The sequence below is a fragment of the Streptomyces sp. MZ04 genome (assembly GCF_004684775.1).
Lineage (GTDB): Bacteria > Actinomycetota > Actinomycetes > Streptomycetales > Streptomycetaceae > Streptomyces.
The window spans coordinates 1-51840 of sequence record NZ_SRIC01000026.1; the positions used below are offsets into that span (position 1 = coordinate 1).

A 51840-nucleotide genomic window follows, 5' to 3' on the forward strand; every position below is an offset into this window, starting at 1 on the left:
CTCCTCAACCCCTCGACCCCGCCCACCGGTGGCGCGCTCCCCCAGGCCGGGCAGATCACGCTCGACAAGCCGGTGCGCGACATCCAGGGCTGCGACTTCGTCTCGGACACCCGTCTCGTCTGCGCGTCCAACGACGCGTCGAAGGAGCTGTGGCCCGAGGACCGCCCGATGCTCCAGGTCGACCTGGAGCGCGCGCTCGACGGGAAGCCCGTCACGGGCAAGGTGACAAGCCTGTTCGCCGCGCCGCAACGGAGCATCTGCCCCGGCACGTTCGAGGCGGAAGGCGTGGACTACGACTCCGCGCGCCGCACCCTGCGCGTCGAAGTGGTGCCGCCGGTGCCCTGCCTGGTGGCGACCTCCGTGTACGCGTACCGGCCGACGACGGGGTGACAGCAGGGGGCGGTTCAGGCCTCCTTCGGGTACCAGCGCAGCTCCACGGTGTTGCCGTCCGGGTCCTGCACGTACAGGGAGATCGCGGTGCCCCGGGCGCCGAAGCGCTTGCCGGGACCGTCCACCACCGTGAACACGCCGGAATCGATGACCTCTTGCCAGTCGAGCGGTTCGACCACCAGGCAGATGTGGTCGACGTTGCTGCCCACCGGCTCTCCGGCGGGCGCCGTGACGAGGTCGATGATGGTGGTGGGGCTCACCCGCACCGAAGGGAAGGGGACCTTGCCGGCGCGCCATTCGTCCACCCGTACCGGTTCCAGTCCCAGCGGGCCGGTGTAGAAGGCGAGTGAACGCTCGATGTCGGCGACGTTCAGGACGAGGTGGTCGAAGGCGATCACGCGCATGGGGTGTCTCCGCGGGGTCGGGGCGCCGGGGGCGCCGAGGCCGTTGATTTCGGTGGCTTCACCATCGCCCGTCAAGAACTCATCGGTCCAACACATGCTTGTCATCTGATCCATCGTGTTTCACGATGGATCAGATGGAGCTCCAGCAGATGCGCTACGTCCTCGCGGTGGCGGAGACCGCGAACTTCACCCGCGCCGCCGAGCGGTGCCACGTCGTCCAGTCCGCGCTGAGCCATCAAGTGTCCCGGCTCGAGAAGGAGCTGGGTGCCCGGCTGTTCGAGCGGACCAGCCGCAGGGTCCGGCTGACCGCCGCGGGGGAGGCGTTCCTGCCGGCCGCCCGCCAGGCCCTTGAAGCGGCCGAGCGGGCTCGGGCCGAGGTCGCGGCGGCCACCGGCGAGATACGGGGCACGCTGGTCGTCGGCTCGATCCCCACCGTGACGGCCGTCGATCTCCCCGCGGTGCTGCGGGACTACCGCCTGCGCTACCCCCAGGTGCGGATCAGCCTGCGGACCGGCGCCAGCGAGCGGCTCGTCGAGCAGGTGCGCGACGGCGGCCTCGACGCGGCATTCCTCGGCGTGCAGCCCGGGTTCCGGCCACAGGGCGTCCACGACCTGGAACTCGCCCATGGGCAGCACGTCGCCGTGGTCGCCCCTGACCACCCGCTGGCCGCGCAGCACGAGGTGGACCTCAGCAGCATCGTCGATGAGGTGTTCGTGGACTTCGCCGCGGGCAGCGCCGCCCGCGCCCAGTCGGACGAGGCGTTCGCGGCGGGCGGGCTGCGCCGCGAGGTCGCCTTCGAGGTGTCCGGCGTCGAACTGATGGCCAGGATGGTCCGCCACGGCCTCGGCATCGCCCTGCTGCCCGCGGCGTTCGCCGCCGAACTGCCGGGCGTGCGCGGTGTCCCGGTCACCAACGGTCCGGTGCGGGTGGAGCGCCTCGTCTGGAGCCGGTTCACCCCGTCTCCCGCGGCCGCCGCCTTCCTCGCCCTGCTGGGAGTCGGCGCACCGCCGCCGGCCGCGTGACCGCCTTCAGCCGCCCACCGTGGCGATGGAGCGGCCCGCCCATTCCGGGGCCGGTTCCACGAGGCCGGTGAGGCGTTCGCGGATCTCGTCCGGGAAGGGCGTGGCGCGGCCCGCGTTCTGGTCGACGTGGAGGGCGAGCAGCTCCGTCGTCGCCACGGGGGCCGCGTCCGGGGCGGGTTCGGCCTCCCCTTCCCCGGTGGACTCGACGACGTACATCTCGTGCGTGAAGCGCGCCTTCTTGGCGTCCGCGCCCAACATGCGGGTGCGGACGACGAGTTGGGCGCCCTCCGGGACGTCGTCGAGATAGCGGATGTGTGACTCGACCGTGTAGAGGGAGCATCCGGTGGACTCGCGGTAGCCCGCGTGCAGACCCGTCTCGATCATCATGGCGTCGGTGGCGTAACCGAAGACCAGGACGTAGAAGGCCTCGCTCATGTGACCGTTGTAGTCGATCCACTCGGGCCGGACGGTCCGGCGAAGCAGCGGCAACCGGTCGGTGGTGTCGGTCACTTGGCTTCCTTCCGCTGCTGCGGCAGGCGGCCCGTCGCCCGCAGTACGTCGATGACTCCCTGGTCGCGCTCGGCGACCAGGTCGGCGATGGTCCGTCCGTCCGCCGCGTCGTCGCATCCCGCGACCACGGCGTCGTACAGCTTCTTGTCGAGCTCGGGCGCTTCGAGGCGCGTCCACGGGGACTTCAGGGACGGGCCGAAGTGGTCGAGCATGTGGGCCATGCCGCCCTCGCCGCCCGCGAGCGCGAAGGTGAGCATCGGGCCCATGAACGCCCAGCGCAGGCCGGGGCCTTCGGTGATCGAGTCGTCGATCTCCTGGACGGTGGCCTCGCCGTTGGCGACCATGTGCAGGGCCTCGCGCCAGAGGGCTTCCTGGAGGCGGTTGGCTATGAAGCCGGGCACTTCGCTCTTCATCGTGATGACCGACTTGCCCGCGATCTCGTAGAAGCGGGAGGCCCAGGTCACGGCGTCGACGTCGGTCTGCTCGCCACCGACGACCTCGACGAGCGGGATCAGGTAGGGCGGATTGAAGGGATGCCCGACGACGAGGCGGCCGGGGGTTTCCGCCCCGGTCTGCATGTCGGTCATCGGGTAGCCGGAGGTGGAGGAGGCGATGACGACTCCGGCGGGCGCGGCGGCGTCCAGCTCGGCCAGCAGATCGCGCTTGAGCTCCAGCTTCTCGGGGGCGCTCTCCTGCACGAACTGGGCGTCGGCGACGGCCTCTTCGAGGGTCGCGGCGACGGTGAGCCGGTCCTTCGAGGCACCCTCGGCGAGGCCGAGCCGGGTCAGCGCCGGCCAGGCCGCGTCCACGAGACGGCGCAGCTTCCGCTCGGCGTCGGGCGCGGGGTCCCAGGCGGTGACGTCGTACCCACGGGCCAGGAAGTGGGCGACCCAGCCGCCGCCGATGACACCGGCGCCTACGCAGGCGACGTGGCGGACTTCTTCGGGGGTGGTGATGGTCATGATGGTGGTCCTCCGTGGGGGGGTCAGACTCGCGGCTTCAGGCCGAGCTTCTCGCGGGCCTCGTCCGGCGTGGCGACGCGCGAGCCGAGGTTCTCGGTGATCTGGACGGCGCGTTCGACGAGTTGAGCGTTCGTCACCTTGTTGCCCTTGCCGAGGTAGAGGTTGTCCTCCAGGCCGACGCGGACCTGGCCGCCGAGCAGGATGGACTGCGCGACCCACGGCATCTGCATCCGGCCGAGCGCGAAGCTGGCCCACTGGGCGCCTTCGGGGAGCATGTTGACCATCGACTGGAGGACACCCGGGTCGGCGGGCGCGCCCCACGGGATGCCCATGCAGAGCTGGAAGACGGTGGGGTTGTCGAGCAGCCCCTCGGCGAGCAGCTGCTTGGCGAACCAGAGCTGACCGGTGTCGAAGATCTCCAACTCGGGCCGCACGCCGAGCTCCTGGATGCGCTTGGCACCCTGGCGGAGCATGTCGGGGGTGGAGATGTAGAGGTTGTCGCCGAAGTTGAGGGAGCCGCAGTCGAGCGTGCAGATGTCGGGGAGCAGGTCCTCGACGTGCGGGAGCCTGTCGAGGCCGCCGACCAGGTCGGTGCCGGGCAGCTCGCCGAGGTCCTTCAGCGGCTGGACCGGGTCGATGACCAGGTCGCCGCCCATGCCCGCCGTCAGGTTGATGACGACGTCGGTGCCGGTCTCCTTGATGCGCTCGACGACCTCGCGGTACAGGCGCGGGTCACGCGAGGGGTCGCCGGTCTCGGGGTCGCGGACGTGGATGTGCACGACGGCGGCGCCCGCGTCGGCGGCCTCGACCGCGGACTTGGCTATCTGCTCGGGCGTGACGGGGACGTGCGGACTCTTGCGGACGGTGTCACCGGCGCCGGTGAGGGCGGCGGTGATGATGACGTCTTGGTTCACGGGCACGGTGAACTCTCCCTGGGGGTAGGGGTGTTGTGCTGATTCTTCTTGATGCGTACGTGTGTGAAGTGGGCGCCCGGTCAGTCGCGGGGCGGCCGGGGCGCGGTCAGCGTCGACTCGACGTACACGAGCAGTGCCTCGTGCATGTCGTCGGGGGACGTGCCCTCCGCGCCACCGGGCGTGGAGGCGAGCACCTGCGTGGCCAGGCCGTCGATCAGGGCGGTGAGCCGGAGGGCGGCGGAGTGCGGGTCGACGAGGCGGAACACGCCCTGGTCGACGCCGCGCCGGAGCACGTCGGCGACGGTGGCGCGCCACTGCCGGTAGTAGTCGGCGTGCAGCCGTCCGACGGCGGTGGAGCGGGCGGCCTCGGCCCACAGGTCGAGCCAGACGCTCCACTGCCAGCGCTGCTGCGGGGTGCGGGGGATCTGCAGCTCGATCAGCTGGCGCAGTTCGTCCGCGGCGTCGGCGGCGTCCGCGACGCGGGCCGCGCGGCGGGCGGTGTCCTCGTCCATGCACCAGCGGACGGCGGCTTCGAGGAGGTCGTCGCGGCCGGGGAAGTGGTAGTGGATGGCGGCGGTGCTAGTGGCGCAGGCCTCGGCGATGTCGGCGACGCGGACGGCGTGGAAGCCGCGCTCGGCGACGAGGCGGACGGTCTCGCGGACGATCTGGAGGGCGCGGCCGCCTTCCGGCGCGGTGGCGCGTTCGCGCTTCGCCGCGGGCGGCGCGATCTGGGCACCCAGGAGCCAGCCCGCGTCGACGCCGCCGGTGTCCGCGATGCGGGCGAGTTCGGCGGCGGTGAAGCGGCGGGTGCCGCCGAGGGAGCGGGAGAGCTTGGAGGGGTCCATCACGATGCGGCGGGCGAATTCGCGCTGGGTCGTGCCGGCGCCGGCGATGACCTTGCGGACGCGGTCCGCCACCTCGGGGTCTTGCTGCATGGTCGGTGAGCGTACCCGCACGTTGCGATACACGCAACGCGCGGGCAGCAAATGCCGTGATCCCTACCAGATTGAGATGCTGACTAACGCATCAGTCGCCCATGCGCAACGGCTTCAGGCGCGCGCCTCACGCGCTCTTGCGCGCGAGCACCTCCACCTCCGCCATGTTCAGCTCGGTCTTCTCCTGGGCCGCCAGCCACACCCGTACGTAGCGGCCCTTCACCTTGGGCACGGTGATCACGGTCGGGCTGCCCGCCTGTGCGGACTCGTGATGCGACCAGACGCCGGGCTTGTCCTTCTGTTCGGCGAGCGTGCCGGTGAAGGGCTCGTCGGATGCGAGGACGTAGTAGTCGCGGGTGCGGTCGGCGCAGCAGTCGCCCCGGTTGAAGACCCGGATCTCCTCGATCGCCGCCGAGCTGCCCAGGTCGACCTGCCACCAGGGCTGTGCCTCCGTGCCACCGGTGGTGGAGAAGTTGAAGCGGTCGCCGTCGGACGACTTCTCCGCGCCGAACGGGCGCGTGCCGTCGTCCCACTCGTAGTCCGAGACCTGCGTCGCCTTCGCGCCGAGCGCGAGATTGCGCAGCGGGGGCAGGCCCTGCGAGGCGTCGTGCCGCTCCTGGACGCCAGTGACGAACTCGTCCAGGAAGGGGTCGGCGATCTTCACGGGGCCGCGCTGGTGGTGCTCGGCGGGGTCCACGGTGATCTCCGAAGCCTGCTTGGCGAGGCCGTCCATCGCCTTGCGTTCCTCGGCGGCCTTCTCCTTGTCGCCCGCCTCGATGGCCGTGAGCGCGGCAAGGCCATGGCGCAGGGCCTGGCCCCAGAGCTCGGTGGCGTCGAGCCAGCGGTCCGCGTCATGCAGGAAGAGCTTGTCCGGTACGCCCGCGCGCAGCGCCGCCGGGGTCTTCTCGATCTCCTTCGCCGTGGGGCGCAGCGCTTCGATCGCCGCCGGGGGATCCGTCTCGTACTTCTCCCAGAACGCCTCCAGCTTGGGGCCGAGGACGGGCGACTGGGGCTGCCAGTTCTTCGCGCCGAACGTGGGCGCCGCGTGGTTGAGGTCCACGAAGGTCTGCACCGCGTCGGCGACCCGCTCATCGCCCCCGGCGAGATACAGCGCGGACTGCCGCGCCGACCGCGCCCGCTCGTACCCCCGGTCGTTCCAGGAGAAGTCGTTCATGGTGAACACGGCCAGCTTGCTCGCCGCCTCCTGGTTCATCGGGTTGGAGACGATGCCGCTCAGGTGCCCGGAAAGCCCCGCCTCCCGCTTGTCGTAGGGAGCCAGCAGCAGCCGACCCGCCGTCCGCGCGAAGTCGTTGACCGGGTAGTTGTCCCAGACGAACACCTTCCGCCCGAACAGCTCGGCCGCCTTCTCCGCCTGCGCGTTGGTGATCTCCGGCGGGACCACGTCCGTCCCCGTCCACATCACCTCCACCGCGCCGTCCAGCTCGGCCCGCATCGTCTGCTTGTAGGCGGTGTCGGTCAGGTCCCCGTACTCGGTGGGCACCATCTGCAGCGGATTGGCGCCCTCCTTCTGCGCGATGAACTCCCGCTGGATGGTGTTGAGCAGCCCGACCTGCGCCTTGGCCGCGGGCCCGCGCCCCGGCTCCCCGAACTTCGCCTTGTCGGCGTCGCAGTTCCACTTGGTGTAGCTGATGTCGTCCAGCGGTACCGAGAAGGACCGCACTCCCAGGTCGTACATCGCCTGGAGTTTCGCGGTCAGCGCCCTGACGTCCGCCGGGTCCGAATAGCAGATGGACCCGCCGGGCGACACGGCGAAGGTGAAGCGGACGTGGTTGGCGGTCGCGCGGTCGACGAGCTTGCCCAGCTCCGCGAGCTTGTCCGCCGGGTAGGGCTCGCGCCACTTCTCGCGGTGATAGGGGTCGTCCTTGGGCGCGTACACATAGGTGTTGGCCTTGGTGTCGCCCAGGAAGTCCATCTGATCGAGGCGTTCGGCCTCGGTCCAGGGCGGGCCGTAGAACCCCTCGATGCTGCCGCGCAGCGCCATGGAGGGGAAGTCGGAGACCTCGGCCCCCGCGATCCGTCCCCTCGATACGAGCTGCCCGAGCGACTGTGCCGCGTAGAACTGCCCGGTCGCGTCCTTGCCGCCGAGCGCGACGGTGCGGCCCCCGGCCCGCAGCGCGTACCCCTCGGCCTGCTCCGGCACCTTGGTGTCGCCGAGCGCCTTCGCGATGTCGGCGCGGGTCGCCGGGCCGAGCAGCAGGGTCAGCGGGGCACGGCCCGACGCCTTCGTACGTACGTCGATGTCGCGCACCCCGTGGGCGCGCAGGATCTCGGTGACGCGGGCCTTGGCCGCCGGATCCGTGTCGTCCCCGACGACGAGTTCGGCTTCGCGGGCGAGCGGGACGTCGTCGCCCGCTCGAGCCATGTGCTGCGGGGTCGGCGATACGACGGGGAGCCGGCCGGACACGGCTTCCTCCTGGGCTGACCGGGCTGAGGGCGGCGCAGCCGCCGCTGACGGGGCAAGGGGGACAGCGAGGACGGCCAGCGCGAGGAGCGCCGTCCTGGGTCTGAGAGCGCGTGTGGTGCGGGGCATAGGGCCTCCGGACTCGGGTTGGGGGTGCGGGTGCGGGCTTGGTGGGCGCGCATGCGCCGCGTCAGTCGCGCGTATGCGCTCCGTACAGGTCCAGTTCGCCGTCGAGTTCGAGGGCGAGCACGGTGCAGAGAGGATCGAGCTGGTCGTCGCTCACATGGACGTACTCCCAGCCGGGTACGTCGCCGAGGCCGCCGACCCGTTCGTGGCGGGCCTCGACTCCCTTGCCCAGTACGCGCGCGGACGTCACGACGTTGCGTACGCCGCGCAGAACCACGTACTCGTTGGGCCGGTCGAAGAGGAACAGATACAGGGTGCGGCGGTCGGCCGAGAGCGTCGAGGGACCGTAGAAGTGGCCGTGCGGAAGGCCGCGCACCGTGCCGTACACGGCGTCGGTGTGCCGGGACGTCCACTCCCCCAGCGCTTCGAGGCGCTCGGTCTGCTCGGGAAGCAGCGTGCCGTCCTCCTTCGGGCCGACGTCGAGGAGGAGGTTGCCGCCGCCTCCGACGGCCTCCACGAAGATGCGGACCAGCTGCCGGGGCGACTTGTGGTGATCGTCCTGCGGCTGGTAGCCCCAGGAGTCGTTGACCGTGAGGCACAACTCCCATGGCTGGGACGGTGGTTCGATCGGCACGCCCTGCTCGGGCGTCGCGTAGTCGCCGTGTCCGGTGAGGCGGCCGTTGACGACGGTGTGGGGTGACAGCGCGCGGATCTCGTCGGCCAGTTCCGCCATCCGCCACTGCTCGGGGCTGCGTTCCCACTCCCCGTCGAACCAGAGCAGGTCGGGCTCGAACTGTTCGAGCAGTTCCCGCACTTGAGCGCGGTGGAAGGCGAGGAAGTCCGCCCACCGTTCCTCGGACTCCTCGCCTGCCGCGGGCATCGAGTAGCGGTTGCCGCGCTCGGCGGGGTCCTGGCCGTCGGGGCGCACGGTGGCGTAGTCGGGGTGGGACCAGTCCAAGTGCGAGTAGTACAGGCCGACTTTGATGCCGCGGGCGCGCAGGGCGGCGACGTACGGGGAGATGAGGTCGCGGCCCGCAGGGGTGCGCTTGATGACCGACAGGTCATTGGCGGCCGTGTCCCACAGGGCGACCCCGTCGTGGTGCTTGGCGGTGAGGACGGCGTAGCGGGCGCCCGCGCGGACGAACAGGTCCGCCCAGGCCTCGGGGTCGTACGCGGAGGCGGTGAAGCCTTCGAGCTGCGCCATGTAGCGGTCGTAGGGCACCTGGTCGTGGAAGAAGGACCAGGACTCGGCGACTCCGTCCACGCTGTAGATGCCCCAGTGGAGGAAGATGCCGAGCTTGGCGTCCGTGAACCATGGCTGAATCACTGGGAGTTCTCCTCGTCGAGAGGGTCTTCGTAACGCGCGTCGTAGCTCCAGCAGTGCGCCCACTGCCCGTCGTCGAAGTGGGTGCGCGGCGGGAAGGCGGTGGCGCACACCGGTCGGGCGATGGGGCAGCGCGGGTGGAAGCGGCAGCCGGTCGGCGGGTCGACCAGGCTGGGCGGCTCGCCGAGGGTCTCCTCGTCGTCGAGGACCTCCGGTTCGTCGAGCAGGCCGCCCCGGTCCGGGTCGGGCGCGGACTCCAACAGGAGCCGCGTGTAGGGGTGTCGGGGGTGTTCCACGAGTGCGTCGCCCGGTCCCGACTCGACGAGCTGGCCCGCGTAGAGGACCTTGATCTCGTCGGCGAAGTAGCGGGCGCTCGCGATGTCGTGGGTGATGTAGAGGATCGCGAGGCCCTCGTCGTCGCGGAGTCTGCCGAGGAGGTTGAGGATGTCGAGGCGGATGGAGACGTCGAGCATCGACACCGGTTCGTCGCCGAGCAGCACCTTGGGGCGGGCGGCGAGCGCGCGGGCGATGGCGACGCGCTGGCGCTGGCCGCCGGACAGCTCGTGCGGGAACTTGTCGATGAACTGGTCGGCGGGGGTGAGGTTGACCCGCTCCAGGAGCTCGACGACCGCCTTCTCCAGCTCCGCCCTGCCCCGGACGTGGCCGTGCAGGCGCAGCGGCCTGCCGAGGATGTAGCGCAGCCGGTGTACGGGACTCAGCGAGGAGAAGGGGTCCTGGAAGACCATCTGCACCTGGCGGTAGTACGCCCGTTTGCCCTTGGCCGAGCGCGCCGCCACGACGGGAACTCCGTCGAGGCGGATCTCGCCCTCGGTGGGCGGATAGCCGAGCGCGAGCAGCCGGGCCAGCGTCGATTTCCCGCTGCCGCTCTCGCCGACGAGTGCGGTGATGCGGCCCTGGTGCAGGGCGAGGGTGGTGGGTTCGACGGCGCGTACGACCTTGCCGTGCTGTCCGGGGCCGTGCAGCGGGAACTGTTTGGTGACCTCGCGGGCCTCGAGTACCGGTTCACCCAGTACCGGTTCAAGTACCGGTTCAAGTACTGGTTCACCCAGGGACATTGGTGCTCCTCGGCTCGTGCCGCTCATGGCGCTCGTGGTGCAGATGGCAGGCGACGCCGCCGCCCTCGCGGTCCAGAAGCGGCGGAACCTCCTGGTCGCACGGGTCGAACCGCTGGGCGCAGCGCGGATGGAACGGGCAGCCCGCCGGCGGGTGCCGCAGGCCCGGCGGTGATCCGGGGATGCCGGTGATCTCGCGGCGGGGGCCGCGCAGGGGCGGGAAGGCGCTGCGCAGTGCGGCCGTGTAAGGGTGCCGCGGTTCGGTGTACAGCTGCCGGGCGGGGCCGGTCTCGACGACGCGGCCCGCGTACATGACGGCGATCCGGTCGGCGATCTCGATGAGGAGCGACAGGTCGTGCGTGATGAAGATGACCGAGAAGCCCAACTCCCGTTTGAGCTTGGCCACTTGGCGCAGGATCTGGCGCTGCATGACCACGTCCACGGCGGTCGTCGGCTCGTCCATCACCACGAGGTCCGGTTCGCAGGCGAGCGCGAGCGCGATGGTGGCGCGCTGCCGCATGCCGCCGGACAGTTCATGGGGGTAGGCGCGCACCCGGTCGGCCGGGATGCCGACCATGCCGAGCAGCTCACCCGCCCGCCGCCAGGCGTCGGCCCGCGACATGCCGCGGTGCAGCCGCAGTACGTCGGCGAACTGTGCGCCGAGCCGGTGCACCGGGTTGAGGGCGTTCATGGCGCTCTGGAAGACGATCGCGACGCGCTCCCAGCGCAGGGCGCGCAGCTCGCGTTCGGTGAGCTTCAGGAGGTCGACCGGCGGCCCTTCGCCGTGGAGGTGGACCGTGCCCGCCGTGGTGACAGCGGGCGGCCGCTCGAGCCGGGTGAGGGCCGTGACCAGCGTCGACTTGCCGCAGCCGCTCTCTCCTACGATCCCCAGGGTCTCCCCGCGGTACAGGGTGAGGTCGACATCGCGTACGGCGTGGACGGGTTCGGCCTGGTCGAAGTAGTCGACGCGCAATCCGCGCGCCCGCAGCAGCACGTCCGTGGTGTCGCTCATCGTGCCTCCTCGGTGGTGCGCAGGGCCGCCGCCGCTGCCCGGCGGCGCACGGCCCGGCCCGGCTTGCGAAGGCGGGGGTTGGCGATCTCGTCGATGCCGAAGTTGATGAGGCCCGCCGCGATGCCGATGACGGCGATGCACGCGCCGGGCGGGATGAACCACCACCAGGCGCCGCGCGCCAGGGCCGAGGCGTTCTGCGCCCAGTAGAGCATCGAGCCCCAGCTGGTGAGGTTGATGTTGCCGAGGCCGATGAAGGAGAGCCCGGCGTCGGCGAACATCGACAGGACCACGGCGGACAGGAAGCTCGCCGAGATCAGCGGCGCCAGGCTGGGGATCAGCTCGCGGGTGATGATCCACCAGCGGCTCTCACCGGTCATCTCGGCGGCCGTGACGAAGTCCCTTCGCCTCAGCGAGAGCGTCTGCGCGCGTTTGCCGCGGGCGCCCCACGGCCAGGACGTGAGGCCGATGATGAGGGCGACCGTGAGCCAGCCGCCGCGCCCCTTGACGTAACTCGCGACGATGATCAGCAGGGGCAGGCTGGGGATGACGAGGGCGATGTTCGTGCCGGCCGTGAGCAGCGCGTCCGCCGTGCCGCCCAGATAGCCGCCCGCGACGCCGACCAGCACCGACAGGGTGGTCGAGATGACGGCGGCCACCAGGCCCACCAGGAGCGAGACGCGGCTGCCGACGACGAGCTGGGCCAGGACGTCCTCGCCGGTGGCGGTCGTCCCCAACAGATGGGATCCGGACGGTGGTTGCATGCCGTCGGCGGTGTGGATGGCGGTGGCGGAGAGTCCGAAGACGTCCTCCACGAGGAAGGGTCCGGCCAGTGCGAACAGCGCGAAGAACACGAGGATCGCGATCCCGGCCCGCACCTTGCGGTTCTCCGGAAGCCGCCCCTTGAGGGTGAGGTTCATGCGCGGCCCTCCCTGGCCCGTGGGTCGATCAGGCCGTACACGGAGTCGGCGAGGAAGTTCGCCGCGAGCACCGAGAGCGAGACCATCAGGAACAGCGCCTGCATCAGCGGATAGTCGACGCTGGCCACCGACTGGTAGAGCAGATAGCCGACGCCGGGATACGCGAAGACGGCCTCCACCAGGAGTTGTCCGCCGACCACGTTGCCGATGTTGATGGCGAACCCGGCGACGCTCGGCAGGATCGCGTTGCGGGCCGCGTAGCGGAACATCACCCGGCTCTTGCCGAGGCCCTTGGCGCGTGCGAGGAGGACGTAGTCCTCGGAGACCGTCGTGATCATCATGTTCCGCATGCCGATGTACCAGGTGGCCGACCAGCCGAGCGCGATGGTGAGTGCGGGCAGCGCGGCATGGCTGATGACGCTGCCGATGAACTCCATGCTGAGGCCCGGCGTCAGGTCCCCGTCGTACGCGCCGCCCGTCGGCAGCCAGGCCAGCTGGAAGCCGAAGACGAGGACGAAGAGCAGCGCGATCCAGAAGGTGGGGAGCGCGTTGAGGAACATCGCGCCCGGTGTCGCCACCGAGTCGGTCCGTGAGCCCGCGCGGCCGCCCGCCATGATGCCGCCCGCCGTGCCGATGACGAAGGACAGGACGGCGGTGATGCCGACGAGCCCGATCGTCCACGGCAGGCCCGCGCTGATGACGTCCCACACCGGCGTCGGGAAGAACGCCACCGAGAGCCCGAAGTCGAGGTGCGCGACCTGCCCGAGGTAGGTGACGTACTGGCTCCACAGGGGTTCGCCCGGAGCTCCGAACAGCCGGTAGATGCTGGCGATCTGTTCGCCGGAGAGGGCCGAGCGGCCCTGCATCTGCGCGATGAGCGCGGACGCCGGGTCGCCCGGCATCAGCCTGGGCAGCAGGAAGTTGAGCGTGATGGCGATCCAGGCGGCGGCCAGGTAGAAGCCGAGGCGCTGCACGAAGTAGCGGGCGGCGCCGAGCCGGAACCGGCGGGCGGGCCGTTCCTTCGGGCTCGCCCCTGCCGCGACGACAGCCACCGTTTCGGAGGAGGCCGTCATGTGCCTAGCCCGCCTTCGCCGGGCGGAGGGACAGGATCGTCTGCACCATGTCGGTGGGGCCCGCCCAGGGCGCGGGGATGGCGTAGGGGTTCTTCTCGTCGGGCCAGCCGGTCCAGTTCTTGCTGTTGTACTGGGCGGAGGCGCCGTTGGTGATGAGCGGGGCGGCGGGCACCTCGTCGATCATCAGCTTCTGCAGCTTCGCGGAGAGCTTCTTGATGGTCGCGTCGTCGCCCGCGCGCTCCATCTCCTTGAGGATGCCGTCGGCCTTGGCGCTCTTGTAGTGGCCGTAGTTGGTCCAGATGCCGACGTTGTCGCTGTGCAGCATGTCCCGGTAGAAGTTGTACGGCGTGTTGTAGAAGACGGCGCCGCCGACCAGGACGTCGAACTTGGCCTGCTGGCGCGCCGTGTCCAGCTGGGCGCTGGGCATGGGCTGGACCTCGACCTTGACGCCGGCCTTCTTCAGCTCCTGTGCGAGGACCTTGTCCCGCTGGATGGAGTCGGCGAACTCGGTCACTTCGAGGATCGTGAAGCTGAGCTGCTTGCCGTCCTTGCCGACGAGCTTCCCGTCCTTCATCTCGTAGCCGGCCTTGGCGAACTCCGTTTCGGCTTCGGCCAGTTCGGGCTCGGGCTGATCGGCGTCCTGATACTTGCCGTCGATCCACTTGCCCTGCGTCTTGGTGTCGAGGCCGGTGAGGTTGAGCGGCTTGAGCATGCCCGGGTTGCCGAGGTCGGCGAGCTCGGAGCGGTCGACGGCGAGGGAGAGACCCTTACGGACGTGGACGTCCTTGAACGGCGCCTTCTTGTGGTTGAAGAACATGTAGGTGCCGCCGTACGTGGGGTACCAGGCGTGGTGGTTCGCCGGGTCCTTGTCGACGTAGCTCTTCTTCACGTCGGGGACGGCTCCGCCGCTCCACTCGACCTCGCCGCTGAGCAGCTTTCCTATCTCGGAGGACGAGGAGACGACCGGCGCCTTGAGGGTCTTCACCGGCACCTTCTGCTTCCAGTAGTCGTCCCTGGCCTCGAAGGTGAGCTGCTGGGCCGCGTACCGCTTGAGCTTGTAGGGGCCGCTCGCCACCGGATCGGGGTTGGTGAAGGTCTTGCCGTCCTTGCCCTTCCAGATCTTGGCGGGGACGGGGCGGATGGAGCCGATGTTGCGCAGGCGGGCGTAGCCGGGGGTGTCGAAGGTGATGACGACGGTGTGGTCGTCGGTCGCGGTCGCCTTCTCGTACTCGAACCTCCAGTCCACCGGCAGGTCCTGCTTCGTGACGTACTCCAAGGCGAAGATGACGTCCTTGGCGGTCAGCTCGGTGCCGTCGCTCCAGTTGGCGCGCTTGTCGAGATCGATGGTGATCTTCTTGCCGCCGTCGGACCAGGCGTACTTGGTGGCGAGCCAGGGGACGAACTTGCCGCCCTGGAGGTTGTTGAAGGAGAACAGCGGCTCGTACTGGAAGCCGAAGGTGCCCTGGCTGGCCTTCACCGAGAACGGGCTGAAGTTTCGGGCGATGGTGTTGCCGGAGAAGCCCATGTTCACGGTCAGCGAGTCGGTGCCCTTGCCGCCGGAGGCGGTGGGGGTCGCCGAACAGCCTGCGGTGACGGCGAGCGCGAGAGCGGCCGCGCCCGTGACGCCCAGTCTGGTCCACTTCATGGCGGGTTGATACCTCCGGATCGGCAGCAATGGCAACGTTGTCTGAACGCGGGGACGTACGTGTGAGGGGCGGTGCTCAGGGGGCGGCGCGGGCTGCGGTGCTGCCGCGCGCCTCCAAGTGCGGGAGCTGGTCCTGGACGCGGACGGCGGGGCCGCCGTCGAGGAGGGCGATCAGCTGCTCGGCCGCGTGCCCGCCGTAGACGGCGGTGTCGCGGACCAGGGCGGTGAGCGCGGGGTGGGTCGAGCGGGTCAGGACGGAGTCGTCCCAGGCGACGATCGCAAGCTCTGCGGGTACGGAGATGCCGTGCTCGGCGGCGACGCCGAGACCGGCGACGGCCAGCACGTCGTTGTCGTAGACGATCGCGGTGGGCCGCTGCTCCCCCGCCAGGACCCGGCGGGTGGCCTCGGCCCCCTGGGTGTCGGAGTAGTCCGTGGTGAGCGAGTGCACGTCGGTCAGGCCGCGCCGGTCGGCCTCCGCCCGCAGGGAGCGGATGCGCCGCCTGGTGTGGGTGAGTTCGGGGAGCCCGGCGACGTGGGCGATGCGGCGGTGGCCGAGGGCGTACAGGTGGTCGACGATGGAGGCCATGGCCAGGGCGTCGTCGGCCCAGAGGTTGGAGATGCCTGGGTAGTCGGTGTGCGGCTCCGGCAGGGTGCCCACGACGACCGCGGGCAGCCCCAGTTCGTCGAGGAGCGGGAGCCGGGGGTCCGTGCCGCGCGGGTCGACGACGAGCATGCCGTCGACCCGGCGCTCGGCCCACCAGCGGCGGTAGACCGCGCACTCCGCGTCGATGTCCTCGACGACCTGGAAGAGCAGCCCGAGCCTGCGGCGCGAGAGCACCTCCTGGATGCCGGAGACGAGCTGGAGGAAGAACGACTCGACGCCCAGCGTCCGCGCCGGTCTGGCCAGGACGAGCCCGACCGTGCCCGAGCCTTCGCCGGAGAGGGCCCGCGCGGCGGCGCTCGGACGCCAGCCGAGCTCTTCGGCGACCCTGCGGACGCGGTCGCGGGTGGACTCGGAGACTCCGGGCCGTCCGTTGAGCGCGAAGGAGACGGCGCTCTCCGAGACACCGGCCCGCACGGCGATGTCCTTGATGGTGGGGCGCCGTGCCGGAGTGCGACGCATGCGTGACCTCCCCTCGCGTTGACTGACCGTTTGGCTGACCGTTTGACTGACCGTTGGTTGACCGACGCCTGGCTAAAGCGCTTGAGGGCGAGCAGGCTAAAGCGCTAAAGGTGCCCGCGACAAGGGGGCGTGAGAATACAAATTCCGGTGCCGTTAAGGGTATTGACGAGGGCGTGTTTCTGCTTCACTCTCACCCGGATGAGCCCAGAACCAGGCCATCAGCCCTTCATGCACGGCTACGACGCCGAGGCGCTGAAGAACTGGAGCCCGCAGTCGGACCGTTGGGCCCGCTACTTCCGCTCACGCGTTCCGCTCGCGCCCCGCATCGCCCCCTTCCCCGCCACCCAGGCCCGGCCCGAACTCCCCACCGGCGCCCAGGTGATGAACCTCTGCAACGACTACGACGGGGCGTTCCTCACCGCCCGGAAGTACGACGACTCCTTCGCCCGCAGGCTGCTCCGCTTCTGGCAGTACACGGACTTCTACGGCTCCTGGCACGGTCTGCCCGTCGACGGATCGCCGGTGGCCGAACCGGTCCACGGACTGGTCAACCCGCCCAATCCCGCCTACACGGACGCGGCGCACCGCAATGGCGTCAGAAGTCTCGGCTGCTGGTTCTGGCCGCGGCCCGGCGCGTTCGCCCCGTATCTCGAACGGCACGCGGACGGCTCGTACCCCGTGGCGGACAAAATGATCGAGATGGCCGCGTACTTCGGGTTCGACGGCTATTTCATCAATCACGAGGCCGAGACCCCGCCGGACGAGGCGAAACGGCTGTGCGAGCTGCTCGGATATCTGCGGTCCCGCGCTCCGGAGGGCTTCCACATCCAGTGGTACGACACGATCCGGCCCGACGGCGGGCTCGACTACCTGAACCACCTGAACGAGGAGAACGCCCCCTGGCTGGAGGCGGGCGCCGACAGCTTCTTCGCCAACTACTGGATGACCGATGCCGGCGTCGAGACCTCCCGGGCCACGGCGCTGCGGCTCGGCCGCGACCCGTACGAGGCGGTCTTCCACGGCACGGAGAACGAGCAGTTCGGCTTCGACCCGGAGTACGACCCGCGCCTGGTCTTCCCCGACGACCGCCCGGCCAGGACCAGTTGGGCCTTGTTCGGTTCGCACTTCGTCTGGGAGCTGCATCCCGGTCACGAGGACCCGGACGCGCAGGACGCCGTCTTCGACCGTGAGCGCCGCTACTGGTCGGGCCCGGCCGCCGATCCCACGCGGACCGGCCGCGCCCTGCCCCACGAGCCCGGTGCCCCGGAACCCGGCAACCACCTCAAGTGGGACGGCGTGGCGCACTACGTCACCGAGCGATCGGTGATCGGCGCGTTCCCCTTCGTCACCCGCTTCAACACCGGGCACGGCCGCGGCTTCTTCCTGGCGGGGCGCCGGGCGAGCCACGCCGACTGGTACAACGCGTCGGTCCAGGACGTCCTGCCCACCTGGCAGTTCTGGTCGCGGGGCGGGGACGCGCCGCCGGACTTCGACTACACGCGCGCGTACGACGGCGGCTGCTCGCTGCGCCTTCCGGGCGGTGCGACGGTCCGCCTCTACAAGACGGAGCTCGCGGTGCGCACGGGCGCGGAGAGGGTCTCGGTCACGTACGCGGGGAACGCGGGCGCGCTGGAGGTGGGGCTGCTCTTCACCGACGATCCGGCGCGCTTCGTGTGGCTGACCGAGCGCGAGGCCCCCGAAACCACCGGATGGCGTACGTCCACCCACCCGCTCACGCAGTTTCGCGACCGCACGATCGCGGCGCTGGCGGTGCGCACGGCATCTCCGGTCCACCTCGGCGAACTCACCCTGCGGGACGGCGAGTTCATCGCACCGTCATGCCCCGAGGCCTTTCAGGTCGACACCGCGTACGTAGCCGGCGACACGGCCGAGGCCTTCCTCTCCTGGCGCATCGCCGACCCCGCACAGGTCTGGTACTACGACCTGCGCCGGGGGGACGAGTGGCTCGGGCGGATCTACGACGAGGTGTACTACGTGAAGTCGCTGCGGCGGCACGGGAACGAGGCGGCCACGGAGCTGACCCTCACGCCGGTCGCCCCCGACGGCACACCGGGCGAGCCCGCCGCCTGCTCCATGAACTGGGTTTGAACTCCATGGATCACGCGATGGTGTGAGACCTCTGCGGCCGCCGCATCGTCCGGCGCCGCGGGGGGTAGTGCTGAGCTGCCCATATGCCGCCGCGCGAGGAGAACTTGACCGTATGTCACAGCCGTTCGACCTGCCCAGCTTCTACATGGTTCATCCCGCCCGTCTCAATCCGCATGTGGAAGAGGCGAAGGCGCACTCCAAGAAGTGGGCACGCGGCATGGGGATGCTGGAGGGTTCGGGGGTCTGGGAGGAGAGCGATCTGGACGCCCACGACTATCCGCTCCTGTGCGCCTACACCCACCCCGACTGCGACGGCCCCGCGCTGTCCCTGGTCACCGACTGGTATGTGTGGGTGTTCTTCTTCGACGACCACTTCCTCGAACTCTTCAAACGCACCCAGGACCGCGAGGGCGGCAAGGCCTATCTCGACCGGCTGCCGGCCTTCATGCCCATGGACCTGTCCACGCCCGTGCCGGAGCCGACCAATCCGGTCGAGGCGGGGCTCGCGGATCTCTGGGCGCGGACGGTTCCGCACATGTCGCGGGGCTGGAGGGAACGGTTCGCCGAGAGCACGAAGAACCTGCTGAACGAATCCCTGTGGGAGCTCTCGAACATCAACGAGGGGCGGATCGCGAACCCCGTCGAGTACATCGAGATGCGCCGCAAGGTGGGCGGCGCGCCCTGGTCGGCGGGGCTCATCGAGTACGCGACGGGCGCCGAAGTGCCGCCGGCCGTGGCGGAGTCCCGGCCGCTGCGGGTCCTCAAGGAGACGTTCTCCGACGCCGTCCACCTGCGCAACGACCTCTTCTCGTACCAGCGGGAGATCGAGGACGAGGGCGAACTCTCCAATGGTGTCCTGGTCCTGGAGAAGTTCCTGCACTGCACGACGCAGGAGGCGGCGAACGCCGTGAACGATCTCCTGACCTCGCGGATGCAGCAGTTCGAGGCCACCACGCTCACCGAACTGGCCCCGCTGTTCGCCTCCACCGGGCTCCCCGCGAAGGAGTGCGCGGACGTCCTCGCGTACGCCAAGGGGCTTCAGGACTGGCAGTCCGGCGGGCACGAGTGGCACATGGTCTCCAGCCGCTACATGAACGAGAAAGTCGCCGCCGCGGCCTCTCCGCTCTCCGGCCCCTCGGGCCTGGGCACGTCGGCCGCCGGCATCAAGGCGCTCCTGTCGGCCACGGGCGCGGAGCGGCTGCGCGGCCACACGCACATCCCCTTCCAACGGGTCGGTCCATCCCGCCTCCCGGACTTCAACCTCCCCTACAAGACAACGCTCTCGCCTCACCTGGAGGCGGCACGCCCGCGTTGTGTGGAGTGGGCGTCGCGGATGGGGATGCTGGAACCTCAGCTGGGCGTGCCGAGCTCGGACATCTGGGACGCGCGCAAGCTGTACGGCTACGACTTCCCGCTCTGCGCTGCGGGCCTCCACCCGGACGCGGACCTGGAGGCCCTGGATCTGGGCTCGCAGTGGCTGACCTGGGGCACCTACGGGGACGACTACTTCCCGGTGGTCTTCGGCAGGCCCCGCGACCTGGCGGGCGCGAAGCTCTGCAACGAGCGCCTCTCCCTCTTCATGCCGCTGGACTTCGCCGACATGCCGGTGCCGGCGAACGCGCTGGAGCGGGGCCTGGCGGACCTGTGGCAGCGCACGGCCGCCCCGATGGACGAGGAGGCACGCCGCACCCTGCGCACCTCCATCGAGGTCATGACGGAGAGCTGGCTCTGGGAGCTGGACAACCAGGCCATGCACCGCGTCCCCGACCCCGTGGACTACATCGAGATGCGCCGCCTCACCTTCGGCGCCCCGCTCACCATGAGCCTGTGCCGCCTGGGCAACGGCCCCCAGGTCCCCCAGGAGATCTACCGCACGGGCCCGATGCAGAACCTGGAGAACTCGGCGATCGACTACTCGGCCCTGATGAACGACGTCTTCTCGTACCAGAAGGAGATCGAGTACGAGGGCGAGGTGCACAACGGCGTCCTCGTCGTCCAGAACTTCTTCGACGTCGACTATCCGACGGCTCTGGGCATCATCGACGACCTGATGAAGTCACGCCTGAGCCAGTTCCAGCACGTGGTCACCCACGAACTCCCGGTCCTCTACGACGACTTCGACCTCCCCCAGGAGACACGGAACATCCTCGACGGCTACGTACGCGAGCTGGAGAACTGGATGGCGGGCATCTACACCTGGCACCGCGACTGCCACCGCTACCGCGAGGAGGACCTCTCACACGGCCCGCTCAAGACCCCGGTCGGCTTCGGCATGGCGGCCGTACGCCCCGACTGGCTCCGCGAGTTCGGCCGCGCCGCCGACCTCCAGATGGAGGCGACGGCCGGCGGCGCACAGGACTGAGACGGCCTGCATCCCGCACGGACCACCCGCATCCCGCACGGACGCCCCGCATCCCTCACGCCCCGTCGCCCGGCTCCGGCAGGATCTGGCGCAGCCTCGGGGCGGGGTGGTGGTCGCGGGTCCACTCGCGGGGGTAGCCGACGGAGACCTCCTGGAAGCGGACGCCGTCGTGCCAGGTGGTGCGGGGGATGTGGAGGTGCCCGTAGACGACGGCTGCCGCGTCGTACTTGATGTGCCAGTCGGCGGTCAGTTCGGTGCCGCACCACAGGGCGAACTCCGGGTAGTGCAGGATCCGCGTGGGGTGGCGCACCAGGGGCCAGTGGTTGATCAGGACCGTGGGCAGGCCGGGGGGCCGCTGGGCCAGGCGTTCCTCGGTGAACGCCACGCGGGCGCGGCACCAGTCGTCGAGGGCGGGGTAGGGGTCGGGGTGCAGCATCATCTCGTCGGTGCAGACGACGCCCGCCGCGTGGGCGGCCTCCAGCGCCTCGCTCTTGGTGTGCGTGCCCTCGGGGCGGAACGTGTAGTCGTAGAGGAGGAACAGCGGGGCCACCGTGACCGGGCCGCCCGCGCCGCGCCACACGGGGTAGGGGTCGTCGGGGGTCGCGGCGCCCAACTCCCGGCAGAGTTCGACGAGATGGCGGTAGCGTGCCTCGCCGCGCAGCTTGACCGGATCGCTGGGGTGTGTCCACAGCTCGTGGTTCCCCGGTGTCCACACCACTTTGGCGAACCGGTCGGTGAGGGTGCGCAGCGCCCATTCGACGTCGGCCAGGCGCTCGGCGGTGTCCCCGGCGACGATCAGCCAGTCCTCGTCGGTCTGCGGGCGCAGGGACTCGAGGAACTTCCGGTTCTCGTCGTACGCCACGTGCAGATCGCTGATGGCGTACAACTTCGGCGTCTTGTCCGCTACTTGGTCCACTCCGCGAGGCTATCCGCAGCGCCGCCGCCGCGTGGCACGATCAGCCCCCGTCAGTGATGGGAGTCACCACCCCGCTGGATCTCCAGGTACTCCTCGGGGGTCGCCTTGGGCACCTGGGCCGACGGCCCGTACATGGCCCGCCCCAGGCGCGCCCGCAGCCGCTCCCCCCGGGTGACCTTGCGGGCCACGCCGTTCGCGTCGACCAGCGGCCCGAGCTCGTACGGCTTGGGCTGCTCGTGCGCGGTGAGGGTGTGCAACTCGCCCTGTGAGAGCGGGATGTGGACCTCTACGTACTCGCCGTGCGGCAGGCGTTTGACCGTGCCGCTCTCCCGCCCCCGCAGCGCCTTCTCGCGGTCCCGGTGCTGCAGGCCCATGCACCATCGGTGGGTGACGAGGAAGGCGATGACCGGTCCGGCGAAGAAGGCGATCCGTACGAACCAGGTGATCGCGTTGATGGAGAGATGGAAGTGCGTGGCCCACAGGTCGTTGCCGCCGCCGATCATCAGCACGCCGAACAGCGTCAGCCAGGCCACGCCGATCCCGGTGCGCACGGGTGCGTTGCGCGGCCGGTCCCCGATGTGGTGCTCCCGTTTGTCACCGGTGACCCAGGCCTCGACGAACGGATAGACCGCGATCGCCACCATGATCAGCGGGAAGAGCGAGAACGGGATGAAGACGCCGAGTTGGAGCGTGTGCCCCCAGGCGTTGATCTCCCAGCTGGGCATCACCCGGATCAGCCCCTCGGAGAAGCCCAGATACCAGTCGGGCTGGGCTCCCGTGGAGACCAGGTCGGGACGGTAGGGCCCCATCGCCCACACGGGGTTGATGGTGGCGACCGCGCCCATGACCGCGAGGACACCGAAGACGAGGAAGAAGAAGCCGCCGGCCTTGGCGACGTAGTTCGGAAAGAAGGGCACCCCGATCACGTTCTTCTCGGCCCTTCCGGGCCCGGGGAACTGCGTGTGCTTGTGGTAGAAGACCAGGATCAGATGGACGAGGACGAGCCCCAGCATGATCCCCGGCAGCAGCAGCACATGCAGGCTGAAGAGCCGCGGAATGATGTCGTCGCCCGGGAACTCCCCGCCGAAGAGGAAGAAGGAGAGATACGTCCCGATGACCGGGACGGACAGGATGGCGCCCTGCGCGAAGCGGATGCCGGTGCCGGAGAGCAGGTCGTCCGGGAGCGAGTAGCCGGTCAGGCCGGTGATGATGCCGAGGAACAGCAGCGTCCAGCCGAACAGCCAGTTGAGCTCGCGCGGCTTGCGGAACGCCCCGGTGAAGAACACCCGCATCATGTGCACGAGCATCCCGGCGACGAAGACGACCGCGGCCCAGTGGTGGATCTGCCGGATCAGCAGACCGCCGCGCACCTCCATGCTGATGTCGACCGTGGACTCGTACGCCCGGGTCATCTGGATGCCGTTGAGCGGCTTGTAGACACCGTCGTAGACGACCTCGGTGCCGCTCGGTTCGAAGAAGAGGGTCAGATAGATCCCGGTGAGGATCAGGACCAGGAAGCTGTAGAGGCAGATCTCCCCGAACATGAAGGACCCGTGCTCCGGGAAGATCTTGCGCATCTGGCTCTTGGCCACGGTGTGGATGCCGAGGCGTCCGTCCGCCCAGTCGGCGACCCGCTCGCCTTTCCCCGCAGGTTCCGGCCGTCGGCCGTCCCGGACGTGCTCGTCGCTCTCGCTCATGCGACCCCCCTCCGGCGTCTACCAGGGTAGGTCGTGGAGTTCAATGAGCCAACAGGCCTCGCACGAGCGGGAGTTGACGATCAACCGGCACGGGTCACATCGCGACGGCGGCAGGCGCGCCCGGCTCTCGCTCCACCTCCCGGACGAGCCCGATCGCCCGCCCCAGCGTCGCGAGCCGCGCGTCCAGGCTCTCGCCCGCCGGATAGAAGCGGACCGTGTCCACGCCCGCGTCGCGCCAGACCCGCAGCCGGGCGCGGACCATGTCCTCGGTGCCGATGAGCGTGGTGGCGAGGACCATCTCATCGGTGATCAGGGCCGTCGCGCCGTCGCGGTCACCGGACTGCCAGCGGCTGCGGACCTCGGCGGCGGTCTCGGCCCAACCCTGCCTGCTGTAGGCGTTGTTGTAGTAGTTGGTGGTGGCGGAGCCCATGCCGCCCAGGCTGAAGGCGAGTTCCTTCTTGCGGCCCGCCACCATCGCGCGCAGCGCGTCCTCGTCGTCGGCGAAGGCGACTTCGGCGCCCTGGCAGACGTTCAGGTCGGCGCGGGTGCGCCCGGCGGCGGCGAGGCCTGCGTCCAGGTGGTCGAAGTACGCCTCCTTCGCACCCTCCGGCACAAAGCTGGTGCCGAGCCAGCCGTCCGCGATCTCGCCGGTCAGGCGCAGCATCTTGGGCGAGAGGGTGGCCAGGTAGACGGGCAGGTCGTGTTCGGCGCGCATCGACAGGCGCATGGGCCTGGCGTCGCCGCCGGGCAGCGGAAGGGTGAACTCCCGTCCCGCGTACGAGATCTTCTCCCCCGTGACGGCCTGCCGGACGATCTCCACGGTCTCCCGCATCCGGGTCAGCGGGCGGGCGAACGGCACTCCGTGCAGGCCCTCGATGACCTGTGGTCCGGAGGGGCCGAGCCCGAGGATGAAGCGGCCGTCGGAGATGTTCGAGAGGGTGATCGCCGCGCGGGCGATGGCCGCCGGGGTCCGGGTCGCGAGCTGGATGATCCCGGAGCCCAGCGTCATCCGCTCCGTGCGCGCCGCCAAGTAGCCGAGCGGGGACGGCGCTTCGGAGCCCCAGGCCTCCGCGACCCAGCAGATGTCCATCCCGAGTTTCTCGGCCTCGGTGACGAAGTCGACCGTCTCCCGCCAGTTCGCCCCGGAGGCCTCGATCGTCGTCGACGTACGCATCAGGCGCCCCGCCTCTCCGCGGCGGCCGGGGCTCCCTCGGCCAGCTCCTTGATCGCGTCCAGTGTGGCCGCCATGTTCCGCTCGAACTCCCTCATCCGTACGAAGACGATCTTCTGTTCCTTCTCCGGCGTCCGGTCGATCGCGTGGGAGAGCCCCGAACGGCCCGGCCCCATCTGCATCCACTGGGTGAGCTCGGTGCCGCCGTCGTCCCGCGCCCGCAGGCTGAACCGCCATAGGGCGCTGGGCTGTTCGGGGTCCTCGACCGCCCAGGAGAAGACACGCGGGGCCTCGCATTCCACGACGTACGACGTGGTCTGCCACGTACCGAACGACTCGTGCTCGCTGCGGCCGACGAACCGGGCGCCGGTCACCGGCCAGGTCGCCCCGTCCAGCCACTCCACCGACCGCAGCTCCGTGCTCAGCGTGGGCATCAGGCCGATGTCGGCCACCAGCTCCCACACGCGTTCCGGTGACGCCGCGATCTCTCTGCGCACCTCGGCCGTCGGCTTGTCCGCATAGCGCGCGCCTGTCCACTCCATCGTGGGTCGCCTCTCTGTCGTCGTAGCTGAGCTGTCGTCGCCGATCCACCTCGCCGACCACGAGAGTTGCGTAGATAGACTCACTCGTCAAGGGTGTACAGGGCAGGGTGTGCGGGGGAGGTTCAGCGGCTGAAGCGCTCCTGGATGTCCGGCCGTTCGGCAAGCCGCGCCGGGTAGCCGGGGCCGATGCGCGCGCGGGTGTCCGCGGCCGTCATCGGCTCCTTGCAGTGGGCGCAGACCACTTCGGCGGCGGCCTCGTGCCCGCAGCGGTCGTGGTGGAAGACGACCGGCGGCCCCTCGTCGCCGCTCAGCCAGCGGTTGCCCCAGCTGTTCATCGCCGCGAGTACGCCGAAGAAGTCGCGGCCCTTCTCGGTGAGCACGTAGTCGTAGCGCACCGGCTCGCTCTGATAGGCGCGCTTCTCAAGGAGACCCTCGTCGACGAGGCGGCGCAGCCGGTCGGTCAGTGTGTTGCGCGCGATGCCCAGCTCCTGCTGGAAGGCGTCGAAGCGTTTGATGCCGTAGAAAGCCTCGCGCAGCACCAGCGGAGTCCACCAGTCGCCCAGCAGATCCATGGTGCGGGCGATGGAGCAGGGCCAGTCGGCAAAGGAGGTCCGCCTCATGCCGCAAGGATACGAGAAGGAAGCAAGGGCCCCTGTGGGTCTCAGGACAAGACCCAGCAGTCGGCGGCCGGTGCCGCGGCGCCACGTGACGTACGCCGCAAACACGGCCGCCCCGTTGTGGACGGGGCCCGGAGGCTGATCAAGTGGCGGGAGTCGTCGTGTCGTTCCGTGCCCACCCGGAGGCCCCGTTGCTCTTCACATCCGTGGACGATGTCGCCGAGCGGCTCGCCGAGACGGGGTATCTGGCGTCCACGGCCGTCGCCACGACCGTCTTCCTCGCCGACCGCCTGGGCAAGCCCCTCCTCGTGGAGGGCCCGGCAGGCGTAGGCAAGACCGAGCTGGCCAAGGCGGTGGCTCAGGTCGCGGACGCGACGCTCGTGCGGCTCCAGTGCTACGAGGGCGTGGACGAGTCCCGCGCCCTGTACGAGTGGAACCACGCCAAGCAGCTCCTGCGCATCACCGCCGGGCGCGACGAGTCGTGGGACGAGACGCGTACGGACATCTTCAGCGAGGAGTTCCTGCTCCCGCGCCCGCTGCTCACCGCCATCCGCGGCAGCGACCCCAAGGTCCTCCTGATCGACGAGACCGACAAGGCGGACGTCGAGGTGGAGGGGCTGCTCCTCGAAGTGCTCAGCGACTTCCAGGTCACCGTCCCCGAACTCGGCACGATCACCGCGACGCGGCGCCCCTTCACCGTGCTCACCTCGAACGCGAGCCGCGAGCTGTCCGAGGCGCTGCGCCGCCGCTGCCTCTTCCTGCACATCGGCTTCCCCGAGGAGGAGTTGGAGCGCCGCATCGTACGGCTGAAGGTGCCGGGGCTCGACGAGACGCTCGCCCGGTCCGTCGTCCGCGTGGTCGGCGCGCTGCGCGCGATGGACCTGCGCAAGGTGCCCTCGGTCGCGGAGACCATCGACTGGGCCCGCACGCTGCTCGCCCTGGGCGCCGGCTCCCTGGACGAGGACGTCGTACGCGACAGTCTCGGCGTCGTGCTCAAGCACCAGGAAGACATACTGAAGGCGGCGGCCAAGCTGGACCTGGACGCCGTGTGAACGCGCCGTCCCCGACCGGCGTCCCGGAGCGTCTGACGGCCCTCGTCCAGGCGCTGCGCTCGCACGGCATCCGGATCGGTACGGGCGAGACGGTGGACGCCGGGCAGGCCATCGAGGCCCTCGGTCTGAGCGACCGGGAGCGGGTGCGCGAGGGCCTGGCGGCGGCGCTGCTGCACAGCGAGGGACAGCGCCCGGTCTTCGATCCGGTCTTCGACCTGTACTTTCCGCGCGGGGTCGGCGCTCCCGACGCGCTGGACGGCTCCGGGCGTGACTTCGACAGGGACGATCTGCGCGACCGCCTCGCCGCCGCGCTCGCCGCCAACGACCAGGCGCTGCTGGCCCAGTTGGCGGCGGAGGCGGTGGACGGCATGGGCGGCTACGGCACGCGTCCGGGGGCGGACGGGTCCGGTGGATCCGGCGGCTCGGAGGGAGCGGGTGGCTCGGACGGCTGGTCGTCCCACCAGACGCTCCAGCGCCTGCGCCCGGAGACGCTCCTGGCGCGCGTCCTGGCCGCCATCCGCGAGGGCTCCACCGATCCCGGGTCCGCCGATTCCGGGTTCACCGACCGCCTCGAAGCGGACGAGATCCGGCGCCGTATCGAGGGCTTCCGCGCCCTGGTGGGCGGTGAGGCCCGTCGCAGGGTGGCCGAGAGGCGTGGCGCGGATCAGATCGCGCGGCGGGCGATCGCCCCGACCGCCGACCGCGTCGACTTCCTGATCGCGGGCCGCGCCCAGCTCGACGAACTCCGCAGGACCGTGCAGCCGCTGGCCCGCAAACTGGCCACCCGGCTCGCCGCACGCCGCCGCCGTGCGGCCCGTGGCCGGATCGACCTGCGCCGCACGCTGCGCGGCTCCCTGTCCACGGGCGGCGTCCCGATGCGCCCGGTGCTGCGCCGCCGGCGCCCCGCCCGCCCCGAACTGGTGCTCCTGTGCGATGTGTCGGGCTCCGTGGCGGGCTTCGCCAACTTCACGATGCTCCTGGTGCAGGCGCTGCACGACCAGTTCAGCAAGGTGCGGGTGTTCGCCTTCGTCAACCGCGTCGACGAGGTGACCGACCTCATCGCACGCGGCTCGGCCGACCCCGAGGGCCTGAGCACCCGCATCATCTCCGGGGCCGCCGTGACGCGCTATCACGGCGGCAGCGACTACGGCACATCGCTGGGCGAGTTCGCCGAGTGCCATCCGCGGGCGATCACCCCGCGCAGTACGGTCTTCATCCTCGGCGACGCCCGCACGAACATGAGCGACCCGAACGTGCACGCCCTGCGCGACATCGCGGCGCGCGCCCGCCAGGTCTACTGGCTCAACCCCGAACGCCGGGCCCTGTGGCAGACCGGCGACTCGGTGGCCGGCACCTACGCCGAACTCGTCGAGATGTACGAGTGCCGCAACGCGCGGCAGCTCAGTGCGCTGATCGGGCGGCTGCTGCCGGTCTGACAGGTCGCCGAACTGGCCCCGAGCGCCGGGGCCTCGCGACGCTCACTGCGGCAGCGCGCTGAGCACGTGGGCCGTCTCGTCCCGCCAGGCCCGCAACTCCGCCGCGGTGGGCGAGAGTTCGTATCCGTGGTAGTGGCAGGCGCGGCTCAGTCCCGCCCAGGCCGCCGACCAGCGCCGGGCCACCTGCGCGTCCGCGTAGGACTCCAGGCACAGGGCCTGGGCATGTGTCGGGCAGCGTGCGAGTTCGGGGCGGACCCGGCGCCAGTAGCGGCGCAGGGCTTCCTCGAGCGCGTGGCGCAGCAGCAGGGCCGCCGCGCGCGGCCATACGCCGGTGGTACTGGATGTCTCGGTGCCGAGGAGACGGTCGGCGCCGGCGAGGAGGTCCTCGGGGGACGCGGCGGGGGGCAGGGCGGAGGTCACAGCGCACGCACCGCCGTCGCCAGTTCGGTGATGCGACGGATGGTGTCGTCCACGTCCTTGACGGGGACGGCCTCGTGGGCGCCCTTGACGCACCAGCGGATGATGTCCCCGGCGTCGTCGCCGTACCTGCGCGACAGCTCGCCCATCGCCTCGCCCGGCCGGTCCGATTCGCCGTACAGGGCGAGGGAGGCCAGGTCGGACAGCTTGTGCGCCGCGGCGATCCGCCGCTCCACCTCCGCGTGCGCGAGGCCCCGCGCCAGCAGGCGCCGTCTGGCCGGCTCCAGGAACGCGGCCTCCAGCGCCGTGCGGCACAGTCCGGGCAGGACGCGTGCGGTGACGGGGGCGGGCAGGTCCGTGGTGCGGGCCAGCGCCTTCGCGTCGCGCAGGGCCTGCCGCACCGGGTCGCTGCCGGACCGCACCCGCACCACGGACCGCTCACGCCGCTCCACGTCGAGGATCGTCGCGGGCAGCCGCAGATACTTCAGGGCCTGTGGCAGCCGGGTGTCGTGGGTGAAGACGATCACCTGCCGGGTCCGGGCGAGCTCGGCGAGGACGCGGGCCAGGCCGTCGACCTTGGCCGGGTCCATGGACTGCACCGGGTCGTCGATGACGAGGAAGGGGAAGGGGTTCTCGGCCAGCTTGGTGCGCGGCAGGAAGAGGGAGAGGGCCAGCGCGAACAGCTCGCCCTGGCTCATGACGCCGAGCGCCGGCGCGTCGATGTCGTCCACCGTCACGTCGAGGGCGACCTTGCGCTGGGTGCCCGCGCCGCCCAACTGCACAGGACCGAGCGATACGTTGCTCTGCTGGCGCAGCTGCGACCAGACGGACTGCGCCTGGTCCGCGATCGGCCGCATGCGCTCGGCACGGATCTCGTCGTGCGCGGCCCTGAGCCACTTCTGCGCCGCCTTCACCGAGGCGAGGCGCGGCTTGGCGGCCTGGGCGGCGAACGCCGTGTCGAGCCAGGCGCTCAGCGCCGCGGCGCGGTCACGCCATGAGTCGTCCTGGTCGGCGAGGCGCTTGGCGGCCGCCTCACGCGTGACGCGGCAGGCATCCGCGACGACGCGCGCGGCGCGGGGCGCCTGATCGGCGAGTGCCTCCGCGTCGGTCAGGCCCCGGCAGTCCAGCCAGTCGGACCAGGCGTCGGCGAGCGGGGACGCCAGCCAGCCGGGCGGCGGCACGACGAGGTGCCGTACGGCCTGTGCGGCATCGGCCAGTTCCTGCCGGGCGGCCCGCGCGGTCTCGGCCTCGGCGCGCAGCAGCCGTGCCTGCTCGTCGGCCCGCTCGGCCCACTCGTCGTCGATCCGTCCTTCGCCGCCGCATACCGGGCAGGCCCCGTCGCCGGGGTGGGACCGCTGGTGGGTGAGGGCGCGCTCCAGGAGGTCGGCGCGCTGCCGGGCGTCCTCGGCGGATGTGGACCGGACGGCTTCGGCGTCCGCCACCGCCGAGCGCACGCGCCGCGCGGCGGAGGCGACCGCTTCCATGTCGGGGCCGGTGAGTTCGGCGCGGCGGCGCAGGTCGGCGAGGACCGCGTCGTCGGTGACGCCGGTGCCGGACGCGATGTCACGCACGCGCTCCAGGTCCTTCGTACGACTGCTCAGCAGGCCCAGCGCCTCCGTGGCCCGCGGGTCGTTGACCTCGCCCAAGAGCTCGAGCAGGTCCGGGAGCTGCGCCGCGGCGGCCTTGATCGGGGCGTCGAGTTCGCGCGCCTTCTCCTGCAACCGCTTCGTCGCCGCGGTGAGTTGCTCGAGTCCGAGAATCGAGGCGACCGCGTCGTACATCTCGCTCGGCCTGCCGCCGATCATCTGGCCGAGTTCGGAGTACGAGAGGAAGGGCCGGTACGTCGCGAGCACCGGGGCCCAGCCGAGGGAGTCGAAGGGCACGGGGTCGGATCCGGGCCGCTCGAACTCGGCCGCCGAGTCCGCGACGTCGTCGCCGCTCCAGGCGCGCAGCACGGTCGCGGGCTCCGTGTCCCCCTCCATCAGCAACTCGACGGCGACCTGCGGCGTGACTCCCTCGTGCAGGTTGCGCCAGCTCTTGCGCCAGATGTCGCTGCGGCCACGCCAGCGGGCGTTGTCTCCGGTCAGCGCGATCTCGACGGCTTCGGCGAAGCTGGACTTTCCGGAGCCGTTGCGGCCCGTGACCAGCGTGAGGCCGGGGCCCGCCGTGAGCGGCAGGCGGGTGGTGCGGCCGATGCCGCGGAAGCCTGCCACGGTGACCGACCGGAGATAGGCACGCGGCACTTCGGCGTGCGTGGGAGCCCCGCCGCCCAGGACCTCCAGGAGTACGTCGCTCGCCTCCTGGCCGATGCCCGAGTCCGCCAACTTCGCCATGACGAGGCCCAGTAGGCTTTCCGGGGCGGGCGATGGCCCGGGGGCCGACGCTAATGCGGGTGCTGCTGCGGTTGCGGATTCGGGCGTCATGGATGCGGAGCGTAGTCCCGCGGGCGCCAACTTTGGAAGTGGTTTGGAAAACATTGGAATTTCATGGCTCCCGCGCTACTCTCCCCCGCATGGACGCGTCGATCGAAGACCTCGAAGCGCGCATGTCCGACCTCAGAGGGCGGCTGCGCGAAGCCGTGCGCACCCGCGACAAGGCAGGCGCCGCCCTCGTGCGCGAAGCCCTGCGTGAGGCGGACGCCGCCTGGCACGCCGCGCTCGAGGCCGAGGCCGAATCCGAAGCCGAGCGCGGGGAACCCGCCACACCCGCGGCACCGGCCGAGAGGCCCCTCTCCGCGGCACACCCGCGACCACCCGTCGGCGTCCCGGTGCGCGAACAGGTCCACCAGGCGCTGACCATCCTCGGCGCCCCCGCGTCGCCGAAGCTCATCTCCGCGACGTACCAGGCGTTCTTCGAGAGCCAACTGGCCACCACCAAGCTGGCTTCCCTCCGCCGCGACGAGGAACGGTCCTTCACCTCGCAAGGGCACGCCCGCCCGTACTACATCTGCGCGGCCCTCAACCACGACCGCCTCAGCCCCGCCCGCGGTCTCCTGGCCGTCTCCACCTGGCCTCTGGAGCGGCGCGCCATCGCTCCGCTCAGCCCCCGTGCGGACTTCCTCGCCCACGCCATCGGCACCGGCGAGCAGATCCGGCGCCTCACCCTCGTCGGACGTCAACCGTCCGACGACGCCCTGCGGTTGCTGCGCCGCTTCGCCTTCAACATCCCCGGCGCGTACGACGGCGGCGAACCCGACCCCGCCCGGGTGATCGCGTCCGCCCGGGACGAGGCCGCCGTTCACCGCGCGGCCGATGACGGGGAGCGCCGGTCCGCAGCCGAGCGCGCACGGGACCAACTGTCCGACGCACAACAACTGTTCGGCGTGACGGCCCTGCGCGACGTCCTGGGCGACACGTCCGACGGCACCTCCTGACCCACCGCACACAGAACCTGACGCATCGCCACCCCTCTGGGGCGACGGTGCGACGAACGTGAAGAAGTGGCCATGCCTCCGTCCCACCCCGGCCGCCCCGGCGGCCAGCCCGACAGATTCGCCCAATTACGCGGCAGTGGCGACCCGCAGGCGTTCACCGCACGCAAGATCACGGCCCTGACCGCCAACCCCGCCTGCGGCCGTCGCGCCGTCCTCGACGCGGCCGGGGTCGACAAGGCGGCCCTTGCGACCCGCATCGGCCATCAGCCCCGGTTCGGCCAGTCCCCGTTCGCCCTCGCGCGGGAGCGGTCCTTCGAGTCGCTGGTCAGGTGGGGCGGGTACGCGGAGATGATCCGTCTGCTCCGCGAGCGTCTCGCGATCCCGGTCGAGGAGGCGGCCGTCGCCGATCTGAACGACGTCGCGGGGAACACCTCGCTCGCCGTACGGGAGGGAGAGACCCGTCGCCTCATCGAGCATGTGGCCGCGGGCGATGCCGCACGGCTCATCCTCGACCACCCTGTGCTCTCTCTCGAGGTCGCCGGGCGCATCGCCTATCTGGAGCCCGAGGCGCTCACCCACCGCGTCGGCGGACGGTTCTACGTGGTCGAGATCAGGTCCTTCGCCGCGATCGACGGCCAGGCCGACCCCGTCGCCGTGGCCCAGACCGCCAAACAGGCAGCGGTCCATGTCCTGGCCCTGCGCCGCGCCTTCGCCGCGGCGGGCCTGGACTCCGGACAGGTCGCCCACGAGTTCCTGCTGATCTGTCCCAAGGACTTCGCCAACCGTCCCTGCGGCCACCTCATCGACGTACGGCAGGAGTTGGACGCCCTCTCGTTCCAACTGGGCCGCATCCGGCGTGCCGATGACATCGCCGCGCTGCTGCCCGCCACGGCCACGTTCGACCTCGACGCGGAGCCGGACCGACTCGGCTCCTCCGTCGCCGCGTTGGAGGCCTCGTACGTCCCCGGATGCCTCTCCTTCTGCGAGATGGCACGCTACTGCCGCGACGAGGCCGCCGCCTGCGCGTCACCGGCCAGGCTCGGCAGCGGTGTGCGGGACAGCCTGCCCGGCATCGACTCCACCCGCACCGCGCTCGCCCACCTCGACGGCACGACCGCTCCGGGCCCCGCCGAGGCCGACGCCGTCGACCTGCTGCGCGCCGCGGACCGGCTGCGCCGCCTGCGCCGAGGAGGTGCCGCTTGAGCACGCTCACCACCGTCGCCACCCTGCACGCCACGCGTACGGGCCACGCCGAAGCTCTGTCGACGGTCCGTCACCAGCACGTGGACGAGCGGCCGTTCGTCCTCGTGCCCCTGAAGCTTGCGGGCGAGGCCTGCGCGCCGCTCGCCGCGATGGCCGGGACCGACCCCGAGCGCCCGGTGCTGCTGACGGTGCATCAGCCACAGAACCGCGACGCGCGGTTCGCCTTCTGTGCGGAACTCGCGGGCCTGCTGCTCACGCACATCGAGGCGTGCCGCTCCGCGACGGAGACCTACACGGCCGGACGTCCCCAAGAGGAGCGGACACGTGCCACGCGCGCACCGCAGATCCTCGTTCCCACCACGGACGCGATCGCCTACCTCCGTCTCCTTGCCCGCTCGACCCGTCTGCGCGCGACCGAGGGTCCGCACGCCGTCGACCCGTCGGTGCCCGCCTTGGGCAAGTGGCTGACCTGGGCCACCGACGCGGCCGAGTTCCCCGGATCCAGCACCCTGCTCGCCATGACCCGGACCCTGACCGCCCATTGGGCCACGGGCCAGAGCCCCGCCGAGAACGCGAACCTCGCCTCCTTGCTGGCCTGGATCGACCCGCCGCCGGGGCGGACCGGCGCCGAGGCGGCCCGGGTCGCGGAGGACCCGGCGGCGTGCCCGCCCGCGGGTCCCGCGACCGACCCGGTCTTCGACCAGCAGCTCTACGACCTGATGACCCGTCACCGTGCGGCGTCCTCCACCGCGGCCCGCGCGGCGGCGGCCCGGCAGATCGACCTCGAACTGCGCGGACAGCTGCTGCCCACCTGGCAGTTGATGTGGCGGGGCATCGAGCTGCTGCGCGCCCTGCCCGCCGGCCGTCACGTCGCGGACCGCTGGACCCTGGACCGCACTCTCTTCACCTCCTACGCCGACTATCTCGACGAGGACGGCCGCCCCCAGGCCCGCCGTGACCACGCCGTCGGCGCGGCCCGCAGGCTGGCCCGGCTCGAAGAGGCGACCGCGCGGTACGAGGCCGAGCGCGCCTACGACGATCCGCTGGTGATGGCCGAATACGAGCTGACGGGCGAGGCGTTCAGCGGGACAGTGGTGGAACGTGATCCGGACCGGCTCGACACGTCGGGCAGAACTCCCCGCCGACGCCCGACGATCACGCTGCGAACGCGGGAGCCGGTCCGTCTGGCGGTGGGAGACCTCGTCCGCTGTCCGGCCCGCCCCTCCCAGAAGGCGGTGATCGTGTCCCTCGACGCGGAGCACCGCGCGGTCCTCGTCGAGATCACCGGGGGCCTTGGCCAGGGCTACAAGAAGCCCCTGCCGGCCGGCACCGTCCCCGAGCTTGACGAACAGCTGACGTTCAGCACCCTCGACCCCCGCGGCATGCTCACCCCGCTGCCCGCCGAGGAGGACACCCCCTGGACGCACGGCGGGCCGCCTGCCCCGTACGAGCCCACCGACGAGGACGCCGAGGAGATCTGGGAATGACGGCCACCGCACCCCCGTCCGAGCGGGCCGACCGGGCGGCCGGCGCCATCCTCGCCGACCTGGACTCCACACCGGGCCGCGGAGTCGTCGTCGACTCCCCGCCCGGCGCCGGCAAGTCCACGCTCGTGGTCAACGCGACCGGCCACCTCACGGCCACCGGCCGCCAGGTGATGATCGTCGCCCAGACGAACGAGCAGGTGGACGACCTGGTGGACCGTCTGGCGTCGCGACACCCCGGACTCGCCGTGGGCCGCCTCCACAAGTCCGGCTTCACGCTGCCGGAGCGCGTCGCACGCCACCCGGATGTCGTCGGCTCATCGGACGTGCTGGAGCTGCGCGAACTGCCGGTGGTCGTCTCCACGGCGGCGAAGTGGTCGTATGTCAGCGTCGACAAGTGTCCGCCCTGGCGGTGGGCGATCGTCGACGAGGCCTACCAGATGCGCTCCGACGCGCTCCTCGCGACCGCCCCGCTGTTCGCACTCCCCGAGTCGAAGGTCCTCTTCGTGGGCGATCCGGGCCAGCTCGACCCGTTCGCCACCGTCGACACGGACCGCTGGCACGGCCTGACCTGGGATCCGTTGCGCAATGCCGTCGATGTCACCCTGGCCCACAACCCGGACCTGGCGCGCCACCAACTGCCGGTCTCCTGGCGCCTTCCGGCGTCGGCGGCGCCCCTGGTGGAGCAGGCGTTCTACCCCTTCTCCCCCTTCGTCTCCGGGACACGGCCGGGCGAGCGCGTCCTGTCGTACGCGACCGCGGCTCACCCCTCGACCCCGCTCGACGACGTCCTGGCGCGGAGCGCCGACGGCGGCTGGGGCTATCTGGAACTCCCGTCCCGCCACACCCTTGACGTCGACCAGGAGCTGGCCGATGCCCTGGCGGCGACGGCCGCCCGCTTCCTGGAACGGGGTGCGTCCGCCGACGGCACGCCACTGGACAAGGCCCGCATCGCGATCGGCACGGCCCGCACGATCCAGGCGGATGCCGTACGGCGCTCGCTGGCGGCCCGCGGCCTGACCGGCATCACCGTCGACACCGCCAACCGGCTCCAGGGCCGTGAGTTCGACGTGACGCTCGTCTGGCATCCGCTCTCCGGCCGACAGGACGCCTCCGCGTTCCACTTGGAGACGGGCCGGCTGTGCGTCCTGCTGTCGCGGCACCGGTACGCGTGTGTCGTGGTGGCGCGGGCGGGCATCAGGGACCTCCTCGACCGCCATCCCACCGCGCGGCCGGTCCATCTCGACGTACCGCCGAAGTTCCCCGACGGGTGGCGTGCGCATCAGACCGTCATGGGCCATCTGGACCGAACCGAGTATCGCGTACGAGCGACGTGATCAGGGCAAGTGATCAGGGCAAGTGATCAGGTGACGGACAGAATTCCCGTCGGGGAACGGGGAGTCGGGAGTGGGGAGTTGCTGATGGGGAATGAGGAGTCGGGAGCACGATGAGCGAGGAACGAGCCGCGGATCCACTCGCGTACCGAGTGGTCCTGCCCATCCGCGACACCACGTCCGCCGAGGTCTTCGACCAGTCGCGCGCGGTCCTCGGCAACTGGCTCAGCTCCAAGGGCTACCCCTGGAGCCCGGCCTCCGGCCTGTCCAGTGTCGGAGACGGTACGACGCTCTCGTTCGCCTCGACCTACCGTGACGACGGCACACAGCAGGGCATGCGCGCCCAGCTCACCGAGGTCGAGCCGGAGCAGGGGCGTACGTGGCGCACGACCGTCACGGCGGCACGGCCCGAACACTCCACGGCCGGGGGCATACGCGCGTGGGTGGCCGTGGAGCTCGAGTGCCTGCTGGAGCCCGGCAGGCCGTGGCCGCGCACGAACCCGCCACGGCTGATCCGCGAACTGGTCGAGCGGCTGCCGGTCGACGACGCCGGGATCGCTGTCGACGCGCAGCCGCTGCGGGTGGGCCCGCGGCAGGTGGCGGAACTCGTCGATGTGCTGTGCGAACCGGATCGCGCCCTCCCGGTCCTTGTCGCCGTCCAGCCATCCCAGTCGTCCCAGTCGTCCCAGCCGTCTCAGTCGTCCCGGTCGTCTCAGCCCGAACACGAGCAGTGGGAACGCGAGTTGGGCAGGCTGGCCCGCAGGGTCTGCGGCGTCGCCATGGTCTATCACCTCAGCCCGGAGGCGGCCGCCGCGCTGAACCGGGAGCTCACCTTCCACGGTGTCGGCCCCGGATCGGTCCGTACGTTCCTGACCGGGGTCGACCCGGCGTCGGCCGCCGACTCCGGGCGGCACCGCGTCATGTCGTTCCAGCGCCTGCGCCAGGATCCGGGTCCCGCCTACCGCATCCTCACCCTCAACGGACACACCCCGGCGCTCCGCAGACCCCTCCCGCGGACGCTGGGCGCCGACGCGTTCCCCGAGATCGACCCGGCCGAGTGGAGCAGGCTGCGCGGCGCGGAGGAGTCGGCGCGCAAGACCGTCTCGCTGGACGCCGACGCCGGCGCCACCCTCAGCGCCGAGCTGCGCACGACATCCTTGGCACTGACCGGCGCGGTGCGGCAACTGGAGCGCCTGGAGAGCGAGTTGCGGCACGAACGGCTGCGCGCCCAGGAGCTCGAGGTGCAGTACCAGCAAGCGGACGGCCGTGCGGACGACGAGGTGGCCGACCACGACCACACCACGCGGCAGCTCAGCTTCGCCGAGCAGCGCGTTCGCGAACTCCAGCGCAGGCTGTCCGCCGCCGAAGCGGCGGAGGAGGCCTGGCGTTCGATCGAACTCGACGACGACCCCTTGTCCATCGAAGCGTTCCTGGACCTTCTCGGCGGCCTCCCCTATGTCGAGTTCAGCGGCCGCCGCGACGACGCGCTGGAGCTCGACGACCACATGAAGGCCAGCACCTGGGCCGCCAAGGCGTGGCGTGCCGCCCGCGCGCTCAACGACTACGCCCACCGACGCGTGGAGGAGAGCTATGACCGCAACTTCCGCGAGTTCTGTCTGACCCCGCCCCAGGGTGTGTACACCGTCTCCGCCAACCAAGTGGCGCTGCGCGAATCCGACTCCGTCGCATCGCACGCGAAGATGCGCGCCCAGCGCGAGCTGCCGGTCCCCGCCTCGGTGAACCCCACGAAGAAGATCTTCATGGGCGCCCATCTCAAGCTGGACCACAAGGGCACGGTCTCTCCGCGCCTGCACTTCCACGACGACACGGGCGGCGCCACGGGCAAGATCTGGATCGGCTACCTGGGGCCGCACCTGACGACCACGCTCTCGAACTGAGCCCCCTTAAGCTGTCCCGGCAAGGACGGGCAGAAGCGGCGAGGAGACGACGTGACAGGCGGCGCGGACCAGGTCAAGGCGGGGATCCGGGCGCGGATCGGCCAGGTGCGCGAAGAGCTCGTCGGGCTCAGCCGGCGCATCCACGGCCACCCGGAGAGCGCCTTCGAGGAGCGGCGGGCCGCCGGGTGGTGTGCCGATGTGCTGCGCGACCACGGCTTCGCGGTGACCGCTCCCGCGTACGGGCTCGAGACCGCCTTCGAGGCCACCGTGGGCTCGGGTCCGGTGACCGTCGCGCTGGCCTGTGAGTACGACGCGCTGCCGGGGATGGGGCATGCCTGCGGGCACAAACGGCGTCCGCGCCGCGCGCCGAGGACTGGCTGACGCGCGAGGCACGGGCGCCGTACATCAGTGGTGGGATCGACAACCACGATGTGGACTGTCTGCACCCGGAGTTGACCCAGCCGCGGCGTCTCGACGAGATCTGCGCCGTCCTCGCCACCCGACTCAAGGAGCTGGACCACGCATGACGACCACACCCGGCCCCTTCGATCCGGCCGGCCAGGACGACCCCGCCGAGCCGACCCATCTGGTCCTGGAGAACGCGCTCGGCGAGCACTCCCTGTGGCCGGTGTTCCGTCCGGCCCCCGAGGGATGGCGGGCGGTGTACGGCCCCGAGCCGTACGGCCGTTGCGTGGCCCGCCTCCAGGATCCGCCCGCGTGACGGAGCTCGAACTCGTCCGCCCGGCCCCGCTCCCGGACATCGACGTCTGTGTACTCGATGCACTCGATGTACTCGATGCCGAGGAGCGGCGCCGGTCGGCGGCGTTGCGGCGTCCTGCCGACCGTGCGGTGTACGTGGCGGCGCACACCGCGCTGCGGCGCAGGCTCGGCGCGTACCTCTCCGTCGACCCAACGGCGGTGGAGCTGGTGCGTCTGCCGTGCCCCGGATGCGGCGGCCCGCACGGCCGTCCCGCCGTGGCCGGGGGCGCGGGCCCGCACTTCTCGCTGTCGCACACGGACGGCCTTGCCCTGCTCGCCTTCGCGGACCGTCCGGTCGGCGTCGACATCGAGCGGCTGCCCGCGGCGGGCGTGGTGAACGACGTGGCGGCGGCCCTGCACCCCCGGGAGCGGGCCGAACTGGCCGCGCTCCCGGCCCCCGAGCGGCCGCCCGCCTTCGCCCGCTGCTGGACCCGCAAGGAGGCGTGCCTCAAGGGAACGGGTGCGGGTCTCGCCGGTGACGGGATGACGGCACTGCTGGTGGGGACGGGGTCCGCGCCGACGCCGGTGCCGGGCTGGACGGTGACGGACGTGGCCGTCCCCGAGGGTTACGCGGCGGCGGTGGCGGTCGCCGCCGCCTGAGTGCCAGCCTGCGTGCCAACCTGCGTGCCAACCTGACTGCCAAGCAGACCCACGAGCCCGTCCGCGAGCTCGGTGCGCCAGCACAGATAGTCGTGCCCGCCGTTGTACTCGCGGTACACGGCGTCGTCGTACCCCTTGTCCCGCAGCGTGTCGCGCAGCCTGCGCAGGGCGGGCAGCGCGACCCACTCCTGCTCACCGGCCGAGAGCCAGAACCGGACGGGCAGCTTCTCGCTCGCGGCGATGCGTCGGGTCAGCCACTCGGAGCGTTCGAGGTCGGGGCCGTCGGGCCACCAGAAGGACCCGGACTGGGCAAGGACCCGGCCGAAGCGGTGCGGCGCGGCGACGGCGGCGTAGGCGGCGGTGAGGCCGCCGAGGCTCTGGCCCGCGACGATGGTGCGGGCAGGGTCGTCGGTCAGCGGGAGCCGCTCGGCCGCCCAGGGCAGCAGTTCGCGCTCCAGGAACCCGACGAAGCGTTCGTTGCAGGCGAGTTCGGCCCAGCGCAGGTCCGAGCCCAAGGACTCGGGAAGCAGGGCCACCAGCGGCGGGATGCGGCCGTCCGCGATGACGTTGTCCAGAAGCGCGGCGACATCGAGGCCGGGCTGCCACATCTCGCCGTCCATCAGGACGAGGACGGGCAGGTCGTCCCCGCCGCCCGGCGGCTCGTACACATGCACGGGCCGCTCATTGCCGAGCAGTTCACTGCGGACGGTGTGGGTACTGACGGCGCCGCGCGCGACGCCATCGCGCCGCTGCCAGTCGTCGCCACGCGGAGCCTGCGGCAGCTCGACGTACGAGACCGGATCGCCGCCCCAACGCCGGGTCAGGGTCCGGGAGTTCAGCGGATCTCCCTGCTGGCACCCACGCAGCCAGGCCCAGTACTCGCCATCGGCCCGCGGTCCTTCGCCCTCGTCCACGCAGAGGGTGTACGTGGCCCGCCAGTCGGCGCGCATCCGGACCGACCAGTGCCAGATGTCGGTGCCCGGTACGCGCTCCATCAGATTGCGCGCGAGGTCACGCGGATCGACGACCTTGTTCGGGAGTACGAGGACGGCGCGCGTCGCCTCGCTTCCCCGCCACAGGAAGGTGACCACCCGGTGGTCGGCATCGCCCTGCGGATCGGGCTCGACGATCGGCGTCCCGCCCGCGGCCCGCACGTCCCCCCAGAAGTCGCCCTGCTCCACGGCCCGGTGCACGGCCCGGTCCACCCAGGCACTGGACGCGCGCTCGACGGGCCGCGGCCGTGCGATGCGGGGCGGCCGGCGGGTGGTCCCTCGGGCGGAGCGGTCAGCGGCATGGGGAGGCCTCCAGGAGTCGATAAGGGTGACCTTACTTGAGAGGCGCCTTCGCAGGTCGGCCAGGCCCCGGAGCCAGCGGCCCGAAAGCCGGAAAAGCGGCGACGCCGCTGTACATTGCCGCCTATGTCGATACCGAACCCGCCGCAGCCGGGCCCGTACCAGCAGAACCCGAATCCGTACCAGCAGCCCCCGGGAGCGGTGTCGCCTCAGCCTTACGGCCAGCAGCCGGGCGCCTATGCCCAGCAGCCCGGCCCGTACGCCCAGCAGCCCGGCCCTTACGGCCGGCCGCCCGCTCCGGTGGGCGGCCCGCCGGCGCCTCCGGCCGGTCCGCGCAAGCCGACGCCGGGATGGGTCTGGGGACTCGGCGGCGTCGTCGTGGCGTCGGCCCTGTGGGCGGGGGCGCTCTTCGCCACCGGCAGCCTCGGCTCGTCCGACGGCGGTGGCGGCGAAGCGGATCTCGCCGGCTACCAGTTCACGAAGAACCTCTGCGACGCCACGAAGCTCGAGGCGTTCCAGAAGGAGTACGACCTCGACACGGACTCCACCGCGACCACGCACTACGGCTCCCGGCAGAAGGGTCTCGACCAGGGCTACTGCAGCCACAAGCTGAAGGACCCGGAGGCGGCGGCCGACTCGTACGCGAGCACGTACGTCTACTCAACCGCCCGGTGGCACAAGGCGAGTGACCCGGCGGGCGAGTTCGCCTCGGAGTGGAAGGGGTTCGAGGACCAGTCGCAGAAGACGTACGGCTATACGACGAAGGCCGTGAGCGGCATGGGCGACGAGGCGTACCTGGTGACCGAGAAGAGCGGCACGGACAAGGACTCCCTCACCAGCATGACGCTCGCCGTGCGCGAGGGCTGGTTCACCGCCGAGATGCACTGGAGCTCGTACGGCGCCCCGGACGACAAGAAGACGCAGCCGAAGGCGGCGGAGATCGAGACGATGCTCAAGGCCGACACACGCGCGGCGATGGGGACCCTCAAGAAGTAGGGGGCTGCCGGTTCAGGGGCGCGGCCACGGGTGCCCTTCGAGCCGCTCGATGTCGCCGTTGAAGCGCTGGAGGTAGGTGGCGAAGGCGGCCACCTCCTCCGGTGACCAGTCGCTGAACACCTTCTCCAGGCCCCGGGTGTAATCGGCGCGGTCGGCGTCGAGTTGGTGTTCGCCTTCGGCGGAGATGCGGAACTTGCGGGCCAGGCCGCCGTCGGGGTCGGGGATGCGCTCGACGAGTCCGGCGCGCAGCATGGCCGCCGTCTGCCGGTTGAGGGTGGAGGCGTCGAGTCCGAAGGCCTCACTGAGCTGGCCGATCGACATCGGGCCGTCCATCTGGATGCGGCTGAGCAGGACGTACGCACTGCGGTCGAGGCGCCCGCCGGTGGCGCGCGTCCGGGGGTTGTACAGGTGCGAGTGCCGCCCGAGCAGCATGGTCTCGAATTCGACCCGGCCAACGGGCTTGTCCATGTGAGGCATCCTCCGACTCCCGGTGCTCTTCAGGGCAGGGCTGCCCTCACCGGCCCTGCCGCACATGATGCATCGTACTCCGCGTATGCATGCTGCATGTCATATGTATAGTGCACATCATCCTGTGGGGCCGAAGGCGTCGTGCAGAGCCGAGGGAGAAACCAGTGGTCGGATCAGAGCCCGAGGTGCGCCCGGGGCGCATCATCGGCGTACTCGCCCTCGCGGGCATCGTCGCCGCGGTCATGCAGACGCTGGTGGTGCCGCTCATCGGCGACCTGCCGAGCATGCTCGACACCTCCGCGTCGAACGCGTCCTGGGTGGTCACCGCCACGCTGCTGTCGGCGGCGGTGGCGACTCCGGTGGCCGGGCGGCTCGGCGACATGTACGGCAAGCGCCGCATGCTCCTGGTCTCCGTACTGCCGCTCGTCGCGGGCTCGGTGGTCTGCGCGCTGTCCTCATCCGTCGTACCGATGATCGTCGGGCGCGGTCTGCAGGGCCTCGGCATGGGCGTGGTGCCGCTGGGCGTCAGCCTGCTGCGTGACGTACTGCCGCCCGAGCGCCTCGGCTCCTCCATCGCCTTGATGAGCGCGTCCATGGGCGTGGGCGGCGCGCTCGGCCTGCCGTTCTCGGCGGCGGTCGCCGAGAACGCCAGCTGGCGCGTGCTGTTCTGGGTCGCCGCCGCGCTGAGCCTTCTGGTCGGCGTGCTGGCCTGGCGGTTCGTACCCGCGGGGCGGGTGCGCGCCACGTCCGGCCGCTTCGATCTCCTGGGCGCGATCGGCCTCGGCACCGGCCTGATCTGTCTGCTGCTCGCCGTGTCCAAGGGCTCCGACTGGGGCTGGGCGAGCGGGACGACGCTCGGTCTGTTCGCCGCGGCCGTGGTCGTGCTGCTCGCCTGGGGGGTGTGGGAGCTGCGCAGCGCCGAGCCGCTGGTCGACCTGCGCGTCACCGCACGCCCGCAGGTCCTGATGACCAACGCGGCCTCGGTGCTCGTCGGTTTCGCGATGTACGCCCAGTCGCTCGTCGTGCCCCAGCTGCTTCAACTGCCCGAGGCCACCGGCTACGGCCTGGGGCAGTCCATGATGGCCATGGGTCTGTGGATGGCCCCGGCGGGCCTGATGATGATGGCCCTCGCCCCGCTCGGCGCGAAGCTCTCGGCGGCCCGCGGCCCCAAGGTCACGCTGTCCGTCGGCAGCCTGGTCATCTCCGTCGGCTACGCCTCGTCGCTGCTCCTGCTCGGCTCGACCTGGGGCCTGCTGGCCGTGACCATCGTCTGCAACGCGGGTGTCGGCCTGGCGTACGGGGCGATGCCGGCCCTGATCATGGGTGCGGTGCCGCAGGAGGAGACCGCGTCGGCCAACAGCTTCAACACGCTGATGCGTTCGATCGGCAGCTCCGTGTCGGCCGCCGTGATCGGTGTGGTCCTCGCGCAGCTGACGACGGACTTCGGCGGCCACCTGCTGCCGTCCGAGGACGGCTTCCGTGTCGCCATGCTGATGGGCTGCGGGGTGGCCCTCGCGGCGGCGGCCGTCGCCTCCCTCATTCCCGTACGACCGATGAATGCCGTGCCCGAGCCGGAAGTTGACGCCGAGGCGACGGCGGCGGCCTCATCATGAGCCAGGTGAGGGACTTCGCGGGCCGCAGCGTCATCGTCACCGGGGCGGGTTCCGGCATCGGCCGGGCCACCGCGCTCGCCTTCGCCGAGCAGGGGGCGAAGGTGGTCGTGGCCGATCTGAACGCCGAGGGTGCCGCGTCGGTGGCCGCCGAGGTCGAGTCGGGCGGAGGCACGGCGGTCACGGTCGTGGGCGACCTCAGCGAGCAGACGGTGGTCGACTCGGTCGTCGCCACCGCCCTCGAGGCGTTCGGCGGCATCGACGTGCTGGTCAACAACGCCGGGATCATGGACACCATGTCGGCCGCCGCCGATGTGACCGACGCCGAGTGGGAGCGGGTCCTCCGGATCAATCTGACCGCCCCGTTCCTGCTGACCCGGGCCGCGCTGCCGCACATGCTGGAGGCCGGCCGGGGCGCCATCGTGTTCACCGCCTCCGAGGCCTCGCTGCGCGGCAGCGCCGCCGGAGCCGCGTACACCGCCTCCAAGCACGGCATCGCGGGCCTGACCAAGTCCCTCGCGGTGACGTACCGGAACAAGGGCATCCGCGCCAACGCGATCGCCCCCGGCGGCACGATCACCAACATCCGCGTCGATGTCGACCCGGACGCCCCGGGTCCCCAGGCGCTCGGCGCCTACATGGGCAACGTGGGGCAGCCCGCGGCGGCCGAGACGCAGGCCGCCGCGATCGTGTTCCTCGCCTCCGACGCGGCCCGCAACATCAACGGCGTCGTCCTGCCGGTGGACGGCGGGTGGTCGGCGGTCTGACGAAGCGTCACCGCACGGCATCAGGCAGGATGTGCGGCATGCCAGAGGAAGCGATACGCCCCGCCGCCGCCCGCCTGAACGAAGACCTGATCTCCGTCGCCCTCTCCGGGCTCCTCGACGGCGCGGGATACTGGCGGGCCGGCACCCTCGCCGGGTTCGCCCGCACCGGCGACTATCTGGCCGGACGGGCCGATCAACTCCCGGAGCAGTACAAGGGCTGGTACTGGTCCCGGTTCATCGGCCGTATCGGTGCCGTCGCCCTGCGGGCCGGCGCCTCTCCCGTCCACGCGGATCTGCGCGCGGTCCACCTGGCGATGCTGGACGTGTGGGCCAAGACGCCCTTCGCCGACCCGTCCGCCCTCGCCCGGATGCGTACCGGCACCATCGAACTCACCGATGATCGCGAGTACGCGGCCCGTGACGAACGCGGCGCCGTGCTCGCCGTGCACGGACTCGGCACGGGGAAGACCGGGCGGCACTTCGTGGAACTGCGGACCGGCGAGGCCGATCCGCCCGCCCCCGGAGACATCACCGCTGCCGAGCCCGTCCCCACGGGCGGCTGGGGAACCCCCGCCCAACTGCGGGCACTGGCCGACCTCGTACGCCAGAACGGCCCCGCCCCCTGGGACCGGGACGCGGCCGCCGCGCTGGCCGACGCCACCGGACTCAGCCGTGCCGCCGCCTCCCTGCTGCTTGCCGGGATTCCGGGCAACTCCCACACCAAGTGGCTGGACGCCGAGGCCCGCAAGACCATGCGGCTCAAGCAGTCCGAGGCCGAGGCGGGCGTGCGCGAGCTGAGCGACGTACGGGCGCCGGCACGCCTCGCGCTGCTCGCCGGGGTGCTGCCCGACGACCCGGAGCAGCTGTGGCGGACCGGCGGGCAGGCCGCGCTTGCCGAGCGGATCGCCGAGGCCTGGCGTGCCCAGCAGGGCACACGCCCGGCCATCTCGGAGGCGACGCTGACGGTGGCGACCGAGCACGAGTCGATTCTCAAGGCCCCGGCCGCGGTGTGCACGGTGTTCGCCGACCCCGCGAGCGACCTGGTGCTGAACCGGGACCCCGACACCCGGCTGCGGGCGAGCAGCGTCATCGGCCACGCCTGGGAGGGCGAGGAGGGGTTCCGCTTCAAGGAGTTGCTCGCCGTGGCGTGCCACGCCATTCCGTGGATCTACGCCGAACTGCCGGGCGGCGACCCGGTCCGCGAGGGCGTCCCCGAGGTGGCCGCACTGCTGCGCGAACGACTGGCCGACCCGCGGATGCTGCTCGCCGCCAAGGGCTGGTCGCTGCGCGGCAGGACCGTGGCGGAACTGGCACCGGGCTTCCCCGGCGCCCAGGAGTACAGCGAGGCCCTCGCGCCCCTCGGGCACCCCACGCTCGACGACGGCCTTACCGTGATCGCCGAGGGCGGCATCGACCGGCGGGGCGAACGCGAGTCGCCGGGCGTCTACTTCCGGCCGAGTCAGTACGGCACGGACCCGCGCTCGCAGCGTCTGGACGCCACCGTCGGCCGCGAGGGCTCCAACCTCGCCCTCGTACGCTGGCTGCGCGGCCCGGAGTGCCTGCGCCTGGAGGAACGGATCAGGTCCCGGGCACTGCCGCCCGGCCACTACGAGACCGACCCGCGCGCCTCGGCCCCCGAGACCCTGGCCAAGTCCGCCGCCGATCTTGGCCTGGGCACCGATGCCGCGACGCTGTACCTCCAGCTGCTCGCGCTGCCCGCGCCCACCGACCGCAACATCCGCCGCTGGAACGGCTGGACGCCGGTCCGGCACAAGGCGGCCGCCGCCCAACTCCTCGACGCGGAGCTGGTGGTCGCCGACCGTCGGCCCCGTGCGGGCCGCGGCGTCTTCCTGCCCGGCGACTGGGCCACCGCGGCGAAGCCGCATCACCCGATGGAAACGTGGAAGGCCGACCTGCTCGGCGCCCGCCTCTCCTCCGACCGCGAGAAGGTCCTGACCAGCCCCACCACCGGCCCACTGCCCGAACTCTTCGCCCACGCCTGGCAGGCCCGGCCCCGCTGACGGCAACCGGCGGCCTATGCACTTCAGCGTTCCTGCACCTCGCATGGGGCCTGCTCTAGGTGGGCCTGGCCCGGGCGGCGGCGTCCCATTCGGCGCGCGCCGCCCGGACCTCGTCCACGGCCTGACGGTGCCCGCCCTCGTGGGCGCAGCGCTCGGCGCGGTCCAGCAGAGTGCGGGCGGCGTCCGGGTCCGTGGCCGTCCGCACCCGGGCGAGTGCGGTGAGCGCGAAGGCCAGGCACGTGCCGCCGAAGGGGTCGGCCAGGTCGACGGCGGCCCGCGCCAGCTGGTCCGCGTCCCTGGCCTCGCCGAGGAGCAGATGGACTTCGGCGAGGTTGGCCCGCTCGAAGGCGGTGGCGGTGGGACGCCCCGCCTGCTCGGCCAGCGTCAGAGCGCGCCGGCCGTAGCCCAGCGCCCGCCGGTGGTGCCCCGCCCTGCGGGCGTTCTCACGCAGGACGGACAGCACAGTGGAGAGCAGTGCCGGGTCACCGGACTCCTCGGCCGGTGACAGGGCCTGCTCAGCAGGCTTGATCGCCTGCTCGTGGCGCCCCAAGAGGCCGTGACAGGTGGCCTGTTGGGCGAGTGCCCTGGCCAGCAGGACGGCGCGATCGGGGTGCTTGGCCGGTTGCGGGTCCGGCGGTACTACCTCCCGGTGCCGCAGCACGGCCTCGGCGCTCCGTGCCGCCGCGAGGCCCGCCTCGTAGTTTCCCTCGTGGAACAGGATCATCGCCTCCGCCATCTGGTGCGTGGCGCGCACTTCCACGGGGGCGTGCGGTCCCGGCGGGTGGGCGTGGAGGGTGGCTCGGGCCTCGCGGGGTGTGCCGACACGGGCGAGGACTTCCGCGAGGCGGGCGGCCGTCAACGTACAGGCGTCGTGGGCGTGTTGGAGTTCGTACGACGCCAGCGCCTCCCGCAGGACGCGGATCGCGTCGTCGTAGCGGCCCGAGCGCTCCAGGGCGCGGGCCCAGTCGAGCCGCACCCGCGCCGCGTCCGCCTCGGACTCCGCGGCCCGGGGCTGTGCGAGCGCCGCACGGTGCAGCCGCACGGTCTCCGGGGCGGGGCGGGCCCCCGGCTCCGAGGAGTCCAGGGCGGCCGCGCACTCCTCGTACTGGCGTACCGCCGCCCGCCGCATGCCGCGCCGCAAGTACCCCTCGATCAGCACCCGGTGGGCCCGCTCGTCCGCAGGAGCGAACTCCAGGAGGTGGCGCGCGGTCGCCGCCGCTTCCGCCGTCTCACCGGCGGCAAGGCGGGCCCGCGCGAGCGCGATGGCCACCCGCTGCCGCAGCTCGGCCAGGCGGGCGCGGCGCGGCTCCGCCCAGGCGGCGTACTCGTCCTCGGGCAGCAGATCCCCCGTGAACGCGGCCAGCGCGGCAGCCAGTTCGGAAGCTCCGCCGCTCGCCAGCGCGCTGCCGGCCAGCACTTCCGCCTGCTCCACGTCGACCAGGACCGTACCCGCGGTAAGGCGCACGAGTACGCCGTCGGTCACTATGTAGGAGGACGCCGCCCTCGGGGCGAGTTCCGGCTCCAGGGCGTGCCGCGCGGCGTGCAGGGCGACGCGCAAGTTGCGCAGCGCGGCGGGGAGTTCCGCGTGCGGCCAGCACGCGGCCATGATGTGCTCACGGTGCAACTGGTGTCCCGGAGTCAGCGCGAGGAGTTTCACGAGCGTCCGGGCACTGGGCCGCGACCACCGCTCGGCCGGCGGCACCCCACCCTCCCGCTCCGCCCGGAAGCCGCCGAGCAGACGGATGTGGAGTACGGGAGGAGCGGCGCCGTGGCTCCCCCCGGTGTCGTACGCGTGTGCCGGTCCGCCCATGAGGACGGTCAGTCTAACCACTCGCGCCCCAGGGCCTGTTACTGGCGGATTACTGGCTGGATCGCGTCGCTCGTAGCGCCACGTCAGAGGGCTGCCGCCCAGGTGATCGCGCCGAGTTCGAAGAGGGCGGCGCGAGCCCTCCGATCCGCGTTGACCTGCGCAGAAAGCCTCTTGAAGATATGTCCGGTCACAGCTGCCGTCCCCCCTTCTGGCTTCTGGAGGAAGCGTGAAGCGTTCTCAAGTCCTCACCGTGGGCATCGCGTTGCTGCTCTCGGGCAGTGCCGTGGCGGCCAACGCCGCCGACAGTCCCGCCACGCCCGCTGCCGGGCCCGCCACGCACCGGTCCGCCGACGGCACGTGGTGCGAGGAGCAGGGCGGCGACGCGCAGAAGCAGGTCCCGTACTACACCAAGACCGGAACCCAGATCGTCCAGCTCGGCGGGGAGCGCGAGATGTGCGTCTTCACCGGCAAGGACGGCACCAAGATCACGATCGCCGCCGACACCCTGGCCGCCGACAAGCCCACGCTGGCCGCCCTGGCCTACATCCACAAGCCCGCCGACCCGGGCGGCTACCCGGGCAACCCGTCCATCGGCTACTGCAAGGCCATCAACGGCACCGCGATGTACGGCCCGAAGGCCACGGACGGCGGCGGCTGGGCCCCTGAGGGGGAGACCAAGGCGGAGAACGTCATCGCCGGCTGCATGTTCGGCGACGGCTCGGTGATCGACGCGTGGGGCCTCAAGTACCACTCGGGCGGTGTGATCCGGGGCGCCGACCTGACGAAGAAGTTCCGGGCCGAGATCCCGTAATCCGCGTCCGGACAGCAAAAAGTGAGGGTCGAGATCAATCTCGACCCTCACTCACTATGTGTCCGAGGGGGGACTTGAACCCCCACGCCCGATAAAGGGCACTAGCACCTCAAGCTAGCGCGTCTGCCATTCCGCCACCCGGACTAGGTGTTTTCTGCCGTTCGCGGGGTGTTCCCCGCGGCGACATGGACAACAATACCAAGCTTTCGGAGTGCCTTTCACCTGCGTATCCGCCGGTCGGCGGGCGGATGCCCGGCGGCCCGTTCCGCCGCATCTACAGTCTCACCATGAGTGACGGGATGATTACTGGAGTGCTGGGTGACGTGAAGGTGCGGCGGCCCCGGCTGCTGTCCCCGTTGCGTGAGCATCTGCGGGACACCATGTGGTTCGCTCCGACCATGGGCCTGGTGGGAGCCCTGGTCCTGTGGGCGGTCACGGCGGAGCTGGACACCCGGATCGTGCAGGCGGCGCAGGACGCCGGGGACTACGACACCGTCGAATCGCTGATGTCGATCGCCGAGGACGCGAAGACGGTGATCAGCACCATCGGCTCGGCGATGATGACCTTCATCGGTGTGGTCTTCAGCATTTCGCTGGTGGCCGTGCAGATGGCGAGCGGACAGTTCAGCCCGCGGGTGGTGCGGCTGTACGTCAGGTCGCGGATCACCAAGGCCACGCTCACCGTCTTCCTCGCGACGTTCCTGTTCTCCCTCATGACCCTGACGTCGTTCGACAGCGAGTCCGATCCGCGGAAGCTGACGAGTGTCCCGCTGATCGAGTCCGTCCTGGCGCTGGCGATGGTGTTCCTGAGCCTCCTGTTGTTCGTCGCCTACGTGAACGGGACGCTCCGCATGATGCGGGTCAGCTTCGTGATCGACCGGATCGCCCGGGAGTCGTTCCGGGTGGCGATCAAGCACCCGACCGAGGGCGCTGTGGACGACGAGCGCCTCGGCCCGGAGTCCGCGCGGATCACCCACCGCGGGCGGGCCGGGGTGCTCCGGGACGTACACATCGCCCGTGTCGTGCGGGCGGCGCGACGGCAGGGCGTCGTGCTGCGGCTCGTCCCGCGCATCGGCGACTTCATGGTGCCGGGGACCCCGGTGTTCACGGTGCACGGTGGGGCGGCGCCCTCCCCGCGTGCGTTGCGGTACACCGTCTCGGTGGGCGTGGAGCGCACCTTCCACCAGGATCTCGGCTTCGGGCTCCGCCAGCTCGCCGACATCGCGCTGCGGGCCCTGTCGCCCGCGGTGAACGATCCGACCACCGCGGTGCAGGCCCTCGACCGCATCGTCCAGTTCCTCGCGTCGGTAGCCGCGTATCCGCTGGGTACCCTGCGCCACCGTGACCGGCGGGGGGCGGTGCGCCTGGTGCAGCCCGTGCCGGACTGGACCGCTCTGGTGGACCTCGGGTTCGCCGAGATCCGTGGCTGCGCGATCGGCAATCCGCAGGTCACGCGGCGCATGCTGGCCGGCCTCGACGACCTGCTGCGGCTGGCACCCGAGGAGCGCCGCGAGCCGCTGCGTCGCCACCGGGAGCTGCTCGCGCAGGCGGTGGACCGCACGGTCCCGGAGTCGGCGGACCGCGCTTTCGCCCTGCTGCCCGACCGGCAGGGAATCGGCTAGCCGACCGACCCCCCGCCGGTGGTGGAACGCGGTGAAACGCACACCGTCACACAGGGCTCAGGCCATGACGTCCCTCAAGGCTCAGGCCATGAGGTGATAGCTGGGGAAGTTCCCCGGCGGTCGCTCCATCGTCGGGCCATGGGTGACCGCCCGCACCAGGAGCTCGCCTCCGACGAACGCGCCGCGCCACGACGCGCCGAACCCGCCGAACAGCTCCTCCCTGTCGCCGCGCGAACGAGGCTTCCCACGGCCGGTCTTGAACGCCCTGATCTGCGGCGCGAGGCGTTCGTAGGTCTCCGGCTCGTCGGTCGACAGGGTGGCGACCAGCGCTCCGTTGGACGCGTTCATGGCAGCGAGCAGCTCCGCTTCCGTGTCGACCAGGACGATGGTGTCGACCGGGCCGAACGGCTCCGCGTGGTGCAGCGGAGAGGACGGCGGCGGGTTGAGGAGCGTGACGGGGTGCAGGTACGCGTCCGTGTCCTGCCCCGGCAGGAAGCGCTCCGCCGCGGGCGCGCCGCGGTACAGCGGCACGGCACCCCGGTCGATGGCCTCCGCCACCTGGTCGGAGAGCTCCTTGGCCTTGGCGGCATTGATGAGCGGGCCGAAGTCCAGCTGCGGGAAGGGGTCTTCGGCGTGCTCGACCGCCAGCGGGTGGCCGACGCGGACGGTGCGCACGGCCGGGAGGTAGGCGGCGAGGAACTGGTCGAAGAGGCCGCGTTGGACGACGAAGCGCGGATACGCCGTGCAGCGCTGCTTGCCGTAGTCGAAGAGTTTGGGGACGACGGCGCTCAGCGCGTCCCAGTCGCTGTAGTTCCAGATGCCCCAGGTGTTGAGTCCTTCCTGTTCGAGGATGTGCCGCTTGCCGAGGTCGGCGACGGCCGTGGCGACGGCCGCGCCGGTGTCCCGCCCGCCGACGAAGGAGACACAGCCGATCTCCGGCGCGCGCACCAGCGCTTCGGACAGTTCTCCCCCGCTGCCGCTCACGAGGGTGACGGGGATCCCTTCGCGGGCGGCGAGCGCGCAGGCCAGGGTGAGACAGGCGACGCCGCCATCGGTCGGGGTCTTGGCGATGACCGCGTTTCCTGCGAGTGCCTGTACCAACACTGCGTGAACGAGCACGCTCATCGGGTAGTTCCAGCTCGCGATGTTGGACACCGGACCGTCCAGCGGGGTCCGGCCCTCGATCATCGGCTCGATGCCGTCGACGTACCAGCGCACGCCGTCGATGGCCCGGTCGACATCGGCCTGCGCGAGGCGCCAGGGCTTGCCGATCTCCCAGACGAGGAGGAGGGCGAGCAGTTCGCGGTGCTGGGTGAGGGCGTCGAGGGTGGCGGCGACGCGGGCGCGCCGCTCCTCCAACGGGATGTGGCGCCAGGCTCGGTGCTGGTCGAGCGAGGCGCGTACGGCCTGGTGGGCCGTGGCGGCGTCGAGGCGCGGCGGGCCCGCGATCGGGCTGCCGTCGACGGGGCTCGTGGCGGGCAGGGCGCGGCCTTCCGCCTGCCAGCTGCCGTTCCACAGGTTCAGGACGTGGTCGTCGCGGAAGGCCTCGGGGGCGACGGCGAGGCAGCGCTGCCAGGCGTCGGCCCAAGACGTACCGGCTTTGAGGACGAGTGGGGTGGGG

General features: G+C 71.2%; 42 protein-coding genes, 1 tRNA gene and 2 pseudogenes. 20 read left to right on the forward strand and 25 right to left on the reverse strand.

The window, feature by feature from the left end:
* Positions 1-390, forward strand: a pseudogene (locus E2651_RS08790) (hypothetical protein); the annotation flags it as partial.
* 14 nt (positions 391-404) lie between these two features.
* Here E2651_RS08790 and E2651_RS08795 read toward each other — a convergent pair.
* Positions 405-794: a VOC family protein gene (locus E2651_RS08795; protein WP_135330503.1), complete on the reverse strand. Its 390-nt coding sequence runs from the start codon at positions 792-794 to the stop codon at positions 405-407.
* Between the two features lie 134 nt (positions 795-928).
* Between E2651_RS08795 and E2651_RS08800 the strand changes: the two genes are divergently transcribed.
* The gene (locus E2651_RS08800) at positions 929-1816 is read left to right on the forward strand and encodes a LysR family transcriptional regulator (RefSeq protein ID WP_135330504.1); all 888 of its coding nucleotides are present in this window, start codon (positions 929-931) and stop codon (positions 1814-1816) included.
* 6 nt (positions 1817-1822) lie between these two features.
* On the opposite strand, the gene E2651_RS08805 is transcribed toward E2651_RS08800, so the two are convergent.
* The 12 genes from E2651_RS08805 to E2651_RS08860 all read right to left on the reverse strand — a co-directional run bounded on the left by E2651_RS08805 (position 1823) and on the right by E2651_RS08860 (position 15852).
* Positions 1823-2326: a thioesterase family protein gene (locus E2651_RS08805; RefSeq protein ID WP_167828742.1), complete on the reverse strand. Its 504-nt coding sequence runs from the start codon at positions 2324-2326 to the stop codon at positions 1823-1825.
* Positions 2323-3288, reverse strand: a complete 966-nt coding sequence (locus E2651_RS08810; RefSeq protein WP_135330468.1) for a 3-hydroxyacyl-CoA dehydrogenase NAD-binding domain-containing protein — start codon at positions 3286-3288, stop codon at positions 2323-2325. The genes E2651_RS08805 and E2651_RS08810 overlap by 4 nt, the downstream gene beginning before the upstream one ends.
* A gap of 23 nt (positions 3289-3311) precedes the next feature.
* Positions 3312-4208 carry a 3-keto-5-aminohexanoate cleavage protein gene (locus E2651_RS08815; protein WP_209446100.1) on the reverse strand — a complete coding sequence of 299 codons (897 nt, stop codon included), beginning with the start codon at positions 4206-4208 and terminating at the stop codon, positions 3312-3314.
* A gap of 74 nt (positions 4209-4282) precedes the next feature.
* A complete protein-coding gene (locus E2651_RS08820; RefSeq protein WP_135330469.1) occupies positions 4283-5137 on the reverse strand; it encodes a TetR/AcrR family transcriptional regulator in 855 nt (284 codons plus the stop codon).
* A gap of 127 nt (positions 5138-5264) precedes the next feature.
* Positions 5265-7688: a beta-N-acetylglucosaminidase domain-containing protein gene (locus E2651_RS08825; protein ID WP_135330470.1), complete on the reverse strand. Its 2424-nt coding sequence runs from the start codon at positions 7686-7688 to the stop codon at positions 5265-5267.
* 61 nt (positions 7689-7749) lie between these two features.
* Complete coding sequence (locus tag E2651_RS08830; protein WP_135330507.1) at positions 7750-9009, reverse strand: alpha-L-fucosidase; 1260 nt, start codon at positions 9007-9009, stop codon at positions 7750-7752.
* The gene (locus E2651_RS08835) at positions 9009-10085 is read right to left on the reverse strand and encodes an ABC transporter ATP-binding protein (RefSeq protein ID WP_135330471.1); all 1077 of its coding nucleotides are present in this window, start codon (positions 10083-10085) and stop codon (positions 9009-9011) included. Before E2651_RS08835 ends, E2651_RS08830 begins: the two co-directional genes overlap by 1 nt.
* The gene (locus E2651_RS08840) at positions 10072-11094 is read right to left on the reverse strand and encodes an ABC transporter ATP-binding protein (protein ID WP_135330472.1); all 1023 of its coding nucleotides are present in this window, start codon (positions 11092-11094) and stop codon (positions 10072-10074) included. The genes E2651_RS08835 and E2651_RS08840 overlap by 14 nt, the downstream gene beginning before the upstream one ends.
* Complete coding sequence (locus tag E2651_RS08845; RefSeq protein ID WP_135330473.1) at positions 11091-12011, reverse strand: ABC transporter permease; 921 nt, start codon at positions 12009-12011, stop codon at positions 11091-11093. The genes E2651_RS08840 and E2651_RS08845 overlap by 4 nt, the downstream gene beginning before the upstream one ends.
* Entirely contained in the window at positions 12008-13084 is a 1077-nt protein-coding gene (locus tag E2651_RS08850) for an ABC transporter permease (RefSeq protein ID WP_135330474.1), read from the reverse strand. The genes E2651_RS08845 and E2651_RS08850 overlap by 4 nt, the downstream gene beginning before the upstream one ends.
* 4 nt (positions 13085-13088) lie before the next feature.
* Entirely contained in the window at positions 13089-14729 is a 1641-nt protein-coding gene (locus tag E2651_RS08855) for an ABC transporter substrate-binding protein (RefSeq protein ID WP_135330475.1), read from the reverse strand.
* A 76-nt stretch (positions 14730-14805) separates the two neighbouring features.
* Positions 14806-15852, reverse strand: coding sequence for a LacI family DNA-binding transcriptional regulator (locus E2651_RS08860; RefSeq protein WP_135330476.1), 1047 nt, complete (start codon positions 15850-15852; stop codon positions 14806-14808).
* A gap of 198 nt (positions 15853-16050) precedes the next feature.
* Here E2651_RS08860 and E2651_RS08865 point away from each other — a divergent pair, with 198 nt between their 5' ends.
* A complete protein-coding gene (locus E2651_RS08865) occupies positions 16051-17961 on the forward strand; it encodes a hypothetical protein (RefSeq protein WP_135330477.1) in 1911 nt (636 codons plus the stop codon).
* A gap of 112 nt (positions 17962-18073) precedes the next feature.
* Complete coding sequence (locus E2651_RS08870; RefSeq protein ID WP_135330478.1) at positions 18074-20323, forward strand: terpene synthase family protein; 2250 nt, start codon at positions 18074-18076, stop codon at positions 20321-20323.
* A gap of 55 nt (positions 20324-20378) precedes the next feature.
* On the opposite strand, the gene E2651_RS08875 is transcribed toward E2651_RS08870, so the two are convergent.
* The 5 genes from E2651_RS08875 to E2651_RS08895 form a co-directional block, all read right to left on the reverse strand.
* Complete coding sequence (locus E2651_RS08875; RefSeq protein WP_135330479.1) at positions 20379-21239, reverse strand: metallophosphoesterase; 861 nt, start codon at positions 21237-21239, stop codon at positions 20379-20381.
* A gap of 50 nt (positions 21240-21289) precedes the next feature.
* A complete protein-coding gene (locus tag E2651_RS08880; protein WP_135330480.1) occupies positions 21290-22936 on the reverse strand; it encodes a cytochrome bc complex cytochrome b subunit in 1647 nt (548 codons plus the stop codon).
* A gap of 94 nt (positions 22937-23030) precedes the next feature.
* The gene (locus E2651_RS08885) at positions 23031-24110 is read right to left on the reverse strand and encodes an LLM class flavin-dependent oxidoreductase (protein WP_135330481.1); all 1080 of its coding nucleotides are present in this window, start codon (positions 24108-24110) and stop codon (positions 23031-23033) included.
* Positions 24110-24649 carry an SRPBCC family protein gene (locus E2651_RS08890; protein ID WP_135330482.1) on the reverse strand — a complete coding sequence of 180 codons (540 nt, stop codon included), beginning with the start codon at positions 24647-24649 and terminating at the stop codon, positions 24110-24112. Before E2651_RS08890 ends, E2651_RS08885 begins: the two co-directional genes overlap by 1 nt.
* A gap of 122 nt (positions 24650-24771) precedes the next feature.
* Positions 24772-25269: a helix-turn-helix domain-containing protein gene (locus tag E2651_RS08895; protein ID WP_135330483.1), complete on the reverse strand. Its 498-nt coding sequence runs from the start codon at positions 25267-25269 to the stop codon at positions 24772-24774.
* A 188-nt stretch (positions 25270-25457) separates the two neighbouring features.
* Here E2651_RS08895 and E2651_RS08900 point away from each other — a divergent pair, with 188 nt between their 5' ends.
* Together E2651_RS08900 and E2651_RS08905 are read left to right on the forward strand one after the other, a co-directional pair.
* Entirely contained in the window at positions 25458-26318 is an 861-nt protein-coding gene (locus tag E2651_RS08900) for a MoxR family ATPase (RefSeq protein WP_135330508.1), read from the forward strand.
* Positions 26315-27754 (forward strand): VWA domain-containing protein, encoded by a 1440-nt coding sequence (locus tag E2651_RS08905; RefSeq protein WP_135330484.1) that lies wholly within the window; start codon positions 26315-26317, stop codon positions 27752-27754. The genes E2651_RS08900 and E2651_RS08905 overlap by 4 nt, the downstream gene beginning before the upstream one ends.
* A gap of 42 nt (positions 27755-27796) precedes the next feature.
* Here E2651_RS08905 and E2651_RS08910 read toward each other — a convergent pair whose 3' ends face one another.
* Together E2651_RS08910 and E2651_RS08915 are read right to left on the reverse strand one after the other, a co-directional pair.
* Positions 27797-28174: a hypothetical protein gene (locus tag E2651_RS08910; protein ID WP_135330485.1), complete on the reverse strand. Its 378-nt coding sequence runs from the start codon at positions 28172-28174 to the stop codon at positions 27797-27799.
* Positions 28171-30504, reverse strand: coding sequence for an AAA family ATPase (locus E2651_RS08915; RefSeq protein ID WP_167828743.1), 2334 nt, complete (start codon positions 30502-30504; stop codon positions 28171-28173). Before E2651_RS08915 ends, E2651_RS08910 begins: the two co-directional genes overlap by 4 nt.
* A gap of 179 nt (positions 30505-30683) precedes the next feature.
* Between E2651_RS08915 and E2651_RS08920 the strand changes: the two genes are divergently transcribed.
* From E2651_RS08920 to E2651_RS08955, 8 genes and pseudogenes are all read left to right on the forward strand, one after another.
* Positions 30684-31544: a hypothetical protein gene (locus E2651_RS08920; protein WP_135330487.1), complete on the forward strand. Its 861-nt coding sequence runs from the start codon at positions 30684-30686 to the stop codon at positions 31542-31544.
* A gap of 72 nt (positions 31545-31616) precedes the next feature.
* Positions 31617-32747 carry a hypothetical protein gene (locus tag E2651_RS08925; protein ID WP_135330488.1) on the forward strand — a complete coding sequence of 377 codons (1131 nt, stop codon included), beginning with the start codon at positions 31617-31619 and terminating at the stop codon, positions 32745-32747.
* Complete coding sequence (locus E2651_RS08930; protein WP_135330489.1) at positions 32744-34234, forward strand: hypothetical protein; 1491 nt, start codon at positions 32744-32746, stop codon at positions 34232-34234. Before E2651_RS08925 ends, E2651_RS08930 begins: the two co-directional genes overlap by 4 nt.
* Positions 34231-35568, forward strand: a complete 1338-nt coding sequence (locus E2651_RS08935) for an AAA family ATPase (protein WP_135330490.1) — start codon at positions 34231-34233, stop codon at positions 35566-35568. The genes E2651_RS08930 and E2651_RS08935 overlap by 4 nt, the downstream gene beginning before the upstream one ends.
* 110 nt (positions 35569-35678) lie before the next feature.
* Positions 35679-37463 carry a hypothetical protein gene (locus E2651_RS08940; RefSeq protein ID WP_135330491.1) on the forward strand — a complete coding sequence of 595 codons (1785 nt, stop codon included), beginning with the start codon at positions 35679-35681 and terminating at the stop codon, positions 37461-37463.
* Positions 37464-37547: 84 nt separating this feature from the next.
* Positions 37548-37808, forward strand: a pseudogene (locus E2651_RS08945) (amidohydrolase); the annotation flags it as partial.
* A gap of 178 nt (positions 37809-37986) precedes the next feature.
* The gene (locus E2651_RS08950) at positions 37987-38184 is read left to right on the forward strand and encodes an MbtH family NRPS accessory protein (RefSeq protein ID WP_135330492.1); all 198 of its coding nucleotides are present in this window, start codon (positions 37987-37989) and stop codon (positions 38182-38184) included.
* Entirely contained in the window at positions 38115-38822 is a 708-nt protein-coding gene (locus E2651_RS08955; RefSeq protein WP_135330493.1) for a 4'-phosphopantetheinyl transferase superfamily protein, read from the forward strand. Before E2651_RS08950 ends, E2651_RS08955 begins: the two co-directional genes overlap by 70 nt.
* Here E2651_RS08955 and fes read toward each other — a convergent pair.
* Positions 38789-40027 (reverse strand): enterochelin esterase, encoded by a 1239-nt coding sequence (gene fes, locus E2651_RS08960; protein ID WP_245238689.1) that lies wholly within the window; start codon positions 40025-40027, stop codon positions 38789-38791. The two genes, E2651_RS08955 and fes, sit on opposite strands and share 34 nt — an antisense overlap.
* A gap of 213 nt (positions 40028-40240) precedes the next feature.
* Here fes and E2651_RS08965 point away from each other — a divergent pair, with 213 nt between their 5' ends.
* Positions 40241-41110 carry a hypothetical protein gene (locus E2651_RS08965; protein WP_135330494.1) on the forward strand — a complete coding sequence of 290 codons (870 nt, stop codon included), beginning with the start codon at positions 40241-40243 and terminating at the stop codon, positions 41108-41110.
* Positions 41111-41122: 12 nt separating this feature from the next.
* Here the strand turns inward: E2651_RS08965 and E2651_RS08970 are convergent, their stop codons facing one another.
* The gene (locus E2651_RS08970; RefSeq protein ID WP_135330495.1) at positions 41123-41578 is read right to left on the reverse strand and encodes a MarR family transcriptional regulator; all 456 of its coding nucleotides are present in this window, start codon (positions 41576-41578) and stop codon (positions 41123-41125) included.
* 164 nt (positions 41579-41742) lie between these two features.
* Here E2651_RS08970 and E2651_RS08975 point away from each other — a divergent pair, with 164 nt between their 5' ends.
* From E2651_RS08975 to E2651_RS08985, 3 genes are read left to right on the forward strand one after another with little or no spacing between them, the layout of a single operon-like run.
* Positions 41743-43191: an MFS transporter gene (locus E2651_RS08975; RefSeq protein WP_135330496.1), complete on the forward strand. Its 1449-nt coding sequence runs from the start codon at positions 41743-41745 to the stop codon at positions 43189-43191.
* A complete protein-coding gene (locus E2651_RS08980) occupies positions 43188-43955 on the forward strand; it encodes an SDR family NAD(P)-dependent oxidoreductase (RefSeq protein ID WP_135330497.1) in 768 nt (255 codons plus the stop codon). The genes E2651_RS08975 and E2651_RS08980 overlap by 4 nt, the downstream gene beginning before the upstream one ends.
* Positions 43956-43993: 38 nt before the next feature.
* Complete coding sequence (locus tag E2651_RS08985) at positions 43994-45976, forward strand: hypothetical protein (RefSeq protein WP_135330498.1); 1983 nt, start codon at positions 43994-43996, stop codon at positions 45974-45976.
* Between the two features lie 55 nt (positions 45977-46031).
* Here the strand turns inward: E2651_RS08985 and E2651_RS08990 are convergent, their stop codons facing one another.
* Positions 46032-47786, reverse strand: coding sequence for a BTAD domain-containing putative transcriptional regulator (locus tag E2651_RS08990; RefSeq protein ID WP_135330499.1), 1755 nt, complete (start codon positions 47784-47786; stop codon positions 46032-46034).
* Between the two features lie 226 nt (positions 47787-48012).
* Between E2651_RS08990 and E2651_RS08995 the strand changes: the two genes are divergently transcribed.
* On the forward strand, positions 48013-48597 hold the full coding sequence (locus tag E2651_RS08995) for a hypothetical protein (protein WP_135330500.1): 585 nt from the start codon (positions 48013-48015) through the stop codon (positions 48595-48597).
* Positions 48598-48656: 59 nt separating this feature from the next.
* Here the strand turns inward: E2651_RS08995 and E2651_RS09000 are convergent.
* Positions 48657-48741, reverse strand: a tRNA-Leu gene (locus E2651_RS09000).
* A gap of 143 nt (positions 48742-48884) precedes the next feature.
* On the opposite strand from E2651_RS09000, the gene E2651_RS09005 reads away from it, so the two are divergent.
* Entirely contained in the window at positions 48885-50219 is a 1335-nt protein-coding gene (locus E2651_RS09005; RefSeq protein WP_135330501.1) for a DUF2254 domain-containing protein, read from the forward strand.
* Positions 50220-50300: 81 nt separating this feature from the next.
* Here the strand turns inward: E2651_RS09005 and E2651_RS09010 are convergent.
* A partial coding sequence (locus tag E2651_RS09010) for an aldehyde dehydrogenase family protein (protein WP_135330502.1) occupies positions 50301-51840 on the reverse strand: 1540 nt, incomplete at its 5' end.

Bases quoted from the DNA above. Each gene is read 5' to 3' on its own strand.
- E2651_RS08970 (WP_135330495.1), bottom strand. From the start codon at position 41,578: ATGGACAAGCCCGTTGGCCGGGTCGAATTCGAGACCATGCTGCTCGGG.
- E2651_RS08800 (WP_135330504.1), top strand. From the start codon at position 929: ATGGAGCTCCAGCAGATGCGCTACGTCCTCGCGGTGGCGGAGACCGCG.
- E2651_RS08880 (WP_135330480.1), bottom strand. From the start codon at position 22,936: ATGAGCGAGAGCGACGAGCACGTCCGGGACGGCCGACGGCCGGAACCT.
- E2651_RS08915 (WP_167828743.1), bottom strand. From the start codon at position 30,504: ATGGCGAAGTTGGCGGACTCGGGCATCGGCCAGGAGGCGAGCGACGTA.
- E2651_RS08935 (WP_135330490.1), top strand. From the start codon at position 34,231: ATGACGGCCACCGCACCCCCGTCCGAGCGGGCCGACCGGGCGGCCGGC.
- E2651_RS08890 (WP_135330482.1), bottom strand. From the start codon at position 24,649: ATGGAGTGGACAGGCGCGCGCTATGCGGACAAGCCGACGGCCGAGGTG.
- E2651_RS08840 (WP_135330472.1), bottom strand. From the start codon at position 11,094: ATGAGCGACACCACGGACGTGCTGCTGCGGGCGCGCGGATTGCGCGTC.
- E2651_RS08920 (WP_135330487.1), top strand. From the start codon at position 30,684: ATGGACGCGTCGATCGAAGACCTCGAAGCGCGCATGTCCGACCTCAGA.
- E2651_RS08990 (WP_135330499.1), bottom strand. From the start codon at position 47,786: ATGGGCGGACCGGCACACGCGTACGACACCGGGGGGAGCCACGGCGCC.
- E2651_RS08925 (WP_135330488.1), top strand. From the start codon at position 31,617: ATGCCTCCGTCCCACCCCGGCCGCCCCGGCGGCCAGCCCGACAGATTC.
- E2651_RS08855 (WP_135330475.1), bottom strand. From the start codon at position 14,729: ATGAAGTGGACCAGACTGGGCGTCACGGGCGCGGCCGCTCTCGCGCTC.
- E2651_RS08940 (WP_135330491.1), top strand. From the start codon at position 35,679: ATGAGCGAGGAACGAGCCGCGGATCCACTCGCGTACCGAGTGGTCCTG.
- E2651_RS08980 (WP_135330497.1), top strand. From the start codon at position 43,188: ATGAGCCAGGTGAGGGACTTCGCGGGCCGCAGCGTCATCGTCACCGGG.
- E2651_RS08810 (WP_135330468.1), bottom strand. From the start codon at position 3,288: ATGACCATCACCACCCCCGAAGAAGTCCGCCACGTCGCCTGCGTAGGC.
- E2651_RS08865 (WP_135330477.1), top strand. From the start codon at position 16,051: ATGAGCCCAGAACCAGGCCATCAGCCCTTCATGCACGGCTACGACGCC.
- E2651_RS08795 (WP_135330503.1), bottom strand. From the start codon at position 794: ATGCGCGTGATCGCCTTCGACCACCTCGTCCTGAACGTCGCCGACATC.
- E2651_RS08965 (WP_135330494.1), top strand. From the start codon at position 40,241: ATGTCGATACCGAACCCGCCGCAGCCGGGCCCGTACCAGCAGAACCCG.
- E2651_RS08870 (WP_135330478.1), top strand. From the start codon at position 18,074: ATGTCACAGCCGTTCGACCTGCCCAGCTTCTACATGGTTCATCCCGCC.
- E2651_RS08850 (WP_135330474.1), bottom strand. From the start codon at position 13,084: ATGACGGCCTCCTCCGAAACGGTGGCTGTCGTCGCGGCAGGGGCGAGC.
- E2651_RS08860 (WP_135330476.1), bottom strand. From the start codon at position 15,852: ATGCGTCGCACTCCGGCACGGCGCCCCACCATCAAGGACATCGCCGTG.
- E2651_RS08835 (WP_135330471.1), bottom strand. From the start codon at position 10,085: ATGTCCCTGGGTGAACCAGTACTTGAACCGGTACTTGAACCGGTACTG.
- E2651_RS08950 (WP_135330492.1), top strand. From the start codon at position 37,987: ATGACGACCACACCCGGCCCCTTCGATCCGGCCGGCCAGGACGACCCC.
- E2651_RS08895 (WP_135330483.1), bottom strand. From the start codon at position 25,269: ATGAGGCGGACCTCCTTTGCCGACTGGCCCTGCTCCATCGCCCGCACC.
- E2651_RS08985 (WP_135330498.1), top strand. From the start codon at position 43,994: ATGCCAGAGGAAGCGATACGCCCCGCCGCCGCCCGCCTGAACGAAGAC.
- E2651_RS08955 (WP_135330493.1), top strand. From the start codon at position 38,115: ATGGCGGGCGGTGTACGGCCCCGAGCCGTACGGCCGTTGCGTGGCCCG.
- E2651_RS09005 (WP_135330501.1), top strand. From the start codon at position 48,885: ATGAGTGACGGGATGATTACTGGAGTGCTGGGTGACGTGAAGGTGCGG.
- E2651_RS08885 (WP_135330481.1), bottom strand. From the start codon at position 24,110: ATGCGTACGTCGACGACGATCGAGGCCTCCGGGGCGAACTGGCGGGAG.
- E2651_RS08820 (WP_135330469.1), bottom strand. From the start codon at position 5,137: ATGCAGCAAGACCCCGAGGTGGCGGACCGCGTCCGCAAGGTCATCGCC.
- E2651_RS08845 (WP_135330473.1), bottom strand. From the start codon at position 12,011: ATGAACCTCACCCTCAAGGGGCGGCTTCCGGAGAACCGCAAGGTGCGG.
- E2651_RS08825 (WP_135330470.1), bottom strand. From the start codon at position 7,688: ATGCCCCGCACCACACGCGCTCTCAGACCCAGGACGGCGCTCCTCGCG.